Raw genomic sequence first — 57,671 nt, 5'->3', positions numbered from 1 at the left:
GATCTGGGACTGGCTCGTGGCGCTGCCGCAGCGCGTGCCGATCTGGGCGTGGCTGATGATGATCGCGGCGGGCGTGGCGTGGGTGTTCCGTGAGGATTTGCGGACGGCGATGGGGCGAGGCCGGGGCGCGCCGATTCCGCCGCATGTGGTGCGACTCCGGGCGCAGCTCGCGCAGGCGGAGAGGAAGCTGGCGCGACATGGGGTGATCCGCCCGCCGGGCATGACGGTGGGGCGGTATCTGCAAATGGTGCGAGCGCACGAACCGTTGCCGGACGCGCTGCGTCGCGAGGCGATGGCGCTGCTCGATGAGTATCAGCGCGAAAGGTTCCGGGCGCATTGATCGAAGGAGGCGGGGGGACTGAAGTCCCCCGCCCTGGAAGATCATGGGTTCCAGCGCCAGTTGTCGTTCATCTGTTCGGAGCCCAGCCCGGCGGTCAGGGCTTCAGCGTGGGCGTCGTAAAAGAGCGTGTTGCACAGGCCGTGGTCTTTGTCGTTGTAGAAGTGGCGCCAGGCGATGGCCCAGTTGTTGGCGGGCGTGATGAAATCGGTGTCGGGATTGAGGCGGTAGTTGTAGCGTCCGCCGAGTGTCGGGTCGGACCAGTTGGAGTCCATCATGTAGATGATGTCGCCGGGGCGTTTGATCTCGACGCGCTTCAGACCGCGGACGACTTTTGACGACTGCTCCACGCCGTACGCGTCCCACCAACCGGCGATGCCGACCGGACTCATCCCGTAGCTCAGGTCCAGCCGGTAATACCCGTTGGGGTCCAGCGCGCCGGGGAGGGCGTACTTGTTGGTCTTCTCGCTGACGCCGGCGGGGTGATCGAGGACCCACCGGGCGTCGGGACAGATGAGCCCGCGCGGCGCGTTGTAGTAGTATCCCTGCGACGCGGGGGCCATGCCCATGATCTTCACGAACGCGGGATTGTGATACCACTCGTAGCGGTTGCCCGGCGAGCCGGTGCTCGACGGCGACGACTGGGGCAGGAGCCAGTCGCGGTTCTCCGCGGCGTAGATGTTGGCGGCGATGCCGAACTGTTTGAGGTTGGCGGCGCAGACGATCATGCGCGACGTCGCCCGCGCCTTGTTGAGCGAAGGCAGCAGAATGGCGATCAGCAGCGCGATGATCGTCACGACGACGAGCAGTTCGATCAATGTGAAGGCATGTCTGCGCATGGGGCGTTTCCGGGAAAGCTCAGGGAGGGCCATCCCTGAGTTTTCGTCTGTGTCATCGCTTGCGGCGCACGAGCGCCAGACCCATAAGGCCCATCAGCGCCGCGCTCGACGGTTCGGGAATGACGGTCAGGAACTGGTTGGTGGCGAGCACCGTGTCGCTGAGCCGCACTTCATCGACCCACCCGTCGAACGCGCGTCCTGCGATGTGGCCCACTTCAAAGAACCCGGCGTCGTAGATGAGGTTGAACGTCGTCGTGCCCGAGCCGACCAGGTTGTAGTCGGCGTAGATCTTGAACGCGCGGGTGCTGCCATCGTAGGTCAGCGCGATGTGATGCCAGAGTCCGTCCTCGATGAAGAATGAGCTCACGACGCTCTGATTGTATCCGGGGGGATTGCCGGCTCCGGAGCCGGTCTGCGTGTCGAAACGGGCGCGGAGCTTGCCGGTGTTGTCGATGTCGAGCTGCCATGTGTCGCCGCCGTCGACGCTGCGCTCCTTGCCCATGATGCCGGCGAAGTCGATGTGATGATCGACTTTGACGAAGGCCTCGGCGGTGAAGCTCGCCGGGCGCATCAGCGTGCTGTCGGCGACATGGACGACACTGGCGCTGTGGCCATTGACGGCGGGGAGATTGCCGTTGGTGAGCTTGAGCGAGGTGGTGTTGGCGGCATTGATGATGGACCCGCCGATGCCGTCGCGCACGAAGGGAATGGGCACGTCATTGTTGAACTTGGGCTTACCGGACCCTTCGCTGACGCCCGTGCCGTCGACGGTCGGGCTGTTGGTCTGCGAGACGAGCGTGTTGGCGTCATTGGGCGCGCTGCCGTCGTCGAATTGCCAGTAGCCGATCGTCGCGGCGGGAGCGAGCGACGCGGCGAAGGTCAGGCAGGTCACGGTCAATGCGGCGGACACGAGTTTGTTCATGCGGCTGGACATTTCAATCTCCAGAAAACGAGTACGGGTTTCTCATTCCAGGTTCGGGTTCAGCACATCACGCGCGGCGGCGGCGCATCAGCGCCAGGCCCGACACGCCGAGCATCGCGAAGCTGGTCGGCTCGGGGACGATCGTCAGAAACTGATTGGGCGTCAGCAGCGTGTCGGAAATGCGGACTTCGTCGAGCCAGCCGTCCAGCGCGCGTCCGCCGGCGTTGGCGCCGAAGAACAGACTGTTGCTGTCAAAGTGCATGACGCCCGAATCGCTCAGGACCGCGGAGCCGACCTGCGTGTAGTCGCCGAAGAGCGTCACGGTGCGTGTGGAGGCGTTGTAGGTCATGGCGAAGTGATGCCAGAGTCCATCTTCGAGATTGAAGTTGGAGGTGATGCTCTGATTGAACGCGCCGTCGCCGGAGCCGGCATCGGGGTAGACGGTGTTGGAGTCGACGCGGACGCGGAGCTTGCCGGTGTTGTTGGTGTCGATTTCCCAGCTTGAGTTATTGCCGTTGCGTGCCTTGCCGACGAGGGTGGCGAAGTTGACGTTGCTTTCGATGCGGACGAAGCCCTCGACGGTGAACGAGCCGGTGATGTTGAAGAAATTGCCGCCGGGGTCGGCGACGTTGGCGTATCCGCCGTTGCTCGATCCGGAGAATCCGCCGTCGATCGGGAAGGGGGCGTCGGGGTTGTTGAACTTGAGCGAGGCGGAGTCGGCGGCGTTGATGATCGTGCCGTTGACCCCGTCGCGCACGAAGGCGAGCGGTACGGAGGCGTCATGCACGGGCAGCGCGCCGGTGGTGCCGTTGGCGTGCGCCGTGGCGTCCATGGTGGGGCTGTTGACTTCGGAGACGAGCGTGCCGGCGTTGTTGCCGGGGGCCTTGTCATCGAATGTCCAGTAGCCGACCGTCGAGGCGCGGCCGAGGGAAGCGAGCGAAAGGACCAGTGCGAGCGTGACAGCGATGGCGATGCTACGTTGGGGCACAAACATGGTCGTCTCCTTCAAGGGTTATCTCGTTGCTCCGTTTGCGACTCGTGATCGATCGGGACCGCCGCGGGGGGGACGCCCCGGGCCAGTTCCGCGATGGCTTTGTCATTGAGGGCGCTGCGGAAGAGCGTCACTTCGTCGAGCAGGCCGGCGAAGGGGCGAGCGCCCGCGGTGTTTTGTGCGCCGATGACCAGTGCGTGTCCGCCATCGATGCCTTCGCCGCGCAAGAGCGTCTGCGACGCGGCGCGTCGGCCGTCCACATAAAGTTCGATGCGATCGGTGCGCCAGACGATCGCCAGATGATGCCATTGATCGTCGAGCACGTCGGGCGTGCGCACCAGGCACTGATTGAACATCGCCGTCGAGTCATTGCGGACGTACACGCCGCTCGTCATTTCGCTCTGCGTCAGGGCCCAGCCGGCGTTGCCGTTGCCGCCTCCGCCGAGCTTCGAGACGATGTGCGCGTAGCCGAGGTTGTTGCGGGCGGTGGGCTGCATCGCCGGATCGCTCTTGATCCACAGCGAAAGCGTCATCGCCTCGCCCGCCAGATCGGGCGTGTGATCGATCGTGACATACTCGGCCGCGCTCCGTCCGTCGAGCTTGAGCGAGCGCCCCGCGCCGATGACCGGCGGGACATCGCTCGCATAGGTCACCTCGCCGACCGCCCGCCCCGCGTGTTCGCCCGCCTCGTCGGCGTCATTGTCAAAGTCGAAGCTCAGCGCCATCACCAGATCGCGCCGCCGCTGATTCATCGCCCGCCGCGCGGTCATGTTCAGCGGATTGAACGCCAACCGCTCCGCCGGCGGCGGCAGCGTCGTGGTCGGTGTGGCCAGTCGCCCGAACAGGCCGGGGTTCACATCAATGCTCGTCATCGCCGCCGCCGCGCCGTTGACCCGCACGGCCTGACCGGCGGTGAGTTTCATCGACGGGTGCGCCGCGTCGAACTGCACATCGACGCGACCGGCGAAAACGTGCACCTGCCCCGTCGCCGGCGACGCCGGATCGATCCACACGCCGAATTCCGTCCCGCGGTCGATGACCTCGAAGCCCGGGGCGGCGAGCGTGAATCCGCGCGCCGGCTCGGGGACCCAGGCGCTCAGCCGCCCGTAGTCCAGATGCGCGTGATTCTCGCCGTCGATTCGGAATCGGGCCGGGCCTTCGACCGTCACGACCGCCCGGCTCGCGAGCATGAGCTGCACGGTTCCCGCGCGGAGCGTCCGCACCGAATCGTCCAGCGACTCGCCCAGCACCGGTTGCGATGCCTCGTCCCATTGGGCCCCGCTCATGTCCGTGATCAGCGCCGTCGTCGCGGGCGCTTCATGCTTGGCGACCGGTCCGGCGCTCCCGCCCGTCGACGTCAGCCATGCATACAAGCCCAGCGAAATCGTCAGCAGCACGATCGCCGCCGCGGCGTACCAGCGGCGCGACGATTCGGGGGCGACCCGGTTGTGGGCCGGGCGCTTGGACAGGCGCGCCGCCGCCGGCGCGACCGCCGTGCGCAGCTCCCAATGAAGCTGCGCGTGAATGTCCAGGTACTGCACGAACTGCTTCTTCGCCGCGTCGTCGGCTTCGAGCATCGACTCCAGCGCCGTCCGCTGCCCGGGCGTGATCGCACCGGCGATGAGCGCATCGGCGAGTTCGAACAATGTTGCGCTCATGCCGAACCCTCCCGGGCGTCGAGCGTGCGATTGATGCACTCATGCAGCGCCCGGCGAATGCGGCCCAGCAGCTTGTACAGCGCATTGGCGCTCATCCCCGACTGCTCCGCCACGTGCGCGATCGGCTCGCTCGCCTCGTAGCACCGTTCGAGCAGACGGCGCTGCGCTTCGTCGAGTTTGCTGATGCAGTGCGTCAATGCCGCGCGGCGGTCCTCCAGTTCGTCCTCGCTGGCGAGGCGCACCGCCGCCACCTGGTCCATCACCTTGTCGCTCAGATGAATGTTGCGATCGCCCTTGTAGGTGCGGAAGAAGTTGCGGATGTGGTTATGCGCGATGGCGCAGGCCCAGGGGACGAACGGGCGGGCGGCGTCGTACTCGCGCCACAGTTGCCAGAGCGTCAGCGAGGTCTGCTGAAAAAGCTCCTCCGCCTCGGTGCGGTTGGGCACGAGCGTGAGGATGTATCGGTAGACGCGGTTCTGATCGCGCACGTACCGCTCGACGAACAGGGCGTGCTGTTGCGTGTCCGCATCGTTCATGTTGCCGTTCTGGCCGGACGTGTGCATTTTCAAGGCCTCACCTATAGGTTGTAAGCCCGCCGGCGTTTCGGCCGCGCTTCAGGCAGATTTTTTCCATGCGGTAGCATAGGTTGAAATTAAGTGTCTTATTCATTGGGGTTTACATCGTAATGCACGAACAGGGCGGGCCCGATAATGTCACCGCGTCCGGGAAAGTCGCGGGTTGGGTTCGAAGGCGTCCGATACATGAAATGGCGGCGGTGAGACCCCGCGAATGGGCCTCAAACGAAGGATTTTTCGTGACTGGTTCATTGGGCTGGTCAATAATGAAGATTGTCGATCGTGGTGGGAGGCAGCCCCATCGACCAGGGAGGTCCGTGGCTTGTTGATGCGGAAACATCTGCACGGCCGATTCGCGCGACCGCGGCGGTGGCGCACGTGGGTGACGCTCATCCTTGTCACGTTCGGCGCCGTCTTCGTCGGCGGATACTGCTGGCTGTCGCGCCCGCAGCGCATCGCCATGTACGCCGGTCAGCTTCTGACCGCCATGACCGGGGCGGACTGCCACATCGACTCGGCGGACTTCTCCTTGGACGGGACGATCGACGTGCGCGGTCTGCGGCTGACCGTGCCGGGCATGACCGATCGCGGGGCGGAGCTTTTCAGCGCGGAGCAGACGCTCTTGCGCATCGATCCGTGGGCGCTCTTGCAGGGCAAGTTCGAAGCGCAGCAGATGATCCTGATGAAGCCGACGCTCTCGCTCACGCAGGTCAGCGAGGACACGTTCAACTTCGAGCTTCTGCGGAAATTCAAGCAGGCCAAGCCCACGGGCAAAATGCCCAAGCTGCCGCGCGTGTATGTGCGCGACGGGCGGGTGGCGTACGGCGAGTACTACAACGGGAAGTATCAGTCGTGGGGCCTCGATGTGGCGGGCCGGCTCAACCCCGATGTCGATCAGGCGGGGCTTTACCACTTTGAGCTTTACAAGCTCGCCGACGCCAGCGGGCAGGTCGTGACGGAAGGGCCCGATAGGGCTGACAGTCCGGCGCTGCGCGGGCGGTTCGATCTGGACAAGCTCGAAGTGGCGGTTCAGCTTGAGGGCACGGCCTTCGTGAACCCGCATCAGACGGTCATGCCGCGGCAGATTCGAAAATGGTGGGAGATGTTCGAGCCGTCGGGACCGATTCCCAATATCAGCTTCGACTACGACGAAAAGACCGGCCCCCGCGCGGACGTGCATTTTGAGAACATCGCCCTGACGCTCCCGCAGCTCGGCACCGAGGGCTACCGCGCCCGCATGACCGACGTCTCCGGCACGTTCCACTTCGACAATCAGAAGGTCATCGTCGAAGACCTCGTCGGCACGATCGAAGGGCTCCAGTACCGCATCAACGGGCAGCTTAACGGCTACTCGAAGGACGCGCCGTTCACGCTCGCTCTGGAAACGCGCCCGTTCCGTATTCCCGAGAAGCCGGTGTATCTGGTGGCGATGCCGCCGCAGGTTCTGCGGATTTTCCAGATGCTCTCGCCGGTGGGCTGGATGCGCGTCTCACTCAAGCTCGAGCGCTCCGAGAGCGGCGGGAAGATCGCCTATGACGGGCTTTCGAAGATTCTCACCGGGCGAGAACTCGTGCAGGAGCTTTACCCCGCCGGGACGCTCAAGCCGGCGGATCTGACGCTGCTCGATCCGAACAACCCGGCGTACGACAGTCACGGCCACTTTGAGAAATTCCCCTACGAATTGACGCACTGCCGCGGGCTCATCACCTTTAACTCCCAGCAGATCGAGGTCAAACAGCTCACCGGCGACACGCCCGGCGGCGGTCACGCCACGATCACCGGCATCATCGGCCCGCCCTCCGCAGACGCCGCCATCAACCTGACCGTCACCGCCGTCAACATTCCTTTTGACCGCGAGCTGCGCGACGCCCTGCCCGACAAATCCTCCGACGGGTTTGACATGTTCTTCAATGAGCCGGCCTATCAGCGCCTGCTCGCCGAAGGTCATTTCGTCACCAGCGCCCAGCACGCCGTCGACGATCAGGCCCGCGACCGCATCGCCCGCAGGATCGCCGATCTGGGCGACACGGACGCGGAGCAGACGGCGGAATTGAAGCGCGATCTGGATGAGGTCGACAAGCGCCTCGCGCTGCCGGTGTACGATCTGGGCGGGCGCGGAAACGCCATCGTCAAAGTCACCCGCCCATTCGGGCCCCGGCACAAAATGTCGATGGACATGTCCGTCGAGATGACGGAAGCGAACGTCGTGTTCGAGTATTTTCCGTATCCGATCCGCGTGCGGGAGGGCCGGCTGATCATCACGCCGACGCTCATCACCTTCGATCACTTTTCCGCGGAGGGCTTGCACGGGGGCATGGGCGGGCTCGTGGGTGATGTGGAGCGCGGCAGCGAGGCGAACGGACACCGCATCGTGCCGAAGATGCGTCTGACGGCGGCGGGATTGCCGCTGGACGATCTGCTTTTCGCCGCCATTCCCAAGCCGCAGGACCAATGGCTTCGCCGCATGCGGCTGGGCGGGAAGGTCGACGTGGCGGGGCGGATTCTCCGCAACGATGAGGACAAGATCGACATCGACATGCAGGTCGACGTCGCCGACGTCACCGCCGCGCCCGGCAGCGGACAGTACAAGCTTTCCGACATCAACGGCATGCTCAAGCTCGCGCTGCACGGCATGACGATCGATCACCTGACCGCGCATCACGACGACGGCACGGTCGAACTGCGCGGCTCGGCGCAGTGGCCCAGCGCCGATGCGTCACGCATGGACATGACCGCATCGGTGCGCGGCTTGAAGTTCGAGGATCCCGTGCTTGACCTGATCAGCCCCGTGGTCGAAACCCCCAAGGCGCTCAACGATTTCTGGGCGACGATCAAGCCGGCGGGACGCTTCGACGGCGAAGTGACCTATCGCACCGAAGCGGGCAAGCCCAACGATTACCGGCTGGAGCTGCGCCCGTCATCGCTGAGCTTCGACTTTCATGATCAGCGCGTCGCACTGACGAAGACGACCGGGCGGCTCATCGTGACGCCCCAGCTTGTCGAAATCGACGCGCTGGAGGGCGACTTCGACGCGGGCGAGTTCAACCTTAGCGGACACGTTAAGATCAATACGGTCACGACCGAAAGCGATCTGAAGCTGCGGCTCAAGGGCGATCGGGTGACATCGACGGTCCGGGCGCTGGCGCCGCCGATGGTGATGGATGTCATCGACGGGCTCAAGATCGCGGGGCGGTACGACCTGAATTTGTCGCGGCTGCACTATCAGCCCGGCGCGACGGAGGGGAACAGTCTCGAAGCGGCCGGCGAGCTGACGCTTTCGGATGCGTCGATGCAATTGGGTGTGCCCATCACGCACTTCGACGGCTCGCTGGCGATCGACGCGCACACGGCGCACGACGCACGCTGGCCCACGGTCAACCTCGGGCTTGCCGCCAAGCAGCTCAACGCCGCCGGCCGGGCCATCGGCGATCTGACGCTGGCGATGGCCAACAAGGACGGCGGGGAGCAGATCGCGATCCCGCAGCTTCGCGCGACCTGCGGCGAAGGGCAGCTCGGCGGCAGCGGATGGTTCAACATGGCGCGCGGCGGATATCAGTTCCAGCTCATGCTCTCTGAAGCCAATCTCGCCGACCTCGTCACCGAGCCGGCGACCCCCGCGCCCGACGGCACGGCGGCGAAACCGATGGCGGGTCGCTTGTCGGCGTCGCTGTCGCTGGAAGGTTCGTGGCGCGATGCGACGCGCCTGCGCGGACGCGGCGAGCTGATGGTGCGCGATGCGGAGTTGTACGGCCTGCCGCTGGCGGTGGGCATCCTCAAGGTGTCGCACCTGGCGCTGCCGGTCAACGATCCGTTCCAGCAGGCGCTGGTGAGCTACTACGTGCGCGACGGGCGATTCGTCTTCGAACGCATCGATCTGGCTTCGCCGACGATGCGGCTCGCCGGGTCGGGCATGATGCAGTATCCGTCGGGCGTGCTGGACCTGTCGCTGACGAGCTCCAATCCCAAGGGCCTCAAGCTCGGGCCGTTCACCGAACTCGTCGACGGGTTCCGCAATCAGCTCATGACCCTGCACATCACGGGCTCGATCGACCGCCCGCAAACGAAGGTCGAGCAATTCAGCGGCGTGGCCAAGGCGTGGCGCGACGTGTTCGGCGAGGAGAGCCCGGCCAACGGCGACGCCGCCGTCCCCACCACGCCCTGACGTTCTTGCAGTTTCCTTCACCATCCCATTGAATATCCCCATGAAGCAGTCTTCGCGCGATCCTGATGTTTTGAACAAACTCGATGAACTCCTCCGTCTCTTCGGAGCCGACCCCGACGCCATGTCCGGTCAGCTCGTGCGCGAGATCATGCAGTCCGCCCTGCGCCTCATCGGCGACGAGGCCCACACCGGCGAACTGAAGCTCATTTCCCGCTCGCTGCGCGAATTGCGTTACGCCATGACCGTGTTCCGTCCGTACACGGGGCAGCGGAAGATTTCGATATTCGGCTCGGCGCGCACGCCATTCGATCATCACGACTACGACGCCTGCCGCCGCTTCGCCCGCGCCATGGCCGAGCACGAATGGATGATCATCACCGGCGCCGGCGACGGCATCATGCGGGCCGGTCACGAAGGCGCCGGCCGGGACAAATCGTTCGGCGTCTCCATCCGTCTGCCCTTTGAAACCAACGCCAACGACATCATCGCCGGCGATGACAAGCTGGTGACCTTCCGCTACTTCTTCACGCGCAAGCTCATGTTCGTCTCGCAGGCCGACGCGCTGGCGCTCTTCCCCGGCGGGTTCGGCACGCTCGACGAGGCCTTCGAAGTCATCACGCTGATCCAGACCGGCAAGGCGCCGATCATTCCCGTCGTCATGGTCGAGCCGCCGGAGAGCGACTACTTCGCGCATCTGGATGTGTACATCCGTGACACGCTTCTGGCGCGGAAACTCATCAGCCCCGAAGACCTGCATCTGTACCATCTTTTCAACGACCCGATCGCCGCGGCGCAGCATGTCGTCGAGTTCTACCGCAACTATCATTCGTCGCGCTATGTGGGCGATCAGTTCGTCATCCGCATGCGTCATGCGCTCGATCCTACGCACCTGGAGCAGCTCAACGCGGAATTCGGCGACCTGGTGGCGTCGGGCCGCATCGAACAGACGGGCGCGCTGGAGGGCGAGTCGGTGGAGACGGCGTTGCCCCGGCTGAGTTTCCACTTCGTCCGCCGCAAATTCGGCCGGCTCCGACTGCTCATCGACCGCATCAACCAGTTCGCGCCGGGAGCGTGAATTGACGGCTCGTTCGCGCCGCCGGTATGCTCATGCGACCCCCTTCAAGGAGCAATCGCATGTTGAATCGGACGCGGATGCGCATGGCGTTTCTGGTATTGGTCGGATCGATGGCGGCGGCGGTCATTGCGGAGGACGCCAAGAACTCCGCCATCGTGCCGGCGCCGCGCGATGCGAAGTGGATGGCCCGGCACGAGTCGTTCAACGCCCGCGTCAAGCAGGGCAACGTCGACATGCTCATGATCGGCGATTCGATCACGCACGGCTGGGAAGGCGGCGGGCGCGAAATATGGGCCAAGTACTACGCGCCGCGGCATGCCGTCAACCTCGGCATCGGCGGCGACCGCACGCAACATGTCCTTTGGCGCCTTCAGAACGGCAACATCGAAGGCATCTCCCCCAAGCTCGCCGTCATCATGATCGGGACCAACAACGCCCGCGACAACACGCCGGAGCAGACGGCTGAGGGTGTGACGGCGATTGTGAATCTGCTGCGGGAGAAACTGCCGAACACGAAGATATTGCTGCTGGCGATTTTCCCGCGCGGGGCGAATAACGAGGACGGGCTTCGCAAGAAGAACGAAGCGGTCAACGCCATCATCGCCAAGCTCGATGACGGGAAGATGATTCACTACCTGAACATCAACGACAAGTTCCTCGGAGCCGACGGCACGCTCTCGAAGGAGATCATGCCCGACCTGCTGCACCCCAACGGCAAGGGCTATCAGATCTGGGCGGACGCCATCGAGCCGAGCGTCAAGGAACTGATGGGCGAGTGAACCGGGCGGGCGATGCGTCAGGCGCCGGCGTGCGAGGCGACGTGCACGACCCGCGGTTCGACAAGCCGCTCGAAATCCGCGTAATACATGCGGATCAGCTCCGTGTGCGAACCGGCGTTGAAGACGATCTCCGTGTCGTCGGTCAGACTGGCCGCGACATAGACGGGCAGGCCGTAGAGGTTGCCGAACGGGGGCATCGCACCGACTTCGCAGTTGGGGAAGCGCTCCGCGAATTCCGATTCGTCCGCGAGGGCCAGATGCTCCGCGCCGGTGGCCTGGCGCAGCAATTCGAAGTCGATGCGCATCGGGGCGGGGAGCACGACCATCGCCATCCTGCCGTCCACTTTGATGACGACCGTCTTGGCCAGCTCGCGCCCGCACACGTGCGCGCGGGCGGCGACCTGCTGCGCGGTGTAAGCGGGGGAGTGGCTGATCGTGACGTACTTGATGTTGTGCTGATCGAGAAACGACTTGAGCTGATTGGTGGGCATGACGGCCTCCGTGAGCTGAGCGTTGCACGGATGACGCGGCACGCGCCGGTCGCCTGCCGCGACCTTGTCTGATCCTAGCGCGACGCACGCCACGAGTCCCGGCGAATTGAACGATACGCGGATATACTGCCCTCATCATCACACGCGAGGAGGCCCGCATGCCCACGACGCTCGTACTGACCCTCATCGGCCCCGATCGCCCCGGCCTCGTCGAAGCCCTCTCCCGCACCATCGCCGCACATGAAGGCAACTGGCTCGAAAGCCGCATGGCCCGAATGGCCGGGAAATTCACCGGGATTCTGCGCGTCCATGTCCCCGCGCCGCAGGTCGACGCGCTCACCGTCGCGCTCAAGGCCCTTGCCGCCGGCGGACTGCGCGTCAGCGTCGACACCGGCGACGATCAGCCCGCCGCCGTCGCCCCCGCGCCCGACGCTCGCACCATGCATCTCGAACTCCTCGGGCAGGACCGCCCCGGTATCGTCCGGCAGATCGCCGCCGCCCTCGCCTCCCGCGGCGTCAACGTCGAAGAACTCGCCACGCAATGCCTCAGCGCCCCGATGACCGGCGAAACCCTTTTCAAATGCACCGCCCGCCTCGAAATCCCCGCCTCCGTCACCACCGCTGAACTCCACGACGCCCTCGAAAAAATTGCCGATGAACTCATGGTCGACCTGACCCTCGGCGAAAACGCGACGGCGCAGTCGTGAATGATTGCTGAGCCGCAAGCGGCTTGTCGTTCACAGCCGCTTCTCCGCCGCCTTTGCGACGCGGCGGAGCATGTTCACTTCGATATTCGTTAACGCCCGCCATCCGCCGACGGCGACCCCCTTCAAATTGAGCGGGCCCAGTGCCGTCCGCTTGAGCCGCTTCACCTTGAAACCGAGCCGCGCAAGCATCCGGCGAATCTCGCGATTGCGGCCTTCGCGCAGCGTGATCGTCAACCGTGTCCGTTCACGATCGCGCGCCTTCACGTCGATCGACTCCGCCGACGCCTTGACCGTCTGCCCCGTCCGGTCCGCCAGATGAATCCCCCGCCGCAGTTTCTCCACCTGATCCGCCTCCAGCAGGCCGTTGATCGTGACTTCGTACGTCTTGGCGATCTCGTAGCGCGGATGGGTCAGGTGATTGGCCAGATCGCCGTCATCGGTGAGCAGCACCAGCCCGGTCGAGTCGGCGTCGAGCCGGCCCACGCAAAAGAGCCGCTTGTCGTGCGGCACCAGATCGACGATCCGCCGCCGGCCCAGCTCGTCGCTGTTGGTGCAGATGACGCCGCTCGGCTTGTTGATCATCAGATACAGATGCGACGCCCGCCGCGGTTTCGCCAGCGGCACGCCGTCGATCGTGATCTTGTCCTCGTTGGGATCGACAAACACCGGCTTGAAATCGATGACGCGCCCGTTGACCGTCACCCGCCGCTCATCGATCATCGCCTCGCAAGCCCGCCGCGACCCGACCCCCGCATCCGCCAGCGCCTTATGCAGCCGCACCCCCCGCGACGCATCCCGCAACGGATCATCCGAAGCCCGCCCCGCCCGCTTGTTTCGTGATTGACGTTTCATCGGGGGCCAGTGTAGCCCCGCCGCCCCCCATTGTCCCGCCCGCTCCTCACATTCCCAAACCCCCGCGCACCGGCGCACCCGCCCCCGCCAACCCGCCCGTGCCCGCCTCATCGTTCATATCCCCGCATCATCCTCGCTTTACGCGCGCACCGCCGAGGCACTGCGCGCCCGGTGCGCACAGCCCGCCCGATTTCCCGCCGCCCGACCCCGCTCCATCGCTCAAAAACCCCGCCGCTCTTCCATCTCCGACCCCGCCTGCCCGCCCCGTGCGCGCTTCGGTCACGCCCATGCGCGTTTTGCGACGCGCCTGTGCGGAATCCGTCGCCGGTTCACCGTTCCATGAACCTGACAATCCGCCGCGCGAGCCCCGCCCGCTTCCCCGCCGCCGTCTGACACTCCCACACAATCATCACGCGCCATCCCATCCGCCGCAGCCGCCGCACATGCGCCGCGTCCCGCTCGACGTTCCGCTCCAGCTTGCGCCGCCAATACGCCCGATTCGCCGCCGGCCGCCTACCCCCGCGCCGGCACCCATGCTGATGCCAGAAACACCCATGCACGAAAATCACCTTCCCCCGCCCCGCAAACACCAAATCCGGCCTCCCCGGCAACTCCCCCCGATATAGCCGATACCGATACCCCATCCCATGCACCAACCGCCGGACAATGATCTCCGGCTTCGTGTCCTTCCCCTTCACCGAAGCCATCACGCGCGATCGCTCGGCTTTGCTGAATACGTCGGCCATACCCGCACTGTACCGATTTTGGAAGCATTCGCGCGCCTCGGTACTTTAAGGCGAACCACAAGGAGCGAACCTTGACCAAGCGCGAACTCAAGGCGTTGAAGAAACACTATCGCGAATGGAGTGGAGGATTCTCCCCCGAGAGCGACCACGCGATCACGGTCTATCTTGACTACGCCGTTTCGGTTGAACTCGATCGTGATGAAGCGGAGGCCGCATTGTGGGAGTGGTTGGAAGCCGACGATCCCGACAGCGATCTGCCGCCGTGGGACCGCATGGAATCCGCGGTAGAGTTCTACAGCTTCGAGAACATGCGAAAGTTTCGACGGAGACTCAAAGACCGCGAGCGCCGTCTGAATCGGCATGTTCGCGAGTGGCTACTGTCGCAAGGATTCATCGTCTGATTCGATAAGTCCGACCTCACCTCTGGTGTCGACGCTCTAGATTTCGAGCCATTACATGTTAACGCACGTCAACGCGAATCCCCGGTGTCCCGAGATTCGACACCCAACGCTCGTTGTAAAGCGCGAATAACGCCCGAAGCTGCTTCGCCTTTCCCTTTGTCGTAAACTCTCCCAATTCCGAAACATTCTGGCCGACGAACGCCTCCACCGAAGTTGTCACAACGCGGCGCACGTCGACACCCTCGGTATACTCCAACTCTTTTGACCAAGTGCCGACGCGATCCATCCGAGTTATCAACCAGATCTCCTTTTCGGAATCCTCAAGCGATTCGCAAACTTGAGTCAGATGCTTTTCGTCGGGCAATCCCAGCGCAATTTCAATTACCGTGTTGTCAATCTCAAAATCGCCCAGCCGCGCATTGGGATCGTTCCGCGATTTTCGATCACCCTTGTTCGCGGGCGCAAGCGGCAACTTTCTCCCGAAACGCAATTCGAGTTTGGCGGCAACCAAGTACTGTGCAACCTCACCCGCCTTACCCTTCTCGTCCGCTTGCTTGATGACGTCCTTGACGACGGCGACCGCGCTCCGACCGCTTATCCTCGCCACCAATGGCTCTTGCTCGAGGATCGCCCGAAGCCGAGCGGCGAATGGCTGTTGCAATGACCGGATACAGTTTTCGCGTTCCCTCGAATTCATCGTCTCGAAGTTGGTGGCTCGAACAATCTCCAGCAACGGCGCTCCCCACTCGCCGAGATTCGACGAACGACGACCGTGAATCTTGTTGATTGGGGCAAGATCAAAATGAGCGTGGGCCTTTTTGCCGAAAGTCTCATGCGACGCAAGGCCGCTGCTACCTTTTGCCGCAAGATGCGCACCTAATTCAAGAGTCGGGTCGTCGAAAAGTCGCTCCAGTAACGCCATCGCGGCCTGCAAGCGTGCGGGCACCGGCCGATTCGACTGAAGCATGAACCGCGCGATCAAGTCATCAATGGCGTCGCTCATGCAACCCCTCGAAATAGAGCGAGCGGCGATTGCAATTCCATCGCCACCTCGGTTAGATACCGGCGAACGATCCAGGCGATCGTTGGAACACATACGGCATCACCGAAACCAAATAACGCTTGGTTGAGCCGCACGTCAATCGTGTAGCTATCAGGAACGCCTTGAAGCCGAGCGCACTCGCGCGCCGTCAATAGACGAACTTGGTAGCGACGCTGTCCCGCTTTCAGCAAGATTTGCCGTCCACTGCCGCCGCGCGGCGTGCGCAGGCAACCAGCGATGCCGTCGGTGCGGAGTTCGGCCATGCTCTTGCCGTTTCGCACGCGGCGGAAGGCGGTGGCGTAGCTGATCGATTTGCGCCCGATCATGAGCTTCGCTTGGACTTCATGCCGGGGACTGAGTTGATTCATGAAGTATTCGGTGCGCTGGCTGTTCCACCAGTGCGGATCATCGTCGGGGAGGTCTTCGAGGATGTCTTCGAGACGGTGCTTCCGCTTGGGCAGGCGAGGCAGATCGCGGATGTCCCAGCGGATGTTCTGGTGCGTATTGATGAACTTGACTAGCGCTTCTGGCCGGGCGTTCGTGTTCATGGCGACGGGATTCCGATCGGAACCATCATCGCGCTTCGCCACAACAAACAATCTGGCGCGGCTCTGCGGAACCCAGTGGACCGCGTTGAGGATGAAGGCGTCGACGGTGTAGTCAAGTTCATTGAGTGCGAGCAGCGCTTTTTCAAAGTCTTTGCCGCCGTTGCTCATCAGGAACCCGACGACGTTTTCTAGCATCACGACCGGCGGCCGATTGTCGCCTTTGAGTTCAAGCAGGCGGATCAGGCCCCAGAAGGCGGAGGATTCCTTGCCCGCCAATCCCGCCCACGCGCCGGCGATGGACAGGTCGTTGCAGGGGAACGACGCGGTGTAGAGGTCGCAGTCGGGGATCGTGTCGGGGTCGATTTCGTGGATGTCGCCGAGGTGGAAGTGGTCGTCGCCGAAGTTGTCGACGTACATTTTCCGCTTATCGGGGTCGATATCGTTGGCGTAGACGACTTTCCAGTCGCCGGTTTTTTCGAGGGCGAGGCGGACGAGGCCGATGCCGGCGAAGAATTCGGCGGCGCGGAAGACGCGCTTGGCGCGGGGCTTGCGGGAACGTGATTTCCGCGCGGGTTTGCTCGGCATCCGTGCGTTGCTCCTTTGAATGGATGAATCATAACAGGATGGAACGCGCGGGTGAAGTTTTGCGGGGGATGATGTTCGTCGGACGGACAACAAGGCGGTCCCCCGGCGGAGCCGGGGGCTTTGGGGTGGAATGATCAGTTGCGTTTGCGGCGGGTTGTCAGGAGGGTCAGCAGGGAGAGGCCGGCGGGGAGGGCGGCGGGGGCAGGGATGGTGAGGGTGAGGGTGGGGGCGGCGAAGGTGGTGTTTTCTTTGGAGGCGAAGCCGAGGTTGTTGGCGGAGTTGCCGGCGTTGCGGCGGAGGATGAGGGTGACGAGGCCATCGGTGTCGGCTCGGAGGAAGTTGACGAGTGCGGCGCTGGAGACGTTGACGGTGGCGCCGACGGCGACGCCGGTGCCGATGTTGAAGGAGGCGAGTTGGACGGCGTTGGCGGTCAGGCCGTTGCCGCCGGTGTTGTTGGCGGGGGCGTTGTTCCAGGTGATTTCACCGGCGGGGGAGTTGTCGGTGCCGCCGTTGCCCTCGACCCAGTTTTGTCCGGAGGCGGAGTCGATGAGTCCCCAGAGTTCGACGGGGATGGTTTGAAGGGTGCTGCCGCCGGCGTCGTGACTGGTGACGACGAGGGAGAGTTGGGCGTTGAGGATGGCACTGACGTTGACGGAGGAGAGGTCGAATCGGGTGTAGATTTTACGGGTGGTGCTTGCGGCGCCGGAGTCTTTGACGAGGAGCGTAGTGGAGGAGCCGTTGTTGGTGGTGGGGTTGCCGAACTGGACGTAGGCGTCGGCGCCGTTGCCGTCGGCGGTGGTGATGGGGACATTGATGATGTCGGCGGGCGCGGACGCGGCGGCGGCGGCGAAAGCGATGGCGATGACAACGACGGACCATTGGCGGGTGGTGTTCATAATCCAACTCCAGGTTGTAAAAAGTTCGCTCGGATTTGGCGTGATGTCTCCAAGCATCACGCTGCCTTCAACGCTTCAATATAGTGGAAAAGACGGTGCGGGGGGAAGCATTTTTTTGAGATTTTATGAAGCGATCGGGAGGATAGGCGTTTGAGAGCACTTCATGAATTCAACCACGGTGACACCAACGTCGCCAAGGAATGCGCTTGTTGCGGATCGCGCCCGAATTTGGGGCCACCCTCACCCCGGCCCTCTCCCGGGGGGAGAGGGGGTTCGGGGGCCTTTGATTGACAGAACGCGCCGGGGGGATGATTATTCGGTGTGTTGGTTGGGGTGTTACATATTCCATTTCTCCGGTCCATTCGGGCCAAGCGAGGTTTTTATGCCGATCTCGAGACGGTGCATGGCGGAGTTCATCGGGACGTTCTGGCTGGTGTTCGGCGGGTGCGGGAGCGCGGTGCTGGCGGCGATGTTCGAGGGCCGCAGCGGCGGGGCGGTGTTCAACCTGGGCATCGGGTTCGTCGGCGTGGCGCTGGCGTTCGGGCTCACGGTGCTGACGATGGCGTATGCGATCGGGCACATCTCCGGTTGTCATCTGAATCCGGCGGTGACGTTGGGCCTCGTGGCGGGCGGACGCTTCAAGGCGGCCGACGCGATTGCGTACATCATCGCGCAGGTGCTCGGCGGGATCGCGGCGGCGGGCGTGCTGTACGTCATCGCATCAGGGCGCGAGGGCTTCTCGCTGGCGGGGGGATTCGCGAGCAACGGATATGCGGAACATTCGCCGGGGCATTTTTCGATGGCGGCGTGCCTCGTGTCGGAGATCACGCTGACGTGTTTCTTTCTGCTCATCATTCATGGCGCGACGGATCGGCGGGCGACGCCGGAGCTTGCCCCGGTGGCGATCGGGTTGGGGCTGACGCTGATTCATTTGATCGGGATTCCGGTGACGAATCTGTCGGTGAACCCCGCGCGATCGACGGGGCCGGCGGTGTTCGTGCAGGGCTGGGCGATGGCGCAGTTGTGGTTATTTTGGGTCGCACCGATCGCCGGGGGGATTCTGGGCGGATTGATTTACCGCATGTGCTTCGAGAGCGCGGAGGGATGAACGTGGCACGCGCTTAACGAAGCGCTCCCCTTCGGGTCGCGGCTAAACGGGGGGCGCGTCGGCTCATCATCGCGGCGGCGGGGAGCAGCATGGCGAGGGATGCGGGCATGGGGATGGTGTCGGTGACAGGGGCGGTGTAGTCGAGGCCGGATGCGCCGGTGGCGTCGGCATCACGGACGAGGACGCCGTTGTCATCGCGTGCTTCGGCGAGTCCTCCCCAGAGGATGGTGTTGCCGAGGTTGACTTTGGCGAAGCCGGCTTCGCCGTCGAAACCGCCGGCGTCGATGTTGGCGGTGACGGAGATCTGGAAGGGTTCGCCGAAGACGATATCGACGGGGTCGATGGTGAAGGTTCCGAACCCGTCGCCGGAGGGCGCGTCGCCGCTGAAGGAGAAGGTGGAGAGCTGTCGCTGGACGCCGTTGACGAACATGTTGAGGATGTAGTTGGCTTGTCCATCGCCGGAGGTGGTCATCGAGCCGTGGACGGTGATGTTGAAGGCGAAAGTTCCGGGGGTTCCGTTGGCGACGGTGGGGGAGGTGACGGTGAGTTGATCGGTCCAGCCGGCGGTGACGCCGGTGTTGAGGAAGTTGCCGGCGCCGCCGCCGGGCGCGGGGTTCGCGCCCCAGGATTTCTGTCCGAAGAGTTTGATGAGTCCGAAGTCGGCGACGTAGGTTCCGCCGGCCTGGGCGTCGCTGATCGGGCCGGTCGGGGAGGACTGGCCTTGTGCGGGGAGCAGTCCGCTGGCGTCACTGGATCGGAAGCTGCCGAAGACGTTCGTGGCGATGGCGACGGCTTGCGCGGCGGTCGCGGTCGCCAGGAGCGCGGCGGCGGCGAGGAGCATGCAGGTCACGCGACGCATCCCGACACGACGATCACGATGGAACGCATTCATCACGCAAATCTCCCGATGAGGCGAATGGCAAATTTCCGAGCAAGCGATCCGACCACGAAATTGACGGCGTTTAATTTAATCCGGCGTCGATGGATTTGCAATCAAATTGTCCGTTTCCGGCGAGCGAGAGCGCAAAAAAGCGGGCGATCCGAAGACCGCCCGCGGGGGTGCGAAGTTTATAAAGCCCCGTGACTAATTCTTCGCGGGGGCGGGAATCATCTTTTCGACATTGGCGATCCACGGCTTGGGCCCGCCTTTTTCGTAGCCGGTCTGCCCGAGCACTTTGCCGTCGGCGTCGAGGAGCAGGACAGTGGGGTAGCCGTCGATCTTGTACTTCTTGGCGAGGCGATGGTTCTGCTGCTTCGTCTCGGCGGTCTGCGGTTTGGACTGCGGGAAGTCAAGCTTGAGGAGGATCACATGCTCGGCGGCCCATGTGGTGAACTCTTCCTTGCTGAAGACTTCCTTGTCGAGGCGTTTGCACCAGATGCACCAGTCGGAGCCGGTGAAGTCGGCGAGGATCGGCTTGCCGGTCTTCTGTGCCTGTGCCTGCGCGTCGGCGAACGACTCGGTCCAACCTTCGGCATGTGCGGCGACGGCGCTGCATACGACGAACAGGGCGACCACGATCGCGCGGGCGTTCTTCAGAGTTCTCGGCATGACGACTTCCTTTCAGTGGGGGAGAATCGGCGGGGCGGGGGACGCCTCGCTCAATTGTACGCCTCACTCGGCGGGAAGTTCCTTGATCTTGATATTGCGGAACCAGATCGGGGCGCCGGCGTGCTTGCCTTGGAGGCCGATGTGGCCTTCGAGAGGGAGTGTGGCGAACGGCTTGGGCAGCCACTTGGGGATTTCCGACCCGTCGGGGTTTTTCGAGCCGTCGGTCCACTTGGTCATGTCCATCGTCGTGACGAGGTCGCCGTTGAGCATGACCCAGATCATGCGGCCTTTGCAGGTGATGGTGTAGTGGTTCCACTCGCCGGGCTTTTTGACGGCGCTGTGCGTCGGGGCGAGGTGACCGAAGATGGCGGCGCACTGCCAGGTCTTGGCGGCCTTGGACCATTCCTCGGAGTAGTCGTCGGCGATCTGGATTTCGACGGAGTTGGGGATCCAGTTCTTCGTGTCGGAGCAGTGCACGACGACGCCGGAGTTGGTGCCGTCGGCGGTTTTGAATTCCAGGTCGAGGATGAAATCCTTGTAGGTCTTCTTGGTGAAGATGTTCTGATCGGCGCTGGCGGTGAGCTCGCCATCGGCGACGGTCCAGATGCCTTCGGGATAGGTCGCGTTGGAGAGGTCGGATGTGAAGAGGTTTTCCCAACCGGTGGTGTCGGGATGCGACTTGGGCGGGAGGTCCATCTTCTCATCAGCACGAAGCAGACCGGCGAGGCCCAGCACAGCGAGCAGGGCCCACGCACACGCGCGGCGGGTAGAAGTTTGGTTCATCCGCCCATCGTAGGGCGCGGGGGCGACCGCGCCAACCGCGGCGGTCCCTTGCCGCGGGTGCGCCCGCCTCGTCCCACCCATCGGGGCGGCGGACCCTGCGATAATTGCATCTCTTTAGAAATCAATCGCTTGCGATGATGCGTTTCAATGGCTTGTCTGAGTCGAACGTATGTTTTATATTATGGGAACCTCGAATGACCTGGACAGGAGCGCCTCATGACACGTTCACTCATTGCACCCAAGGGACCCATCAGCACGCTCAGCGGCCCGGAGCAGACGCGTATCCGGCTGCTCGACGCGGCCGAGTCGCTTTTCGCCGAGCATGGGTACGCCAAGGCGTCGGTGCGCGACATCACACAGGCGGCCCGATCGAACCTCGCCTCCGTCAATTACCACTTCGGGTCCAAGGATGAACTTTACAAGGCGGTGTTCGAGCGCCGGCTGGCGGAACTGCGGCAGGAGCGCGAGGAAGCGGTGCACGGCGTGGCGGAGCAGGCGGCCAAGTCCAAGGACGTCGCCCTCGTGCTGCGGGCGTTCACCAAGGCGTTTCTGACGCCGCTGTCGGACCCGAAGCGCGGGAAGATGATGCTGCAACTTTTCATGCGCGAGATGAACGATCCGCATCTGCCATCGGGGATGTTCCTGGATCGCATGACCGGGCCGATGGAGAAGCTCATGGGCGAGGCGATCGTGCGGGCGTGTCCGGGCATCGACCGGGCGGAGGCGGCGCTATGCTTCCACTCGCACGTCGCGCAGCTCGTGCACATCGTGCAGATGTGGAAGATGGCCAGCGAGAGCGGGCGGACGGACGGACCGATGGCGGACATGGACAAGGCGGTGGATCACGTAGTTCGGTTCACGGCCGCGGCGATCACGGCATTGGCGAAGGAAGGCGGCGCATGAAGCGGCGTGAGTCGGGTTCGATGATGCAGGCGCTGGGCGTTTTGTGCGTGCTGGGTGTCAGCGCGGCGATTGCGGTGCTGCTCGCGCTGTCGCGTCAGGCGCCGCCGAAGGAAGCGCCGGTGCATGTCGGGCCGCTGGTCGATGTGATGACGATCGCGCATGCGGACGTGCCGGTGACGATTCGCGGTCGCGGGACGGTGGCGGCTCAGGTGCGGGCGCAGATCGTGCCGCAGGTCAGTGGTCGCGTGGTGAAGCTGCATCCGTCGATGGTCAGCGGGGGATTCATCAAGGCGGGGCAGTCGCTTTTTGAAATCGACCCGACGGACTACACGCTCGCCGAGTCGACCGCCGCCGCGCAGCTCGCCCAGGCACAGGCCGCCCGCGCCACCGCCGACGCCCAGCTCGCCGATGCGCAGGCCCGGCTCCACGATGCGCAGCTCGACATGACGCGCACGAAGGAACTGGCCGACCGCAACGTCGCCACATCGCGCGAAGTCGAAAAAGCGCAGGTCGCCCTCGACATCGCCAAGGCCGTCCAGTCGCGTGCTCAGGCGCAGGTCGCCACCGCCGCGGCGCAGATCTCCTCCGCTCAGCTCGCTCTCGAAAAGGCCCGGCTCGATGTGTCGCGCACGCGGGTGACGCTGCCTTTCGACGCTGTGATCAGCCGGGAAACCGTCGATGAAGGGCAGACGCTCATGGCCGGCCAGGCCGTCGGCGAGGCCTACGGGACCGACGCCGTCGAGATCGCCGTGCCGCTCGAAGACAACGACCTGAAGTGGCTCAGTCACGTCCCCGTCGCCGGCACGACCGCGCCGGACGCCGATCCGATCGACGCGGTGGTCAAGGCGGAACTGATGGGCCGCGCCTGCGAATGGGCGGGCAAGGTTGTGCGAACGGAGGCGGAGGTCGATGCCAAATCGCGCATGATGCACATCGTCGTCGAAGTGGATCACCCGTTCACCGGCGCTAACGAACATCGCGCCCCGCTCGTCCCCGGCGCGTTCGTCGACGTCGACATTGCCGGCAAGGTCATGTCGCACGTCGCCCCGATTCCCCGCTCCGCGCTGCGCAATGAGGCGCAGGTCTGGCTCGCCAAAGACGGCGCGCTCAAGATCGTCCCCGTGCAGGTCGCCCGGCGCGATCGCGACACCGTGTACATTCAGGACGGCCTGACCGACGGCGACCAACTCATCACCAGCGCCATCGACACCGTGACCGACGGCATGATGATCCGCGTGCCCGAACAGAAGGTCGCCGCCGCCCCCGCAGCGGGCAGCGCATCGCCCCATGAGTGAACCCATCCTCCCGCCCACGCTCAGCAACACCGAACGCCGCATTCTCGAAAAGAACGGTCCGCTCTCGTGGTTCGCACGCAACAGCGTCGCCGCCAACCTGCTCATGCTCATGGTCCTCACCGGCGGCGTCATCTCCATGGTCCGCATGCGCATGGAGGTCTTCCCCGAGATCGATCAGCAGAAGATCATCGTCACCGTCCCCTACCTCGGCGCGTCCCCCGCGGAAGTCGAAGAGGGCGTCTGCGTCCGTGTCGAGGAAGCCCTCGCCGGGATCGACGGCGTCAAACGACTCCGCTCCACCGCCATGGAGGGCTCCGGCGCCGTCATCGTCGAACTCGAAGACTACGCCTCCATGCGCAAAGTCCTCACCGACGTCGAAGCCGCCGTCGACCGCATCTCGACTTTCCCGAAAGAGACGGAAAAGCCCGTCATTTCCGAAGTGACCAATCGCGTGCAGGTGCTCAGTCTCGTCGTCTACGGCCAGGTGGGCGAACGCACGCTCAAAGCCCTCGCCGACCAGATCCGCGACGACCTGACGACGATGCCCAACATCTCGCAGGCGGAAGTCACCGGCATGCGACCTTTCGAAGTCGGCGTCGAAATCTCCGAAGACGCGCTTCGCAAATACGGCATGACCTTCGACCAGGTCGCCGACGCCGTCCGACAAGCGTCCCTCGACCTGCCGGGCGGATCGGTGAAGAGCGTCGGCGGCGAAATCCTCCTGCGCACCAAGGGACAGCGATACACCGGCCGGGAGTTCGAGGACATCATCCTCATGAGCCGGCCCGACGGCACGGTGCTGCGCCTCGGCGACGTGGCGAAGATCCAGGACGCCTTCGCCGACACGGATGTGTCCACCTATTACGACGGCCATCGCGCCGCGGTCATCAATATCTTCCGCGTCGGCGAGCAGGACGCCATCGACGTGGCCCGGACCGTCAAGAAATACGTCGCCGAGCACGAAGCGATGATGCCCAAGGGCGTGCACCTGGATACGTGGTTCGACCGCAGCACCTACCTTCAGGGCCGCATCGATCTGCTCACGCGCAATGCCATGTACGGCCTCATCCTCGTGTTCGTGTGCCTGGCGCTCTTTCTGGATTTGAAGCTGGCGTTCTGGACCACGATGGGGATTCCGATTTCGTTCATGGGCGCGTTCTGGGTTTTGTCGCAGATGGGTATGACGATCAACATGATCTCGCTCTTCGCGTTCATCATCGTGCTGGGCATCGTCGTGGACGATGCGATCGTCGTGGGCGAGAACATCTTCGAGCATCGCCAGCGCGGGATGGACCCGATCAAGGCGTCAATCCTCGGCGTGCGAGAGATGGCGATCCCCGTGACGTTCGCGGTATTGACGACGGTCGTGGCGTTTTTGCCGCTGCTCTTCACCGCCGGCGACATCGGCAAGATCGTCAGCTTCATGCCGATGGTCGTCATCAGCGTGCTGCTCATCTCGCTCACGGAAGCGTTGTTGATCCTGCCATCGCATCTGGCGACGCCTTTGCACACGGGGCGCTACGGGCCGATCGGTCGGTTGCAGGATCACGTGCGCGATGGGTTCAACTGGTTCGTGAACGGGCCGTATCTTCGAGCGCTGGCGTGGTGCATCCGGCAGCGTTATCTGGCGACGGCGATCGGCGTGGGCGTGATGGTGATCGTGTTCGGATTGGTGGCGGGCGGGCACATCAAGTTCGTGTTCTTCCCGAAGATCGATTCGGACAACGTCGTCGCCGTGCTCGCCATGCCGCAGGGCACGCCCGCCGAGGAAACCCGCAAAGTCGTCGAGCGCATCGAAGCCGCCGCCGAGCGCGTCCGCAAGAAGCTCGACGCCGTGACCCCGGCCGATCATCCGACGATGTTCCGCCATATTTCGACGACGGTCGGCCAGCGCCCGTTCAAGGACCTCGTCGGCGGGGCGGGCGGGCCGTCGATCATCCGCACCAGCGATTCGCACCTGGCCGAGGTCAACATCGAACTGCTGGACACGGAGCATCGAAACATTTCCAGCGAGACGATCGGCGCGATGTGGCGCGAAGAGGTCGGGCCGATTCCGGGGGTGTCGAGTCTGGTGTTCGTCAGCTCGTTTTTCTCAGCGGGCGATGCGGTGAATGTCGAGCTGGCGCACCGCGATTTCGACAAGCTGCTGGCGGCGGTGGACGTACTGAAGACGAAGCTCAGTTCTTTCGCCGGCGTGACGGATATCGCCGACTCGTTCGAGCCGGGCAAACAGGAGATCAAGCTCGCCATCACGCCCGAAGGCCGGGCGCTGGGGCTCACGCTCGCCGACCTGGCGCGGCAGGTGCGGCAGGGTTTCTACGGCGAGGAAGCGCAGCGGATCCAGCGCGGGCGCGATGACATCAAGGTGATGGTGCGCTACCCGGAGGAAGGGCGGAAGAGTCTGGCGGATTTGGAGAACATGCGCATCCGCACCGCCGCCGGCGCGGAGGTTCCCTTCCGCACGGTCGCCGAGGTCACGGTCGGTCAGGGCTACGCGCAGATTCAGCGCGCCGACCGCCGGCGGATCGTATCGGTGACTTCGGATGTCAATGAAGCGGACGGCAACGCCGACGAGATCAACAAGGAGCTGCGCGAGAAGGTGCTGCCGCAACTGGCGCGCGATTTTCCGGGACTGACCTACAGCTTCGAAGGCGCCCAGCGCGAGCAGAACGAATCGATGGATTCGCTCAAGTGGAATTTCGTGGTCGCGCTATTGGGCATCTTCGGCCTGCTAGGCATTCAGTTCAAAAGCTACATTCAGCCCTTGATCGTCATGTCGGCGATTCCGTTCGGCCTCGTCGGCGCGACGCTGGGGCATATTTGCATGGGCCTCTTGCTCGACGGAACGCCGATGCCGCTCTCGTTCCTGTCGGGCTTCGGCGTCGTCGCGCTGACGGGCGTCGTCGTTAATGACTCGCTCATCATGATCGACTACATCAACCGGGCGCGCGGCGAAGGCGTGCCGCTTTCGCAGGTCATCCTCGATTCGGGCACGCGCCGGTTCCGACCGATCATGCTCACCACCGCGACGACGTTCTGCGGCCTGACGCCGATGCTGCTGGAGCGCTCGCTTCAGGCGCGCTTCCTCGTGCCGATGGCGGTCAGCTTAGGGTGGGGCGTCTTGTTCTCGACGGCGATCACGCTGCTGTTGGTGCCGACGCTTTACATGATTCTCGAAGACCTCAAGACATGGATCGGCGTCGCGGCCGCACCGGTGGAAGCGCCGGTCAACGAAGCGTCCATTTAGCGGCGGGGCTTGCCCCGCGTTGCACGATGCGACCGCCGCGCGGGGCAAGCCCCGCCGCTAAATGAACGGCCGCTTCGCCAAATTGCCACGGGCGAACGAATGACCATTTCTGAACGTAGAATTAGCACGCACGGGGACTGAGGGTGATTGCCAACGCCTGCCCTGGCCGATAAGATCATCGGACTTGAACCCCGGTGCTGGAGGTCCTTTGTGATCGTACAGACCACAGGTTTGAATTCGAGCGTGCTGGTGCTTAATCGCCTGTACATGGCGATCCGTGTCACCAGCGCCCGCCGCGCCTTTTCGCTTCTGTGTCGCGATATGGCGGAGGTCGTCAACTTCGACGAAGGCACGTTCAACAGCTACGACTTCGATTCGTGGATGGAGCTGAGCCAGTACCGCGAGCTGTTCACGCCCGATTACGACTGGGTCAAGACGATGCGTCTGCACATCGCCGTGCCGAAGATCATCCGGTTGCACGGCTACGATCGCCTGCCGGCGCAGACCGTCAAGCTCAATCGCCGCAATCTCTACGCGCGCGATCACAACATGTGTCAGTACTGCGGCAGGAAGTTCCCGACGCAGGAACTGACGCTCGACCATGTCACGCCGCGCCGACTTGGGGGGCAGAGCACATGGACGAATCTCGTCTGCGCGTGCGTCGCCTGCAACAGCCGCAAGGGCGGTCGCACGCCGGCGCAGGCGAACATGAAGCTCATCACCAAGCCGGTCCAGCCCAAGCGCAATCCGGTCATCAGTCTCCGCCTCGGGCAGGACAAGTACGCGTGCTGGCAGACGTTCCTCGACAATGCGTACTGGTCCGTCGAACTCAAGTGATCGATGGACGCACTGACGGAATCCGTGGTACGGCCGCCCTCGGCCGTGCTTTTTTTGTGAAGTCGATTCGTCACGCCCCCGGGCGCGGGCCCCAGGTTTTGACGATCGCGCCGGAGAGGACCGCGACGGCGACGACGCCGTAGAACCACGGCGAGATCGTGTTGGTCAGGTTGGTGACGATCGCCACCGGTTGCACGGTGGATTCGAGGTCTTCGGGAAAAGCGATGAAGTACACCAGCGCCGCGGCGGCGAGGATGCAAACGCTTCGTTTGACGTCAGACATGGTCCGCCTCCTTCGGCGTTTCAGCGCCGGCGGAACATCCGGCGGCGCGCGTGTTGAGGACGATGACGCTCACGCCGCCGAGCACCAGCAGGAAGCCGACCTTCATGATGAACCCCGCCAGCGCCATGACCGGCGCCAGCCCCAGCAGACTGTAACCGATGCCGAGCATCATCAGCTCGATGCCCCAGACGGTGAGCGTCATGCCGATTTTCTCGGTCTTTTTGCTCGAGAACCACAGGAGAAAAAGGAACACCGCCGTGAGCACGATGTACATGAAATAATGCTCCGGCTGCACGCGGAACATATCGCTTTGGGCGAGCACGACCATGGCCGAACCTCCAAAGTTGAATTGTCAATGAAACACCCTGACCGCGCGAAGATCATCGCGCGCGCCGGGCGGGCTGTCAACGACTTTCTTTCAGCGCTTCAGGAAGTTGAGGAAATTGTCGCGGAGGAACAGGCGGACGTCGCGTGCGATTTCGTCGGCGGTGACGAGCCAGCCGGTGGCGGCCAGGTCGGTGTATTTGTCGGTGAGGACTTTGCCGATCACGGCGCGGCTGTGCTCCCATTTGTAGGCAAGTTGTTCGAGGACGCGGCAGTCGGAGTGTTGCGGGATGAAGCTTGTGCCGAGCAGTTCGCAGCGCATGCGGGTGATTTCCTCGATGAGCATCGGGTTGTTGAGGAACCACCAGCAGCCGAAGATCATCAGGTTGCCGAACTTGCGGGCGCAGACGGCCAGCTCGTGCTGATTCTCGCGGCTGAGCATGGTGACGAGGAATTTGTTGTCGGGGAACGCGCGGCACAGGTCGGCAAGCGAGGGGACATCGGACTTGAAGCCCATGTCGCCGGCGTCACCGAGCGCGGGGTTCACGCCGCGCTGCGAGCCGATCATCATGGCGAAGGGCATGTTGCGTTCGGCGCACACCGGCAGGACGCACTCGCTGAGAATCCGATTGCCGCTCGCCCACTTGTCCGCGCCGGGCTGATCGCCGAAGCGGTAGCCCGGCGGGAGCGACACGGCGGCGTAGATCGACTTGGTGCCGTCGAGCCACTTGCGCAGGAACTTTTTCACTTCCTCGACGGTCTTGTCATCGATCTGCTTCGACACGTCATAGCCCCATGCCCCGAGCTTCGCCGCGGCGCCGGGCCAGTCGCACAGCAAGGGATCGAAACGAAGCACCGCCTTGAAGCGCGGGTCATCGCCGACGTGCGGATTCCTGAGCCAGCGCTGCCGCTCGTTGTCATCGAACACGGCGTTGGTCATCGTGATCGATTCGACGTTGGAAATCTCCATCACGCGGTCGATGTGCGTGCTGGCGTCCTGCGACTCGAACCAGCTTCGATAACCGGCCAGGTCGCGATCGGCGGGGTCGAGGCCGAGCTTGGAGAGACAGGTGAGAACGCCGCGACAGGATTCGGAGATGGGGCTGCGCTCGATGAAGAGCTTTTGCCAAATCAGGTCGGCCTGGGCGGACTTGGACATGGCCCAGAAGTCTTCAATGGTCAGTTCCTCGGGACGGACGACGCGGAAGAGTTCGGCGACGAGGTAGTGGTAGGTGAGCAGTTGATCGATACCGAAAAGCATGAGCCCGGTGGGGTCGCCGGTCGAGGGGGAGCCGAAGGAGGGGGGGTACAGGTGCGTGTGCAGGTCGATGATGGGCTGAGCGGCGATGGCGCCGGCGACGGCGGCGGGAATGGCGGCGGGGTCGTTGGCGAACAGGGATTTGGGCATCGTGGGGTCTCTTTTGGGCGTAAACAGGCCGCAAGCGGCCTCGCTAAACGGGTTGGGGGTATCGTAGACGAATGTCAGTAGGGGGCAATCCCCATTTTTTTTCGCGGGATTCCGGATATTTTTGAGTATGGTGAAGCTGGGCAAAAAAAGTTGAGGTGATTCGCTTCGCGGCTGCACAATCGGGGGCGGGTCGGATCATATAGAGGTGAGACCACGTCACGCTGGAGCATGAGAGTGTCCGTCGATTCCCGCACATTCATTCAGATTCTGGTCAAGGACCAGCACCGCCTGCTGGCGTATGTGCAGGCGATCGTGACGGACGACCATCTGTCGGAAGACGTTGTGCAGGAAGTATTTGCGCTGGCGTTCGAGCGGATGACGACCTTTAATGACGCCAATCATCTGCTGGCCTGGCTTCGCGAGACGGCTCGTCGTAAGTCCTTGGAAATGATCAGGAAGTCGCGTCGTCAGCCGCGGGTTTTCGATGAGAAGCTTTTGGATTTGCTTGAAGGGCATTGGCGGATGGTGGAGCCGGCGGAGGCGAATGTGATGCTCGAGGCGCTGCGGCGTTGTCTGAGCGAGCTGGCCCCGTTCGCGCGGGAATTGATCGATGTGCGTTATGGGAAGGGGCTGACGGGGCAGGCGCTGGCGGAGGCGCTCGGCCGCAAGTTCAACACGGTGTATTCGACGCTGACCCGGACGCATCTGGCGCTGGCCGAGTGCATTCGGGCGCAACTTTCGGGTGATTCGACGGACGCAGGGGGCTCGCTCCATGACTCATGAGCAGCATGAAATTCCGATTCGTGATGAAAGCGCCATGCGATTGGCGGAACTGTCGGTGCGTCATCTGGACGGCGTGGCGGAGGCGGCGGAGTTCGACGAGCTGACGCGCCTGCTCGAAGCGTCGCCGGAGAACCGGCAGATGTTCGTGACGCTGAGCATGCAGTGGCGGCTGGTGCGGCACGTGATCTCGCCGCAGCTTCTATTGGACGCGGCGCGGGCGTCGCACGAGGCGGAGGCGGAAACGGAAATCGACATGCCGGCGGCGCGCGGCGGATGGCGCATCGGCCCGGTCGTGGGCGGGGGACTGATCGCGGCGATGCTCGCCATCGTGGCGACGATCGTCCTTTGGCGCACGCTGCCCGATGGGAACAACAACAGGCCGGTCAACACGCCGCAGGTCGCGCTCATCAGCGACATGCAGCGCGTCGTCTGGGGCACGACGGGCGAAGCGATGGACGTCGGCGCGGAACTGCATCCGCAGTCGATCGACATCCGCTCCGGCTCGCTTCAGGTCATGTTCAGCAGCGGCGCGGTGGTGACCTTGCACGGCCCGGTGCGATTCGATCTGACCGATCGCAACAGCGGATATCTGCGGGAAGGGAAGCTGACGGCTTGGGTCCCCGCCGACGCGCGCGGGTTCACCATCGCCGCCCCCGGCGCCGCCGTCGTCGACCTCGGCACCGAATTCGCCATGAGCGTCGATCCCGTCGGCGGGACGCAGGTGCATGTGTTTGACGGGCTGGTCCGCACGCAGCTCATGGACCCCAAGGGCAGGATCACCTTCCAGCGCGACCTGGCCAAAGGTCAGACCGCGCAGCTCGATGCGGTGTCGCGCACCGTGACGCTCATCGAAGCCGAGCCCGATCAGTTCTATGCGGATCAGAAGATCAACGACGCGGCGTACAGCGCGGCGGTGTCGACGAGCAAGCCGTGGGCGTACTGGCCGCTGGTTGCGATCGCCGGGCACGGCCCGCTGACGGACCTGGGCGCGGCCGGGCATGCACTCAAGGCCGCGCCGACGGCGGCGGCACAGATGCACGAGCATCCGGACAAGTCGCTTCAGTTCGACGGACAGACGATTCTCGATCTGGGCAATCAGGGCGATTGGGGTCTGGCCAGGTCCAAGGCGTTCACGGTCGAAGCATGGGTCTGGCCGGGCATGATGAATACCGAGGGCCTCGTGCTGCTGGCGGAGCCGGGCACTTCGGCGGCGGGCTGGTCGCTGGTGTATCACCCGACGGATTCGCTGGGCGGACACATGGTGATGCGGCTCCTGGGCGTGAACGATCTGGCGTTCGAGGATGTTCGGATCGCGCGCGGGCGATGGACGCATGTGGCGGTCGTGGTCAACGAATCGGGCGCGGGCGAGTTGTACGTCGACGGTCAGGCGCGGCAGTCGCTGCCGGGTCGCGGATCGCTCGTGCCTTCAAGCGGGCGCGAATATGTGAAGGTCGGCGGGCGCGCCGCGGGTCTGCGATGGGTCGGCCGACTGAGCCATCTGAGCTATTTCGATCGCGCCTTGAGCGCGCAGGAGATCGGCGAGCACTATCAATCGGGAGAAGCGCCATGAGAAATGAAACGCAACAACGGCAATGCGCCCAACGCCTCGGACTGGCAGCGATTGTGTGCGCGCTGCTGATGGTCTCCACTTCCTCCGCCGCCGTGCTCTACGACACCACATTTCCTGAATCGACCGGCATCTTGCCGACAAGCTGGGTGCTGATCTCCGGGTCCAACGCGGATCCGGGCTGGCATGTCGACAGCGGCAACTATGTTTACAACGGCACGAGCCCGGCCTTCCCCGCCTCCGTGCTCGACTTCGCCACGGTCTTCACCGACGGCTCGACGGCGGGCAATCTCGTGGAAGCGATCTACAGCGCGCAGTTCAGCAAGACCGGACCGCTCACCGGCCTCGTCGCTCATCACAACGCGGCCGGCGACGTCTACTATCACGCCCGCATCAATGGCAACAATCTTGAAATCTACCGCTTTAACGGCGGGACCGGGCTGCTCGCCTCCGCGGCGATCGCGCCGGCGGATCAGTATGTGACGGGGCAGACCTGGACCATTGCGATGACCACGCTCGGCGGCAAGGACGCCGTGCAGGTCGGGGCGCTGCTCTACGACGAGAATGGGAAGCTCGTCGCGCAGGCCCGCACCACCGACAACAATGCCCTCCGCCTCACCAGCGGCACCGCCGGCGTCCGCGGCGGCGACACCTCGTCGTGGGAAACCTTCAACATCAGCACGCCCAAGTCCGTCACCACCGCCGTCGGCAACGGCGCCGACACTTACGTCGAATTCCGCACCGACGCCGCCTCCTCCGCCATCACCAACTTCGGCAACGCCACCACGGCGCTTGTCAAGGCCGGCGTCGACATCTCGCCCGCCCGCGAGATTTATCGCAAGTCCTACCTCCGCTTCGACACCAGCGCGTTCGGCCATGCGCCCGTCTTCAGCGCCAGTCTGGACCTGCAGACCAACGGCAACAACAGCACCGGCGTGTCCTTTACCGTCTACGGTCTGAACAACGGCGCAACCGGCGACGCCGCCCCCGGCAGCGGCGGATGGATCGAAGGCAACGGCGGAACCGACAACAGCCCCGCCGGCGAAATCACCTGGAACAACGCCCCCGCCAACAGCACCGCCAACAACGTCGACCTCGCCAGCGCCACACTGCTGGGCACGTTCACCGGCGGCGTCAATGACGAACAACTCCGCTTCACCAGCGAAGCCCTCGTCAACTTCCTCAACGCCGACACCAACAATCTTGTGACCTTCATCATCGTGCAGACGACCGCCGGCGGCTTCGGTGCGACGAACTTCCTGCAGTTCGACACCAAGGAGCAGTCCGGCGGCGTCGCGCCGAAGTTGAGTCTTGTCCTGATCCCCGAGCCGACGTCGTTGGCTCTGTTCGTGACCATGCTGCTGGCGCTCGTGCGCCGGCGGCGCGAGCCGGTCGCGGTCTGCGCCGCGGTCCGGAGCAAGTATCCGTCCGTAATGCGTTATTGAAAGGGAGTCCTGCAATGAGAATGCATCTGACCTTCGTCCGTGTGCTGGCCGTCTTCGCCCTCGCTCTCACCCTCGCCGCCGTCCCCGCGCCCGCCGCGACGATCACCGGCACGACCACTAACCTGTCCACCGTGACCTCCTTCGACCTGACGTCGCTCGGGCACGACGATTGGGCCTACTGGAACACCACCGCCGCCAGCGGCCACTCCGGCGCTCCGACCAATGAGAAAAACGGCGCGTCCCTCATCAACTCCATGTCGATCGTCGGCTCCGGCACGCTTCGCGGCTCCAGTTCCTCCTCCCAGCCCAGAGCTTCTTACAGCTTCACCAACGGCACTTCGCCCGCAAGCGGCTCCGTCGCTCAGGCGACCGGCCTCTTCAGCACCGTCCTCGACACCAACGGCGTCGGCGTCAAGTTCACCATCACGCTCCCGACCGTCGACACCTACATCGTCAACGTCTGGGCCGGCGTCTTCGGCGGCACCGCGACCTTCACCGCCAGCATGACCGGCGCGACCAGCTTCACCAACGCCTTCACCGCCGCCAATCTCACGCCCAAACCCACCAACCAGTACCGCCTGTTCGTCACGCCCGACAACGCCAACGATGTGCTGACGATCTCGATGGTGATGACCGCGGACAACACCACGCAGGGCTCGTCGCAGGCCTTCATCACCGGCGCCGCCGTCACCGGCATCCCGACCCCCGCCGCCCTGCCCGCGGGTCTGACCCTTCTGTCCCTCGTCGGTCTGCGCCGCCGCGGCCGCATGCACGCTTGAATGGAGAAAACGTCCTTATGAGAATTTCGCACCAACTTCTGATCGCCGCCGCCCTGACGCTCATGCTCTGCGCCGGCTCCGCACGCGCGACCTTCGTCGCCGAGTACTTCAACAACTACGGCACCGTCGCCATCGACCGGCTCAACGGCCTCAATGGCGGCGTCGGCTGGGGAGGCGCATGGGTCGACAGCACCGGCGGCAACGTCGGCGTTTCCGGAAACCCCGGTTACGAGCCGAACCTTCAGACTTCGTTCACCAACGCCAACTACTCCACCGATGGCAATGAGTCGGACACCAACGACGGACGCGCCTTGATCGCCAGCACCGACTCGTCCGCGAGCATTATCCGCCGCTCCTTCCTGACGCCGCTGACCGGCACCATCTGGATGAGCGCTCTGGTGCGACACGCCTCCAATGTCGGCGGGGATGTGATCCTGTGGTTCGAAACACAGGGCTCCGGTTCGCAAGCCAATACATTCGTGGCCCTGCGCACCGGCGACGTGCCCACGATGCGCTACATGGGGACCAACACGACCTCCGCCGACCTCAACTCGTCGGGCACGAATCTTCTCTTCCTCGCCAAGATCGAACTGGACTACAGCGGCTCGTTCGACCGCATCAGCTTCTGGGTCAAGAACGAAGCGGCGAATCTGTCGAGCGAAGCGGCGCTCGGGTCGCCGCTGCTGACCAACTCCGGCATCGATGTGCTGGGCAACACGCTGACCTACATCGGCCTCTCCGGCGGCGGGGCGATCGGCAACGTCGACAGTCTCCGTTACGCCGATGGGCCTGATGCGCTGGCGCTCGTCCTGCGCGGCGCCAACGCGGTGCCCGCACCGCTGGCACTCCCCGCCGGTGCGATGCTCTTGGGCACGCTGGTCCTTCGCCGCCGAACGCGATCACGCAGCTAACAGGATGTCATGCGAAAACGCGCCTTCACATTGATCGAACTGCTCGTCGTCGTCAGCATCATCGCGCTGCTGATCGCCATCCTGCTTCCCGCCCTCGCCAAGGCGCGCGTCGAAGCCAAGCGCATCCTCTGCGGCACGCAGCAGAAGCAGATCGTCACCGCCGCCTTCGTCTATACCAATGACTACCACGGCATGCTGCCCTCCCGCGGCAACCTCGGCACCGGCGGAACGCTTCCGCATGTCACCACCGGCACCGCGGACATGAACAAGACCTTCTACAAACCCTACCTCGGCGTCCGCATCGTCACCACCGGCGGCACGCATCGCGAAGATGATGAACTGCTTTTCTGCCCCGGCGAACTCATCCAAGTCCGTTACCCCGGACTGGCCAGTCCCGACTACCGCTATTCGTTCATCACCTACCAGTACTTCGTGCAGTCCGACCGCGGCGCCACGCTCTGGCGACACAAACGCAACGGTCAGATCTATCAGCCCGACTTGTCGAGTCTGCAGGGCATGCCGCCGGGGCATTGGGCGCTTTACTCGTGCATCACGATCTCGTTCAGTCCGTCCTCGACGACCACCTGGCTTGGTCACGACTCGGCCAACTGGCGCGAGGCGCCCACCGGCCAGAACGCCGCGTTCTTCGACGGGTCCGTGGCGTGGGTGCCCAAGTCCGACCTGGAAGTGTACTGGTACGACGCGCCTTCCGGGCAGCAGTGGTATTGGCCCCTGCCGCACGACTGATACAGACAATCCCCGTGCGGGTTAGTCCCTATCACGGCGAACCCGGTTTGAATCGTATGATAAAGAGTGTCAAATCCTCGAGGACTTCCATGAAACGACGCGGTGAGGCATTCACGCTGATTGAGCTTCTTGTGGTCGTGGCGATCATCGCCATGCTGATCGCGGTGCTCCTGCCCGCCCTCAACAAGGCGCGGCTCGAAGCCAAGCGCGTCACTTGCGCCGCGCACCTGAAGCAGATGATCACCGGCGCGGTCGCCTACTCCATCGACTACAAAGGATGGGCGCCATACCGCGGCGGATTCAAACCCGGTTGGACCGGCGATCACTATCCCCACCTGACCTACATCACCGTCGCCCTCGGCGGACCGCAGAAAGCGTACGACCTCAACACGCAGTTCTTCAACAAGTATCTGGGCGTGCCGATTCTCAAGGACTCCTCCGGCAACAACGTCCGCGGCAGTGATGACATCCTATTCTGCTCCGGTCCGCTCGCACAAGTACGCTATCACGGTTGGTCCGGCTACGACTACCTCTACACATCGTATCAGTATTTCAACATGCCGCAGGTTTCCGGCACGGTCTGGACGCATTCCGGCACCGGCACGACCGTCGATCACCAGCCCGACCTGACCAAGTTCTCCGCCATGGAGCCCGGCCGATGGGCCATGTGGGGATGCATGACGCTTTCCAACGCCTCCGTGACGACGTGGATCGGTCACGATTCGCCCGTCACGCCCGATCCCCCGACCGGCATGAACGCCGCCTTCGTCGACGGCAGCGCCGGTTGGGTTGCCTGGCGGGACTGCGAGATGTATTACCAGCCGACATCGCTGAGCCAGAACTGGTGGTGGCCCAAGCCCATCGATTGATTGATCCTTCCCGTAGTGGCTTTGGCCCATCGGCCAAGGCGTTTTCGTCATTTCACCGGAGGCCCGACATGCGATTTGTTTCCATCGCGACGCTCATTCTCGCAGCGTCGTTTTCCGCCTGTTTCGCCGATCAACCCGCCGCGTCGAAACTCGTGGCGAACCTCGAAGCCGGCAGGCCGCGGCATCTGGTCGTGTATGGCACGAGTCTGACCGCCGCCGGCCCGTGGGTCGAGCAGCTTCGCCTCGCCATGCAGCGCCGCTACGGCGACCGGATTCAGATCACCAACTCCGGCGGCAGCGGGCAGAACAGCCGATGGGGCGTCGCCAATCTCGACGCCAAAGTCATCGACCTCAAGCCCGACGCCGTCTTCATGGAGTTCTCGATGAACGACGCGGCCGTCAAGTTCAATCTCTCCGTTGACGAAGCGAAGAAGAACTACCAGACGATGCTCGACCGCATCGCCGCTGCGCTGCCGGAGTGCGAAGTGTTCCTTGAAGTGATGAATCCCTGCGTGGGCTACGGCAAGGACAGCACGCACTATCGCGCCGACCTGCCGGGCTACTACCAGATGGTCCGCGACCTCGCCGCCGCGCGGCATCTGAAACTGATCGATCACGGGCCGACGTGGGATCACGTCCTCGCCAAAGGCGAAGCTTTCTATAAAACGTATGTCCACGACGGCGTTCACCCCGACGCCGCGGGCTGCGCGTTATATGTCACGCCGACGATTCTCGCGGACCTGGGCGTGCGCAGCGATGTCGTGATCTACGGCGGGACGAGCGCCGCCATGACCGCCGCGGTGCAGGTCAGAAACATGGGTAAAACCGTCATGGTCGTCAGCCCCGACACCCACCTCGGCGGGCTCACCAGCAGCGGGCTCGGCTTCACCGACACCGGCAACAAGTCCGTCATCGGCGGTCTTTCCCGCCAGTTCTATCATCGAATCTGGGAACATTACGATCAGGACGCTTCGTGGGTCTGGCAGAAAAAGGCCGAGTATGGCAACAAGGGGCAGGGCACCGAGGCGATCGACTCCAATCAGCGCACCATGTGGATCTTCGAGCCACACGCCGCGGAGGAGGTCTACGACAACTGGATGGTCGAGCTTCAGATCCCCGTCGTGCGCGACGCCTGGCTCGATCGCTCCGGCAAGGGCGTCGCCAAGGACGGTCAGCGCATCACATCGATCACCACGCTCGACGGCCGCACCTTCCGCGGGGCCCAGTTCATCGACGCCACCTACGAAGGCGACCTGATGGCCGCCGCCGGCGTGACCTACACGGTCGGCCGCGAATCGACCGAGCAGTACGGCGAAAAGTGGAACGGCATCCAGGTCGGCGTCCTGCATCACGGCCACCACTTCGCCAAGCCCGTCGATCCCTATGTCAAACCCGGCGACCCGGCCAGCGGCCTGCTGCCGCGCATCAGTGCCGATCCGCCGGGCGAATACGGCGCCGCCGACAAGCGCGTGCAGGCGTACTGCTTTCGTATGTGCCTGACGAACGTCGATGAAAATCGCATCCCGTTCCCGAAACCCGACGGTTACGACGCCGGTCAATACGAACTGCTTCTGCGCGTCTACGACACCGGCTGGCGCGAAACCTTCGGCAAGTTCGACCCGATCCCCAATCATAAAACCGACACCAACAACCACGGCCCCTTCAGCACCGACAACATCGGCTACAACTACGATTACCCCGAAGCGTCCTACGAACGCCGGCGCGAAATCGTCAGGGAACATGAAACCTATCAGAAGGGACTGATGTACTTCATCGCCAACGACCCGCGCGTGCCGGAGGAAACACGTAAGAAGATGGCGACGTACGGACTGCCCAAGGATGAGTTCATGGACAACGGCGGCTGGCCGCATCAGATTTATGTTCGCGAGGCCCGGCGCATGGTCGGCATGTATGTCATGACCGAAAATGAATTACTAAAACGCCGCCCCACGCCCGACTCGATCGGCATGGGCTCCTACACGATGGATTCGCACAACGTCGAGCGATATGTCAAACCCGATGGATTCGTTCAGAACGAAGGCGACATCGGCGTGAGCACCAATGGGCCTTATGAAATCGCATATGGAACAATTGTGCCGAAAGCAGGCGAATGCGAAAATCTGCTCGTACCGGTCGCGGTCTCCAGTTCGCATATTGCGTACGGTTCGATCCGCATGGAGCCGGTGTTCATGATCCTCGGGCAGAGCGCGGCGACGGCGGCGTGCATGTCGCTCGATGAGGGCATCCCGGTTCAGAAGCTCGCCTACGCCAAGCTGCGCGAGCAGCTCGTGGACGATGGCCAGGTGCTCGACGGCTCCGACGCGCGCAACGCCGCCGGCGGCGTCGATGTGAAGCAGCTCAAGGGCATCGTCATCGACGACGCACAGGCGAAGTTGACCGGCCATTGGACTGCTTCGTCGGCCGTCGGCCCGTTCGTCGCCAACGGCTATCGCCACGACGGGGCTGCGGGCAAAGGCATGTCGGCCGTATTCGAGACGAAGCTGCCGGAAGCGGGCAAGTATGAAGTGCGCTTCTCGTACACCGACAACGCCAATCGTTCCGCGGCCGTGCCCGTGACGATTCATCACGCCGGCGGGAACACGGTGGTCAAGGTCGACGAACGCACCGCGCCGCCGATCGACAAACTCTGGGTCTCGCTGGGCGTCTTCGAATTCGCCGCCGGCGAGCCGGCGACGGTGTCGATCAGCAACGAAGGGCTCGACGGTTATGTTGTAATCGACGGCGTTCAGTTTATCCCTGCAAAATGAGGCAAAACATGCAAGCGGCGACACGGCGTATCCTCGCGGCGGTCTTGCTGGTGATGGCGGGCTCGATCGCGCGGGCCGGTGATCCGGGGTTTTACGATGTGGTCATCTACGGCGGAACCAGCGCCGCGATGTCCGCCGCCGTGCAGGCCCGCGCCATGGGCAAAACCGTCGTCGTCGTCAGCCCCGACAAACACCTTGGCGGGATGACCAGCGGCGGACTGGGCGCGACCGACATCGGCAACAAGGGCGCCATCGGCGGGATCAGCCGCACGTTCTATCACCAGCTATATCTCTACTACCACAAGCCGGACGAATTCAAAGAACCGCTTTCCCTCATGGTCGACATCGACGCGCCGACGCAGTGGACGATGGAGCCGCATGTGGCGGAGCTGATCTACGATCGATGGATGACCGATCATCACATCGTGGTCTGCCTCGAAGAGCGGCTCAAACCCAAGAACGGCGTCCAGATGCTCAACAATCGCATCGTGAGCATCACGTGTGAATCCGGCGGACGTTACAGCGGCAAGATGTTCATTGATGCGACCTATGAAGGCGACCTGATGGCACAGGCCGGCGTCAGCTACACCGTCGGCCGCGAGGCGAACAGTCAGTATCATGAATCTTTAAACGGCGTCCAGACCCGACAGGCGCACAGCCACCAGTTCACCAAGCCCGTCGATCCCTATGTCAAACCCGGCGATCCGTCGAGCGGTCTACTGCCGGGCGTCCATGCCGGCGGCCCCGGCGAGGAGGGCGCCGCCGACAAGCGCGTGCAGGCCTACAACTTCCGCATGTGCCTGACGGACGATCCTGAAAATCGCCTGCCTTTTCCGAAGCCGGACGGCTATGACCCCGCCCGTTACGAGCTGCTTCTGCGGTATTACGAAGCGGGGTATGACAAGCCGTGCAACAACTTCTCGCGCATGCCCAATCACAAGACCGACTGCAACAACACCGGCGCATTCTCCACCGACAACATCGGCATGAATTACGATTATCCCGAGGGCGACTATGAAACGCGCAAGAGGATATATGAGGATCATCGCACGTATCAGTTGGGGCTGATGTGGACCATGGCGAACAACCCGCGCGTGCCGGAGAAACTTCGGAACGAGTATGCCCGGAAGTGGGGGCTGAGCAAGGACGAGTTCGCTGACAACGATCACTGGCCCTACGCCCTGTATGTCCGCGAAGCGCGCCGCATGATCGGCGACTACGTCATGACCGAGCACAACTGCCGCGGGCAGGTCGTGGCGGAGGATCCGATCGGGCTCGCGGCGTACACGATGGATTCGCACAACACGCAGCGATACGTCGACGCGGACGGCCACGCGCGCAACGAAGGCGATGTCGAAGTCGGCGGGTTCCCGCCTTATCCGATCAGCTATCGCGCGCTGGTGCCCAAGGAATCGCAATGCGAGAACCTGGTCGTCCCGGTGTGTCTGAGCGCCTCGCACATGGCGTACGGTTCGATCCGCATGGAGCCGGTGTTCATGATCCTCGGGCAGAGCGCGGCGACGATCGCATGCATGTCGATCGATGTGAACACGAGCGTGCAGCGATTGGATTATGTCGCACTGCGGGAGAAGCTGCTGGCGGACGGGCAGTTTCTGAGTTTCGTCACCCCCGGCGAAAAGGTCGGCGGGCTGTACATGGACGACGCGGACGCCGAGCTGAGCGGCAATTGGGTGACGGGCTCGGCGATCCGCCCGTTCGTCGCCGGCGGGTATCGTCACGATGACAACGCCCGCAAAGGCGAGCTTTCCGCGATATTTTCCATTAAAGTCCCCAAAGACGGTCGCTACGAAGTGCGCTTCGCTTACTCCGCTTTGCACAACCGCGCGACGAATATTCCCATTACGATCGAACATGCGGGCGGTGCGGCGAAGGTCGTCCTCAATGAACAGAAGGACCCGGCGATCAACCATCTTCTTGAGCCCCTCGGCACCTATGCGTTCTCCGCATCCAAGCCCGCCCGCATCACGGTTTCCAACGAAGGCACGGACGGCTACGTGCTCATCGACGCCGTGCAGCTCGTCCCCGCGAAGTAGCCCGCTTCGCTTGACCGGTGCATTTTCGTGCCTACAGTTCCGCTTCGGGATTTGATTCCCGCGGAGTTCATGACATGCGTGCGCTGTACAAACACGATGAGTCCGCCCATTCGCTGCCCGGCAAGGGCAGCCCGGCGATCGTGCGCACGCGGGCATGGGGCAGTCTCTAACTCCGCTTACCTGTCGCCAACGTGATCCGATCGAAACTGTGCACGCTGTCGCGCGCCGCTGCGGCGTCGGGCGTGCGGAATCCTCATGTTTTGAAATGTGATCAATATGGATACGCAACACAAACCCACGCGATTGATCGGGCCCGAAGATGTGAAGGTCGGACACTACGTCACGATCGCTCACGAATCCGTTGAATGCTTCAAGCTCAACTGCTCGGTGCCGGGGCAGGACACGATCGACGTCCTGCACGTGGAAATGCGCTACTGCGGGGCGGGTTGGCCGATGAAGGTTCTCGCCGTGTCGCAGCCGTATGTCCTCGTCACCGATCCGCGCGGCCGCAGCTTCAATCTCGACCTGCGCCGCTATCGTCTGGCCCGTCTGCCCAAGCGCTTCGGCGCGACGGCCTTCGAGAAGATCGCCGCCAGCCCGACCGCGTAAAGTCCGGGGACAGCCGTCCCCGGGTTTTTCATGCGCCCGGAGGATGCCGGCACGTCCAATATCCGACGTTCAAAAATTACCAAACATTTTTCAAACAGACCACTTGACAAATGCCGAACATGTAATATCCTGCCATATACCGAACATCAAAGGTCACGATTGACCGAAAGGGGTCCAGCAATTATGGTAGCCACCAGCGTTAAAGCATCGTCCAATGGCAACGGCACCGCCGACCGAAAGGGCAATTCCGTGGCGAAAATCAGCACCGATTCCCGTGAAGCCGCCCTCGAGCGGGCCGTGTCGCAGATCGAAAAGGCCTTCGGCAAGGGTTCGATCATGCGCCTCGACGACGACCCGGCCAACCTCCCGCCGGGCCTCTCCACCGGGTCGATCAGTCTCGACCTCGCCCTCGGCGGCCGCGGCATCCCCGTCGGACGCATCTGCGAGTTCTACGGCCCCGAATCCAGCGGTAAGACCACGCTTGCCCTCCATGTTGTTGCCGCCGCTCAGAAAAAGGGCGGTGTCGCCGCCTTCATCGACGCCGAGCACGCCCTCGACCCGTCGTGGGCCCGCCGGCTCGGCGTGAACCTCGAAGCCCTGCTCGTCAGCCAGCCCGACACGGGCGAACAGGCCATGGAAATCTGCGAACTGCTCGTCCGCTCCAACAGCGTGGACGTCATCGTCGTCGACTCCGTCGCCGCCCTGATTCCGCAGGCGGAAATCGATGGCGAAATGGGCGATACGCAGGTCGGCCTTCAGGCCCGGCTCATGAGCAAAGCCATGCGCAAACTCACCGGCGCCATCGCCAAGAGCAAGTGCACCGTCATCTTCATCAACCAGCTCCGCGAAAAGATCGGCGTCATGTTCGGCAACCCCGAAACGACCCCCGGCGGCCGGGCCCTGAAGTTCTACTCCTCCGTCCGCCTCGACATCCGCCGCACCAGCCAGATCAAGGAAGGCGACAACGCCGTCGGCAACCGCACGCGCGTCCGCGTCGTGAAAAACAAGGTCGCGCCGCCGTTCCGCACCGCCGAGTTCGACATCATGTTCGACGAAGGCATCAGCGCCTCCGGCGACCTGCTCGATCTGGCCGTCGAAGAGAAAGTCATCGACAAGAGCGGCGCATGGTTCAGCTACGGCGACGTCCGCCTGGGCCAGGGCCGCGAAAACGCCAAGACCTTCCTCCGCGAAAACCCCGATCTCTTCGAGGAAGTCCGCAAGGGCGTCATGGACAAGAAGGGCATCACCCTCAAGCGCACCGGCGAAATCACCATCGCCGCCGATGACGACGAAGCACCCGACTCTGATGATTGACCGGACAGTAGTATTGATGAATGACGAATGCTACTCGGCATGAAGCAATCGGAGCGGGCATGGGCGATCTTTGCGATCGAATTCGTAGTGCGGTGATCGCTGAGCAATATCTGATTGGAATTCACGCTCATGAGCGGCTTCGAGAGCGCCGACTTATGGCCTGGCAGATCATCGGGACGATCGAGCGGGCGAAGCTCATCTGTGAACGGCTGGACGCTGTGCCAAACGCGGTCGTTGAGTTTGAGCAGCTTCTTCCAGATGGCGTTGCGGTTAAAACGGTATGGTCGTGGCTTGCTCCGATTCGCAGGGCTAAACTGGTAACAGTACACTTTTACGATCAATGATCTTGAGCGACATGGATAAACAAGGTCGATCAACCCGTGTTTCACAGTGGATTCACTCGGATACATGCGCCGTGCATGTATGGGTTGACGCGGTGATCCCCGACGCCGACCCGTGCGAGGCGTGCTTCGAGCCAGTCGTCGTCAAGTTCCTCGATCATGTTCAGCAACTAGCCGACGTGGGGGATCTCGATGCGCTGCGGAAGTTGGGCGATGTATATGTTCGTCAATCCGCATAAGTCTGTTTGCGTCAGTTTCGCAGTTTTTTGCACTCCCTATTGATGCCGGCGTACTCATCGCGTGACCGAGTCGCACGTTCATATCGACGAAGTGCGACAATGCTGCGTCCGTTGAATTATTTGAGTCGATTCCAAAATCGCAGGCCGAGCAGCTTGAACACGAGAAGGCCGACACCCATGACGACGAGGCCCGTGAAGATGCCCGGAAAGAACAACATGAACAGCGGGATCGAACCCGCCGGCGGGTTCTCGTGCAAATCGAGCACGAAGTGAACGGTCATGCCGCTGAATGCAAAGACAGCGATCAAAGTCAGCAAGCGACCGGCGAAGGTAATCGGCGGAGGCGGACGAGTCGGTAATTCGCGGGGCGTCGCCGGTGTGCGATCCGGTTCCGGACGGTCACCTTCCGCGTCCTGATGATTCACATCAAAGTCCGGATTGGGTTCAGTCAAACCACTCATCATTTTCATCGAAGGCCGGGATGGCGACGTTGATGATTTTGAGCTTTCCGATGGCGCGGTGGCGGCAGCCGGGGCGGATTTGGATGGTGGAGCCGGGGCGGATGGGGACTTGCTGACCGTCGAGTTCCATGACGCCGTCGCCTTCGAGGACGTGGTAAATCTCGGTCATCTTCTTGTGGTAGTGCGTCTGGGCGTCGGTCTTGATTTCGACGATGTGCAGCGAAGCGGGGGAGTCGGGCAGATCGGCGAACGCCCGCTTGCTCGTCCCGCAGGGGCAGGGCTTAGGGGCGATGTCGTTCATGTGCGTGACGTGGTAGCGGGTCATGGGCGAATTATAGTCGCGTGAATCCGGCCGCAAAAAATGACGGGCAATGACGGCGATATACTCAGGTGTGAGGCCCGAGGGTTCGTCAGTGCGGTGGATCGGGTGGGCGCCGAATGTGCTTTCGGCGTTGCGGCTGGTTTTGGCGGTGACGTTTGCGTGGGTTCCGCGGGAGTGGTGGATCCCGGTCATTGTCGTCGCGGGGCTGAGCGATTTCGCCGACGGGTTCATCGCCCGTCGCTATCACGCATCAAGCTGGGCCGGGGGCTTACTCGACGCGGTGGCGGACAAGCTCTTCGTGCTGATGGTGCTGATCGTGATGGCGAAGACGGGGGCGATCGAGGCGTGGGAGGCGGCGCTGCTCATGAGCCGGGACATCAGCGTGGCGTTTATCGCGCTGTACGCCGCCGCGACAAGCCGGTGGCACGCCTTCCGCAAAATGCCTTCGCGCCTGTTCGGTAAGCTCACCACGGCTTCGATGCTCGTGCTGTTCGTGCTGCTGGCGATCGAGCCCGACAAGTTCTGGACCGTCGCCATGCTGGTCATCACGGCGGCGCTGAGCGTGATCGCGGCGGTCGATTATTTCATGCAGTTCGTGCGCGGCCTGCGGAGCGAATCGAACCCGCCGCCGCCGGGCGATCCGTCCGGCGACATCGCTACTTGAAGCTCTTGGCCTTGGGTCGATTCGCGATAATCACACGAATCTGCTCCTGCGCATTCTTGTAGATCGCGCTGTCCGCATCGGGGTACATCTGCGAGAGGTGCCGGAACTTCTCCTCCGCCGCCTTGTACTGCTTGTTGAGGAGCATCTCATAGGCGACGCGGTATTCCTCCTGGACCTGATTGACGAGTTCCGTCTCGGTGGCGTTGAATTTGATCTGGTCCTCATCGAGCGTGGTCTTGCCGGAGTAGGCGAGGGCGAGCTTGTAGTTGCGGTAGGCCTGATAGAGCGCATCGGCGCGGGAGCCGGGGCGGGCGTACCAGTTGCGGGCTTCCTGAAGATGACGCTGGGCCTCGCGGTCGTCGAGGTCGCGCGAAAGCGGCTGGGTGATCTCGGTGCTGATGGCGGTCGGGGCGAGGCGGGCCCCGGGGCGGATGACGTCCTTCTTCTTTCCGCCGGCCATCGCCATGATGACGATGACGATGAGCATGACGACCATGTACGCCCCGATGCCGATCCACATCTTGGCGCGCCCGCTCATGGGTTTGCGGCGTTCGACTTTCGTGCCCTCGTCCGATTCGCCGGCGGCGGGGGCGGGTGTGAAATGCACGGCGAAGAGCTTGGTCTTGCCCACGCCGACTTCGTCCCCGGCCTTGAGCGGACGCGGGGCTTTGTCGTTGACGAGTTTGCCGTTGACCGTCGTGCCATTGGGGCTGGCGTTCTGCACGTACCACTGACCCTCATGCTGCACGAGCGCCCCGTGCTGGCGCGAGACCACGGGCGTATCGATGACGATCGTGTTCCCGGCGACGCGCCCGAAGGAGAGCGTCGTTTCCGTGTGCGTCGTCTGAAGCCCGGCGTTGGGGCCGGTGAGCATTTGAATGCGGATCATGACAGGCCTCGAAAAAAGCTTTCAGCGGTCAGGTGTCAGCCGCCAGCCGGAAGCGGATCGCTGTGGGCTGATACCTGACGCCTTTTACTGGCTGAACAGGCCGCGTTCCCACCATTTCATGATAATCGGGCTGAACACGACGATCACGACGGAGATGAGAATCAGCGTCGAGGGAATGAGGATGCGCATCGACGCGGTCGCGCTGGCTTCCTCGGCCCGCACGGTCCGCATCATGCGGATCATGCCCGACTGGTTCTTCAAGATCGTCGACAGCGGCGTGCCCAGCGCCTCGGCCTGATTGATCGCGCCGACGACGGAGCGGAGGGATTCGAGCGGAATGCGCTCGGCCATGTTCGCCAGCGCGTGCGCCCGGGTCGTGCCGAACTGAATCTCCGACTGCACGAGCATCAATTCGCGATTGAGCTCGTCATCCGGCTCGTCGGTGATGAGCGTGTCAATGGCTTCGGTGAAGTTCGCGCCCGCTTCCATCAGCAGCGCGATCAGGTCCAGCGTATAGGGCAGCTTCTTGCCGATCGCGCGCGTGCGCTTGATCGCCTGCTCGTGGAGCGTCCAGAGCGGGACGATGAAGCCGACGGCGGGGGTGACGAGCACGACGAGCATGTCGAACTGGCTGAGTTCCAGAAACAGGATCAGCGTGGAGGCCACGCCGAGTCCGACGCCGCTGACGAGGCAGATCGCCAGATATTCGTCGACGCTGTACCCGAGCGGATTGCCGCTGGCCTCCAGGTCCTGCCGGATCATCGCGCGGAAGAAGGGGAAGCGCTTGGCGAGCATGACGCCCAGGCCCATGAACTGACTGAGAATCGGGACTTCGAAGATGGTCTGTCGCTTAACGAGACCGAGGGCGAGAGCGATCTGCCGATTGACCGGCGGTTCGGGCGCGACGGGCGCGCGGAACAGCGCCCAGACCAGCAGGTAAACCGTGCTGAACTGAAGCGTGCAGATCGCGATGAGGCCGATAGTCAGGGAGTCCATTTGCGTGCGTGTCCTTAGATGTCGACGGCCATGATGCGGCGGATCCAGACGAAGCCCAGCGCGATGAGGCCGCCGGCGAAGAGCATGATGAGTCGACCGATCGGATCGCTGACCATCTTGGCCATATCCGCCGGGAACATGCCCCAGAGGATGAACACGATGACGATCGGCATCGCCGCCATCATGCGCGCCTGCGCCCGTCCCTGTGCGGTGAGCGATTCGAGCCGGCCCTCGAGCCGTTGAATCTCACGGATCGAGTCGCCGATGCGGTCGAGCGACTGGCCCATGTCGCCGCCGCGATCGCGGTGCGCCTGGATCGCCGCGAACATCAGGCGGTAGTAGCTGGAGCCGATGCGGTCGGAGGTGTTGTGCATCGCGGTGTTGAGGTCGATGCCAAGCTCATATTCGCGCATGAGCTGCTCGAACTCCTGCTTGATGGGCCCGGTGGCGTTGCGGACGAGCAGTTGATAGCTCTGCACGAGGTTCAGCCCGGCGCGGACGCCGCTCGTCAGCGTCGTCAGCCCGTCGACGATCTGCTCGTTGAGGCGCTTGCGGCGCTTTTCCTCCAGATGATTGATCACCACGTACGGGAGGATCATCGCCGGGATCGCTCCGATGATGAAGAAGAAAAATGATCCGCCCAGCGCGGCGGCGATGAGCCCGATGAGCAGCACGCCCGCGAAGATCGCCCCCAGCGCGATGCGCGGCGGAATGTTCAATAGAAGCTGCTGATTGAGCACCATGTCCAGCCGCCGCTCCTGCCGCCGAAGCATGCGGCGAACATGATCGGAGGCATAGACCACCATGAGAAACGTCGCGGTGAACCCGCACACCGCGATCATCAGAATGTAGCCGAGGTCGTAGGTTTTCATATTCGTGGTATCAGCAGTCAGGCATCAGCGGTCAGCAAGACGAGCCAGGAAGCCGGTGAGCATGCGTTTGATTTCGGAGGTTTGAGCGAAGAGTCGTTCGTAGGCGGCGTCGGAAAGGTAGCCGACATCACGGCTGAAAAGCAGCAGGTATTCGACTTCCGAGGCGGAGCCCATCGCGATTGTCAGGAACCGGCCGAAGTCCGCGTCCGTCCCACGACCGCAGCCCTCCGCGATATTCGTCGGAATGGATATCGCCGCGCGCTGCAACTGACTGGTCAATGTGTAAAGCTGATGCCTCGGAAAGCTGTTCGTCGCCTTAAAAGCGTCCAATGCGAGCGCGTGGGCCTTTTCCCATACTTTGAGCTTCGTGAAGTCCCGCATGTCATGTCCTTTCCGGCTGATGCCTGAAAGCTGAAACCTGAACGCTTCTATAGGAACAATTTCACGTCGAGCAATCCCTGCTGAATCATGCCTTCGGCGAAGGTCGGGATGTAGCCGGTGTGGCGGAGGCGCGGCTGGGTCGGGTCGCGGAGGGTGAAGATGTCTTCGAGGCGAATCTGGTGCGTTTCCAGGTCGATTTCGGTGACTTCGCTGATGTGGGTCACGCGGCGCGGCCCCGCCGGGAAGCGCGCGACCTGCACGACCATGTCCACCGCGCTGACGATCTGCTCGCGGATCGCGCGGACGGGCATCTCGACGGCCATGAGCACCATCGTCTCGAGCCGGCCCATCGCGTCGATCGGATTGTTGGCGTGCAGCGTCGAGAGCGAGCCGTCGTGTCCGGTGTTCATGGCCTGAAGCATGTCGATGGCTTCGGCGCCGCGGACTTCGCCGATGATGATCCGGTCGGGGCGCATGCGCAGGGCGTTGCGCACGAGGTCGCGGATCGTGTAGGCGCCGCGGCCTTCGATGTTCGCCGGCCGGCCTTCGAGGGCGACGACGTGCGGCTGCGGGAGCTGCAATTCGGCGGATTCCTCGATCGTGATGATGCGCTCGGTGTGACGGGCATAGGCGCTGAGCGTGTTGAGCAGGGTCGTTTTACCGGAGCCGGTGCCGCCGGAGACGACGATGTTTTTACGGCCGGTGACGCAGCCCTGAAGGAACCGGGCGCATTGTTCGCTCAAGGAGCCGCGCTCGATCAGGTCGTCCATCGTGAAGGGAATCCACGAGAATTTGCGGATCGTGATGCACGGGCCGACGAGCGAGAGCGGGGGGATAATGACGTTGACGCGGCTGCCGTCGAGGAGTCGGGCGTCGACGAGCGGGGACGACTGATCGACGCGGCGGCCGACGGGCGTGAGGATGCGTTCGATGACGCCCATGAGCACTTCGTCGGAGAAGAAGCTGCGCGTGGTCGGCTGGATCACGCCGTTCTTTTCGACGTAGATGTGGTCCTTGCCGACGACCATGATTTCCGTGATGTTCGCCATCTCCAGAAGGTCCTGGAGGGGCCCCAGGCCGAGCATGATGTCCTTGAGGTCCTTGGCGACGACCTGCCGGACGATGTACCGCCGCAGGCGCGGGGCGAAGGACGGCAAATGAGATCCGAACAAATCCTCGAACGCCTCCTCGGCGGTCGCCAGATCATCCTGCACGCTGATCGGATCGAACAAGAGCGGCATCATGTCGACCATCGACGTGACCATGTCCGTGATGGTCTTCTCGGCGGCGGCGTCCTCGGCGGTCTTGGCTTCGCCCGTGCGGTAGTCCGTCTGCACCTTGCCCGTGCACTGGCGCACGACTTCGGCGGTGACGAGGCGCTCAAGGTGCATGTGCACCATGTGCACCACGAGCTTGTCGTCCAGTTCGGCGGCGCGCGTGTCGAGAATCTGGTTCAGGTGATTGAGAATCTGCGCCAGGTACGCCGGGTCGTCCTTCTTGATCTGCCCGGTGACGCGCAGGTTCAGGCGGTCGATCAGCTCGTTGTGCACGCGCTGCTCGAAGGCGACGAGGCGGTTCTGAAGCATTCGCCGCTGCTCTTCGCCCTCGGCCTGCTTGCCGGGGCGCACGAGCGCGAGCGAGTACTGCGCGATCTGGATTTCATCGCCGAAGTCGAGCCGGGCGGGCATGCCGCTGATCACATCGCGGTTGGCGACGGTCAGCGCGGAGCGCGACATGTTTTCGACGATGAGCTGGTTGCCGCGCAGGTCGATGCGTGCGTGCTTGTGTGCGACGAACGGGCCGCGCAGGACGATGGTGCAGTCGTCATCGCGTCCGATGAGGATGGGCGTCCCGCTGACTTCGAGCGTGGTGCGGGTGTTGTTGGTATGGTCGTAGAGCCAGAATTCCATGCGTTTAGTTCATCGCTCCAGGCCGACGATTTTGAGGATGTCCTTGTTGACGCCGACGAAGGGGGCATCGGTGTCGCCGGGGTTTCGGATGGAGATATCGAAGCCGTCCTTGCCGACGAATTTCGCGATGGTGAGCAGGGCCAGATCCTCTTCGGGTTCGGTTTCGACGGTGATGGAGTTGTAACTCATGCGTTTGGCGGAGCCGGTTTCGTCGGTGTTGGCTCCGACGGCGACGACCTTGACGCGGCACATGATGCGGATGGCGACGGGGACTTTGTCGGTGGGTCGTTGGAAGGAGCCGCTGATGTCGATGTACATGCCCGGTTGAAGGAGGCCGGGCGCGTTGCGGGAGTTGACGGCCAGAACGGTGCCGCGCTTGCCGGGGGAGATTTTGTTGGCGACGCCGGTTCCGCCGCCGGTGAAGAAGCTCGGCGAAAGGTATTCGCCCTGATTGACGTGGCGCGTGACGGGCTGGTTGTGATACTCGACGGGCAGGGCGCCCTTGTCGCCGAACTTGATGCTCATCGCCTCCAGGCCGTCCTTGAATTTGCTGGAGACGATGATGGGTTCGAGGTCTTTGTTGACGTTGAGCTCCTGCCCGGGCTCCAGCGCCTTGTTGACGCGATAGACGACCATCGCGCTGCCTTCGATGTCCTTTCGGACGGCTCGGACGTAGAAGAGTGTCATGAAGACGGTGACGAGTCCGAGCGAGGCGGCGACGATGATGAGCGTGACGCTCGCGCCTTGCGGGGCGGGGCGGACGGGGGCGTTGGGAGCATTCATAGGCCAGATACTTTCAGTTGGTCGGAGCGCGACTCGGTCTAGGCGTGATAGTGTACCGCAGGATCAGACTCACGCGAAGCTGATCGCCCACGCGGCGGGGCCGAATCAGCAGCACGTTCGCCTCTTTGACCCACAACTCGCCGAGGCCCTCTTCATCGGGGCGCGGGCGGTGCGTGTACCCCGCTTCCGCGGCGGCGTGCTCGTAATAGTCGCGGATCACTTCGAGCGTCGAATCCTCCACGACATACACCGCCATCTGCTCGACCGCCCCGTCTTCGGTCCTCTCATAGCCCAGCACGCGATGCGCCCCCGGCGGCGGCGTCAGGTCGGCCGGCTCGCCCTTGAGCGGCGCCCCGCCTCCCGGTGACAAAAGCGCGTCCACCTGCTTTGCATCAAGCGGCAGCACCGGCGTGTCCGGGTTCGCCGGCGTGTCGGGCTCAGCAGGCGTCAACGATGGCGGCGAAGGCGCAGCGGGGGCAGTCGGCGTCGTCGAAATCGGTTGGGGCGATGTCGCATCGGGCGTCGTCGCCGGGTTGATCTTGAGCAGCGCCATCCGCGCCACGATCACCACGACCAGCGCCCCCAGCAACATCCACGTCTGCGTTCTGCTCACGGAACCGTCGGCCCCGCATAGCCCGGCCGAAACAGGTACAGCCCGCGCATCTGACCCGCCAGCCGATCGCCCGCCGGCACCTCCGGCCCGCCGCCCTGATCCGAATATTCCGGGTCATGCGAGCCGTCGATCCCGTCGAGCATGGCGTCGAAGTCGGCGAAGTACACATCGCGCACTGCGCGGAGGTGATTGGGATTCCCGCCCCATGTATCCTCCCACCGGTCCGCCGCGGCGCGCCAGTCGTTCGTGTACGACCAGTCGTTGCCGATGCGGGTCTGACGTCGGGTCAGCGGCGTCATCTCGGGGTTGTCGATCGGACGGTGCGCGATCGAGGTGATGCGCTTCCACATATCGTTGGTGTCCTGATGGAGCACATGGAACGTCTCCCGCCGTCCGCGCGCGTTACGGTGATTTCCGCCGGGCCGATACAGAAATGCATCCATGACGTCGCCCGCCCCGCTCGACACCGCGCGCGCGTCGGCGATCATCTCCTGATACGGATCGTCCGGGAAATAGTTGTCGTAATCGTCGCCGTCGTCGTTGATTGTCGAAGCGCGATTGCCCATGAACGCCTGATTGAGCAGCGTGTTGCCATTATCGTCGTCCTGGTGCGGCCCCGGCGCGCCGGCGACCGACCGCCACACGTCATACCGCGCCATCTCCGACGTATGCATCGCCCGCACTTCCAGATGACCAAAGTAAAACAGCAGCGCCAAAATCACCACGATCAGCGGAATAATCAGCACGAACTCGCTCATCACCGCGCCCGAGGCGCGGCGTCGTCCCGCGGCGGAAGAGAATGACCAATGACCAAATCCCAATGACCAAGGAAATGTCGAATGCACAAAGGACGCGGTCGAGCGCCCGCGCTGCGCCCCGGCGCATCGAACATTCGAATCTTTGATCATTACCTTGGTCATTGGTGCCTGGTCATTGGTCATTGCTTTGCCCTCTAATGTCCGAGCGTGATCTGCGCGAGCCCCGAAGCGGCGCCCAGATACTGGGCCAGGTCGTCGATTTCGTTGGTCGGCACATTGGCGTTCGACGAGCCGCTGGTGATGGCTTCGACCCAACCGTCATAGTTACTGACCGGCTCCATCTCCGCGCGCCACATCTGCGTCCACAGGTCCCACGAGTGATTGTTGAACACCTTCGCCTGCGCGATCGCCACCATGTTCGGGTACGGCCGCCCGCCACGGAAGCGGCTCTCCCACGCCTGCGGGCGATCCGTCCGCCGCGCCACGCCGAGGTAGCTTAAGTAATGCCAGCGCGCATCCAGATCGTTCTGCGGGACCGTGCCGTGATCGAGGTCCGTCGGCGACGGAGCGTCGGCGGCGCCGGGGTCGAACCCGCCGTAGGGGCTGTCGATGTTGGCGTCATTGCCGACGTTCACGCCGCCGAAGATGAAGTGATCGATGCGGTACACCGGCTGGGGCAGCGGCGCCTGCGTCGTCGTGCCGTCCGGGTTCGTCACCGTCTGCATCTGCTGCGTGATGCCGATCTCGTTGTCATAAAAAACGCTGTATTCCCATTCATAGCGCCAGACATCGGGGCTGATCTTCTTGTCGTCACGGAGGGGGACCCATCCGCGGCGGATCGCGATGTGCGGATTGATCCCGTCGTTTTCCTCAAGCTCCAGCGCCCACGTGCCGGGCGTCAGGAAGCGCGCATCGTCGCGCGGATACTTGCTCTTGATCTCGAAGCAGAAGTAGGCCGTCTCGTGAATCTCCGGCGTGCCGGCCTGCGCGATGGACTCGGCTTCGGCGAGTGTGTTGCGCCAATCGGGGTCGATCACTTTGCGGACCGCACCACGGGGCCAGAGGTAGTCGCTCTTGGTCTTCGTGATCCCGTGGGCGTAGAAGGAATAGCGCGTATGGAACAGGTGATCGTAGTTGTAGTCGCCGAGTCGACGGAGCATCCACGACTGCGGGCCGAAGGTGGAGTAGCTCGTCACGGTCGTGGTCTGGCCGACCCAGTGTCCACCGCCGCCGCCGCCCGGTCCGCGCGAGAGGGGATTGCCGGGGTTGCCTCCGCCGGCGACCTGTTTGGAGCCGGGCACGAAGGTTCCGCCCGACGTTTCGGACTGCAAGTCGCGCCATCCGTAGACCGCGTCCCACGGACCGCGATTGATGACGGGGTCATCGGTCTGCGGGGGCAGGCGGCCGTCGAGCACCGGCTGCTCGAAGTCGTTGAACGAGCCGCGCTGATGCGGCAGCGTCGGCGCCAGCGGGAGCATGAACGCCGCCGCGTCGCCGACCGTCTGATCGGCCCGTCCGCCGGCCAGGGCGCTGACCTGCGCCATCGTGCCCAGGTTGTCCATGATGCCCTGGTTCAATTCATCCAGCGCGTAAAGCGCCTGCCAGATGCTCCCGTTGCGCCCGTAGTCGGTCATCTGCTTCACGTCGACGCTCTTGAAAAAGTCGTCGACCGATTTGACGTCGGCGACCTGACCGGTCAGCTCGTCGAGCATGCGGCTGAAGTTGTCGGTGACGATCTGATCGAGCTGCGACGGCTGAGTGTGAATGCCGCGCGAAAGCTGCCGCTCCAGCGCCTGACGCATCGACTCGGACTCGCGGTAGGTGAAGTCGGCGGACTGCGGCATGGCGTCCATGACATTGATGAGCCCGATGTAGCGGGCCATGTCGGCGTTGTTGGCGGCGACCGTGTTGAGCGAACGGGCGATCCACCCGGCGCCGGCGCGCACGGTCGAATCCGCCACATGCTGCTCGTCGACGCGATGATTGACCTGCTGCCCGAGGTTGAGCACCCAGAGCACCAGCCCCGCCAGAAGGAGCACGGCGAGCATGGTGATGACCATGATCACGCCGCGGGCGCGAATCGTGTCGAACGTGATGCGGTTATTTTTCCGGTTCATGGTCGTTGACCTCGACAAGCATCTTCTGAATCTGCTCGGTGTCGCGCATCTTCTGGGCCGTCTTCAACAGCCCGCGCGCCAGACCCCACTGGCTCACATCCATCGCCGCCTTCGCCTGTGCGACCAGATGGTCGAACTCGGTGTTGAACTTGCGCTCCTCGGCCGGCTTGGGGTTGAGTCCGACGGCCTTGGCGTGCTTGATGGCGGCTTCGAACTTGTTCTTGGCCGGGGTGTACTGGCTGTTGGCGCGGAGCGCATCGCCCTCGGCGATGAGCGACTGGAGCTTCTGAAGATCGTCGATCTTCTTGAGCAGGCCCCCCGCCTCGGCGTCATCGGGCGCGAGTTTCGTCGCCGCCGCCAGTTCCGAATTCGCCGCATCCAGGTCCAGCGCGCTGAACGCCGCCTGCGCTTTCTTGACGTGCAGGCGGACGATCGCGGCGTTGAGCTTGCCCTGCGTGTCCGGGTCCGGCGCCAGGTCCAGCGCCCGCTTGTACTGGTTGATCGCCTGCTCGTAATCGCCCGCCCGGGCCGCGGTGTCCCCGGCTTTCACCGCCGAGCTCTTGTCGTTGGCCATGCCGATCTGCGCGAGCAGTTCCTTCGCCCGCGCGTTGCTCGCATCAAAGCCCAGCGCTTCGTTGTACTTGGTCACCGCCGCGGCGATGTTTCCGTCCGCCTGAAGCTTCTGACCGTCCGCCAGCGCGATGGCGCTGCGCAGCGTGCTGATCTTCGTCGAAAGCGTATCGGTCGGCTTGATGTCGTTGGCCGCCACGTACGCCGTCACCGCCGCCGCCGTATCGCCGCGCGCCTCCGCCGCCTGCGCATCGCTCAGGGCCTTGTTGAAACTCATGTCCCGCGTCAGCACCGAGAGCCGATCCGCGAACTTCTGCTGATGACCGTAATACTCCTGCGCCTTGCGAAGCTCCTCCGCCGCCTCGGCGAGTTTGCCCTCGCCCTGAAGCGACGCGGCCCGCTGATCGACGGCGTCGATCTCCGCCTGCTGTTCCTGACCGGCGATCGTGTCGCCCAGTTCCTGAAGCTTGGCTTTCTCATTGGCGCGGAGCACCTGATCGACCCGCCGCACGACGTCGCGCACATCCCGGTACATCCGCCGCGCCTTGTCGAAGTCGCCGCCCTTGATCGCCGTGGCGATTTCGTTGGCGTGATCGACGAAGTCGGCCCGGCTGGCGACTTCGCGCTTGGTGTCGTCCAGTTCGCCGATGAGTGTCGTGGCATTGGGCGGCAGATTCAACGCGTCCGCCTTCGCCAATGACTTGCGAATCTTCGCGTACACGTCCGCCGCCGCCGCGAAGTTGCCATCGACCATCTGCCGATCCGCCTCGAACATATCGCTGCGGGCCGAGCAGAGCAGGGCGTAGGCCATCGATCCGAGCCCCAGCTTCGGGCTGTCGCCCCATTCCTGCGCGAGGGTCGTGAAGGCGTTTTGTGCCTGTGCGTACACGGACGCGCGATCCTCGGGCGGATCGGTCGAGTTGCGGGCCTGATCGAAGAGCTTGCGCGCATCGTCGAACTGCCCGTTGGCGGCGGCAAGCTGCTTGTCGACCTGCTGCGTCTTTTTGTGATTCACGTAGAACAGGTATCCGCCGAAGCCCGCGAGCTGCACGCCGATGATGATGTCGAGGATGAGCGGGAGCTTGCTCTTTTTGGGTAGCGGCGCGGTGGGCGTCGCCGTGGCCGCGGCCTGACCGGGGGGCATGACCGCAGCCGCACCCGCCGGGCCGCGCTGTGCCTGCGCCACCGCCGCGCTCTTGGTGAAATGACGCCCGATCGCCTCAAGTAACTGCGGCGCCGAGGCGATCCGCTGTCCCGGATCCTTGGCCATCATGCGCGCCACCAGGTCCGACAAAATCTCCGGCACCCTCGGATTGAGCGAATGCAGCGGCGGGGCGGTCACGCGCGGATTCGTGTGCCACTTCATCCAACGCATCGCCTGATTGCGCTGATCGCGCTTGATCGCCTTGAACGCCTGATCGAACGCCGGCCGACCCGCCAGCATCTCGTATGCCATCATCCCCAGCGCATAAATATCCGCTCGCCCGTCCACCGTCTCGTCCCCGAACAGTTCCGGCGCCATGTACTGGGCCGTCCCCATCGTCATCGTGTCCTGCTCCGCCAGCAGCGTCGCCAGCCCGAAGTCGCACACCTTCGCCGGCCCGTCGCCCATCGGCAACAGCACATTGCCCGGCTTCAGATCCCGGTGCACGATCCCCGCTTCGTGAATCGCCGCCAACCCCTGCGCCACATCCCGCACCACCTTCAGCGCACTGAGCACCTCCAGCGGGCCGTTCACATGCGAAAGCCCCCGCTCCAGACTCATCCCCTCGACGAACTCCATCACGATGAAAAGCCCGCGCGGATCGTCCACGCAGTCGATGATGTCCACGAGGTTCTTGTGAGCCGTCGAAACGCGCTTGTGCAGTTCCGATTCCGTGCGGAAACGCTGACGGTAGATCTCATCGATCATGTCCGCCGAGGCGATCTGCTTGATGGCCACATGCCGGTTGAGCAGCGGGTCGTACCCGCGCCAGACAATGCCCATCCCGCCGCTGGCGAGCTGCTCCTGCACCTGGAAGTGAACCAGCTTGTCGCCCACTTGCAGGGCCGGCGTCATCGCGTTGATCGTTTCAGGATTCATGCTTGCTCGTCAATACTTTCATCAGGGCACGCGCGGCACGCTCGGCTGCGGCGGCATCTTGTCGAGAATACCTTCGTTGGTCAGCGTGGCGGTGGCGCTGATGAGTTTGTACTGGGCGATCCCGTCGGACTGCTCGCCGTCGCGATACACACGGTTCGCCCACGGAATCGAAAGGTTCAGGCGATGATCGACGCGCACGCGGATCGGGTCCTTGGCGTCGACCTTCATCCCGTCGATCTCTTCATAGTCGACCGTCTGATCGTCCACCAGATACGGCCGCGAGAGCGTGATCTCCGTGGCTCCGTCGGCGTAGGCGAGACGGTCCGCGGCGAGATTGGCGATCCAGTTCGGCGGGTTCTGCCCATAGGCGCCGTAGAACTGATTGAGCCCATCGACGAAACCGGCGGTGTCGAGCGTGGTGGAATCGACGTAGCTGGGCGCGCCGCTGGCGACGGGCATCAGCGCCACGGCCGCGGAGCGGTG

At 63.5% G+C, this 57,671-nt stretch carries 55 protein-coding genes (2 of these 55 running past the window's edge); 25 read left to right on the top strand and 30 right to left on the bottom strand.

Annotated elements, in window-relative coordinates:
- On the top strand, positions 1-340 hold the end of the coding sequence (locus GC162_02850) for a hypothetical protein (GenBank protein ID MBI1367573.1). 1,598 nt of this gene lie to the left of the window's left edge; only the last 340 of its 1,938 coding nucleotides appear in the window; its start codon lies beyond the left edge, outside the window; it ends in the stop codon at positions 338-340.
- Positions 341-381: 41 nt separating this feature from the next.
- On the opposite strand, the gene GC162_02845 is transcribed toward GC162_02850, so the two are convergent.
- From GC162_02845 to GC162_02825, 5 genes are read right to left on the bottom strand one after another with little or no spacing between them, the layout of a single operon-like run.
- Positions 382-1,209 carry a prepilin-type N-terminal cleavage/methylation domain-containing protein gene (locus GC162_02845; GenBank protein MBI1367572.1) on the bottom strand — a complete coding sequence of 276 codons (828 nt, stop codon included), beginning with the start codon at positions 1,207-1,209 and terminating at the stop codon, positions 382-384.
- Positions 1,210-1,228: 19 nt separating this feature from the next.
- On the bottom strand, positions 1,229-2,110 hold the full coding sequence (locus GC162_02840) for a PEP-CTERM sorting domain-containing protein (GenBank protein ID MBI1367571.1): 882 nt from the start codon (positions 2,108-2,110) through the stop codon (positions 1,229-1,231).
- Positions 2,111-2,165: 55 nt separating this feature from the next.
- On the bottom strand, positions 2,166-3,092 hold the full coding sequence (locus GC162_02835) for a PEP-CTERM sorting domain-containing protein (protein MBI1367570.1): 927 nt from the start codon (positions 3,090-3,092) through the stop codon (positions 2,166-2,168).
- A gap of 11 nt (positions 3,093-3,103) precedes the next feature.
- Positions 3,104-4,747 carry a hypothetical protein gene (locus GC162_02830; protein MBI1367569.1) on the bottom strand — a complete coding sequence of 548 codons (1,644 nt, stop codon included), beginning with the start codon at positions 4,745-4,747 and terminating at the stop codon, positions 3,104-3,106.
- Entirely contained in the window at positions 4,744-5,316 is a 573-nt protein-coding gene (locus GC162_02825) for a sigma-70 family RNA polymerase sigma factor (GenBank protein ID MBI1367568.1), read from the bottom strand. The genes GC162_02830 and GC162_02825 overlap by 4 nt, the downstream gene beginning before the upstream one ends.
- 328 nt (positions 5,317-5,644) lie before the next feature.
- On the opposite strand from GC162_02825, the gene GC162_02820 reads away from it, so the two are divergent.
- Genes GC162_02820 through GC162_02810 form a run of 3 tightly spaced genes read left to right on the top strand, consistent with a single transcriptional unit; the run spans position 5,645 to position 11,338 of the window.
- Positions 5,645-9,484, top strand: coding sequence for a hypothetical protein (locus GC162_02820; protein MBI1367567.1), 3,840 nt, complete (start codon positions 5,645-5,647; stop codon positions 9,482-9,484).
- Positions 9,485-9,524: 40 nt separating this feature from the next.
- The gene (locus tag GC162_02815) at positions 9,525-10,559 is read left to right on the top strand and encodes an LOG family protein (GenBank protein MBI1367566.1); all 1,035 of its coding nucleotides are present in this window, start codon (positions 9,525-9,527) and stop codon (positions 10,557-10,559) included.
- A 59-nt stretch (positions 10,560-10,618) separates the two neighbouring features.
- Positions 10,619-11,338: a GDSL family lipase gene (locus tag GC162_02810; protein MBI1367565.1), complete on the top strand. Its 720-nt coding sequence runs from the start codon at positions 10,619-10,621 to the stop codon at positions 11,336-11,338.
- A gap of 17 nt (positions 11,339-11,355) precedes the next feature.
- Here GC162_02810 and GC162_02805 read toward each other — a convergent pair whose 3' ends face one another.
- Positions 11,356-11,829, bottom strand: a complete 474-nt coding sequence (locus GC162_02805) for a deacylase (GenBank protein MBI1367564.1) — start codon at positions 11,827-11,829, stop codon at positions 11,356-11,358.
- Between the two features lie 158 nt (positions 11,830-11,987).
- Between GC162_02805 and GC162_02800 the strand changes: the two genes are divergently transcribed.
- Positions 11,988-12,536 (top strand): glycine cleavage system protein R, encoded by a 549-nt coding sequence (locus GC162_02800; GenBank protein MBI1367563.1) that lies wholly within the window; start codon positions 11,988-11,990, stop codon positions 12,534-12,536.
- Between the two features lie 30 nt (positions 12,537-12,566).
- Here GC162_02800 and GC162_02795 read toward each other — a convergent pair whose 3' ends face one another.
- Together GC162_02795 and vsr are read right to left on the bottom strand one after the other, a co-directional pair.
- Positions 12,567-13,499 carry a pseudouridine synthase gene (locus tag GC162_02795; protein ID MBI1367562.1) on the bottom strand — a complete coding sequence of 311 codons (933 nt, stop codon included), beginning with the start codon at positions 13,497-13,499 and terminating at the stop codon, positions 12,567-12,569.
- A gap of 218 nt (positions 13,500-13,717) precedes the next feature.
- Entirely contained in the window at positions 13,718-14,134 is a 417-nt protein-coding gene (gene vsr / locus GC162_02790; protein MBI1367561.1) for a DNA mismatch endonuclease Vsr, read from the bottom strand.
- A gap of 71 nt (positions 14,135-14,205) precedes the next feature.
- Between vsr and GC162_02785 the strand changes: the two genes are divergently transcribed.
- Entirely contained in the window at positions 14,206-14,535 is a 330-nt protein-coding gene (locus GC162_02785; GenBank protein MBI1367560.1) for a hypothetical protein, read from the top strand.
- Positions 14,536-14,593: 58 nt separating this feature from the next.
- Here the strand turns inward: GC162_02785 and GC162_02780 are convergent, their stop codons facing one another.
- The 3 genes from GC162_02780 to GC162_02770 form a co-directional block, all read right to left on the bottom strand.
- Positions 14,594-15,631, bottom strand: a complete 1,038-nt coding sequence (locus GC162_02780) for a DUF4928 domain-containing protein (GenBank protein MBI1367559.1) — start codon at positions 15,629-15,631, stop codon at positions 14,594-14,596.
- Positions 15,535-16,710, bottom strand: coding sequence for a DNA (cytosine-5-)-methyltransferase (gene dcm / locus GC162_02775; protein ID MBI1367558.1), 1,176 nt, complete (start codon positions 16,708-16,710; stop codon positions 15,535-15,537). Before dcm ends, GC162_02780 begins: the two co-directional genes overlap by 97 nt.
- 134 nt (positions 16,711-16,844) lie before the next feature.
- Positions 16,845-17,663 carry a DNRLRE domain-containing protein gene (locus GC162_02770; GenBank protein ID MBI1367557.1) on the bottom strand — a complete coding sequence of 273 codons (819 nt, stop codon included), beginning with the start codon at positions 17,661-17,663 and terminating at the stop codon, positions 16,845-16,847.
- A 325-nt stretch (positions 17,664-17,988) separates the two neighbouring features.
- Between GC162_02770 and aqpZ the strand changes: the two genes are divergently transcribed.
- Positions 17,989-18,714, top strand: a complete 726-nt coding sequence (gene aqpZ, locus GC162_02765; GenBank protein ID MBI1367556.1) for an aquaporin Z — start codon at positions 17,989-17,991, stop codon at positions 18,712-18,714.
- Positions 18,715-18,727: 13 nt separating this feature from the next.
- Here aqpZ and GC162_02760 read toward each other — a convergent pair whose 3' ends face one another.
- The 3 genes from GC162_02760 to GC162_02750 all read right to left on the bottom strand — a co-directional run bounded on the left by GC162_02760 (position 18,728) and on the right by GC162_02750 (position 20,959).
- A complete protein-coding gene (locus GC162_02760) occupies positions 18,728-19,564 on the bottom strand; it encodes a hypothetical protein (GenBank protein ID MBI1367555.1) in 837 nt (278 codons plus the stop codon).
- 234 nt (positions 19,565-19,798) lie between these two features.
- Positions 19,799-20,263, bottom strand: a complete 465-nt coding sequence (locus tag GC162_02755; protein ID MBI1367554.1) for a thioredoxin fold domain-containing protein — start codon at positions 20,261-20,263, stop codon at positions 19,799-19,801.
- Between the two features lie 63 nt (positions 20,264-20,326).
- The gene (locus tag GC162_02750; GenBank protein MBI1367553.1) at positions 20,327-20,959 is read right to left on the bottom strand and encodes a DUF1080 domain-containing protein; all 633 of its coding nucleotides are present in this window, start codon (positions 20,957-20,959) and stop codon (positions 20,327-20,329) included.
- Positions 20,960-21,262: 303 nt separating this feature from the next.
- Here GC162_02750 and GC162_02745 point away from each other — a divergent pair, with 303 nt between their 5' ends.
- The 4 genes from GC162_02745 to GC162_02730 all read left to right on the top strand — a co-directional run bounded on the left by GC162_02745 (position 21,263) and on the right by GC162_02730 (position 27,328).
- A complete protein-coding gene (locus tag GC162_02745) occupies positions 21,263-21,949 on the top strand; it encodes a DUF1956 domain-containing protein (GenBank protein MBI1367552.1) in 687 nt (228 codons plus the stop codon).
- Positions 21,946-23,244: an efflux RND transporter periplasmic adaptor subunit gene (locus GC162_02740; GenBank protein ID MBI1367551.1), complete on the top strand. Its 1,299-nt coding sequence runs from the start codon at positions 21,946-21,948 to the stop codon at positions 23,242-23,244. Before GC162_02745 ends, GC162_02740 begins: the two co-directional genes overlap by 4 nt.
- Positions 23,237-26,491 carry an AcrB/AcrD/AcrF family protein gene (locus GC162_02735; protein ID MBI1367550.1) on the top strand — a complete coding sequence of 1,085 codons (3,255 nt, stop codon included), beginning with the start codon at positions 23,237-23,239 and terminating at the stop codon, positions 26,489-26,491. Before GC162_02740 ends, GC162_02735 begins: the two co-directional genes overlap by 8 nt.
- A 267-nt stretch (positions 26,492-26,758) precedes the next feature.
- On the top strand, positions 26,759-27,328 hold the full coding sequence (locus tag GC162_02730) for an HNH endonuclease (protein ID MBI1367549.1): 570 nt from the start codon (positions 26,759-26,761) through the stop codon (positions 27,326-27,328).
- Between the two features lie 70 nt (positions 27,329-27,398).
- Here GC162_02730 and GC162_02725 read toward each other — a convergent pair whose 3' ends face one another.
- The 3 genes from GC162_02725 to GC162_02715 all read right to left on the bottom strand — a co-directional run bounded on the left by GC162_02725 (position 27,399) and on the right by GC162_02715 (position 29,307).
- Positions 27,399-27,611 carry a hypothetical protein gene (locus tag GC162_02725; GenBank protein MBI1367548.1) on the bottom strand — a complete coding sequence of 71 codons (213 nt, stop codon included), beginning with the start codon at positions 27,609-27,611 and terminating at the stop codon, positions 27,399-27,401.
- Positions 27,604-27,939, bottom strand: a complete 336-nt coding sequence (locus GC162_02720; protein MBI1367547.1) for a hypothetical protein — start codon at positions 27,937-27,939, stop codon at positions 27,604-27,606. The genes GC162_02725 and GC162_02720 overlap by 8 nt, the downstream gene beginning before the upstream one ends.
- Positions 27,940-28,029: 90 nt before the next feature.
- Positions 28,030-29,307: a glucuronate isomerase gene (locus GC162_02715; GenBank protein MBI1367546.1), complete on the bottom strand. Its 1,278-nt coding sequence runs from the start codon at positions 29,305-29,307 to the stop codon at positions 28,030-28,032.
- 264 nt (positions 29,308-29,571) lie between these two features.
- Between GC162_02715 and GC162_02710 the strand changes: the two genes are divergently transcribed.
- The 13 genes from GC162_02710 to GC162_02650 all read left to right on the top strand — a co-directional run bounded on the left by GC162_02710 (position 29,572) and on the right by GC162_02650 (position 43,769).
- A complete protein-coding gene (locus GC162_02710; protein ID MBI1367545.1) occupies positions 29,572-30,126 on the top strand; it encodes a sigma-70 family RNA polymerase sigma factor in 555 nt (184 codons plus the stop codon).
- Positions 30,116-31,696, top strand: a complete 1,581-nt coding sequence (locus GC162_02705; GenBank protein MBI1367544.1) for a hypothetical protein — start codon at positions 30,116-30,118, stop codon at positions 31,694-31,696. Before GC162_02710 ends, GC162_02705 begins: the two co-directional genes overlap by 11 nt.
- Positions 31,693-33,138 carry a PEP-CTERM sorting domain-containing protein gene (locus tag GC162_02700; protein ID MBI1367543.1) on the top strand — a complete coding sequence of 482 codons (1,446 nt, stop codon included), beginning with the start codon at positions 31,693-31,695 and terminating at the stop codon, positions 33,136-33,138. Before GC162_02705 ends, GC162_02700 begins: the two co-directional genes overlap by 4 nt.
- Positions 33,139-33,152: 14 nt before the next feature.
- A complete protein-coding gene (locus GC162_02695) occupies positions 33,153-33,917 on the top strand; it encodes a hypothetical protein (protein ID MBI1367542.1) in 765 nt (254 codons plus the stop codon).
- Positions 33,918-33,934: 17 nt separating this feature from the next.
- Entirely contained in the window at positions 33,935-34,828 is an 894-nt protein-coding gene (locus tag GC162_02690) for a hypothetical protein (GenBank protein ID MBI1367541.1), read from the top strand.
- 9 nt (positions 34,829-34,837) lie between these two features.
- Positions 34,838-35,575 (top strand): prepilin-type N-terminal cleavage/methylation domain-containing protein, encoded by a 738-nt coding sequence (locus GC162_02685; GenBank protein MBI1367540.1) that lies wholly within the window; start codon positions 34,838-34,840, stop codon positions 35,573-35,575.
- Between the two features lie 89 nt (positions 35,576-35,664).
- On the top strand, positions 35,665-36,444 hold the full coding sequence (locus tag GC162_02680; GenBank protein MBI1367539.1) for a prepilin-type N-terminal cleavage/methylation domain-containing protein: 780 nt from the start codon (positions 35,665-35,667) through the stop codon (positions 36,442-36,444).
- Complete coding sequence (locus tag GC162_02675; protein MBI1367538.1) at positions 36,234-39,212, top strand: FAD-dependent oxidoreductase; 2,979 nt, start codon at positions 36,234-36,236, stop codon at positions 39,210-39,212. Before GC162_02680 ends, GC162_02675 begins: the two co-directional genes overlap by 211 nt.
- 8 nt (positions 39,213-39,220) lie before the next feature.
- Positions 39,221-41,266, top strand: a complete 2,046-nt coding sequence (locus tag GC162_02670; GenBank protein MBI1367537.1) for an FAD-dependent oxidoreductase — start codon at positions 39,221-39,223, stop codon at positions 41,264-41,266.
- Between the two features lie 276 nt (positions 41,267-41,542).
- Positions 41,543-41,875 carry a hypothetical protein gene (locus GC162_02665; GenBank protein MBI1367536.1) on the top strand — a complete coding sequence of 111 codons (333 nt, stop codon included), beginning with the start codon at positions 41,543-41,545 and terminating at the stop codon, positions 41,873-41,875.
- A 183-nt stretch (positions 41,876-42,058) separates the two neighbouring features.
- Positions 42,059-43,189 carry a recombinase RecA gene (gene recA / locus GC162_02660; protein MBI1367535.1) on the top strand — a complete coding sequence of 377 codons (1,131 nt, stop codon included), beginning with the start codon at positions 42,059-42,061 and terminating at the stop codon, positions 43,187-43,189.
- A gap of 59 nt (positions 43,190-43,248) precedes the next feature.
- Complete coding sequence (locus GC162_02655; GenBank protein MBI1367534.1) at positions 43,249-43,533, top strand: hypothetical protein; 285 nt, start codon at positions 43,249-43,251, stop codon at positions 43,531-43,533.
- 2 nt (positions 43,534-43,535) lie between these two features.
- The gene (locus GC162_02650; protein ID MBI1367533.1) at positions 43,536-43,769 is read left to right on the top strand and encodes a hypothetical protein; all 234 of its coding nucleotides are present in this window, start codon (positions 43,536-43,538) and stop codon (positions 43,767-43,769) included.
- 116 nt (positions 43,770-43,885) lie between these two features.
- Here GC162_02650 and GC162_02645 read toward each other — a convergent pair whose 3' ends face one another.
- Entirely contained in the window at positions 43,886-44,221 is a 336-nt protein-coding gene (locus GC162_02645; protein MBI1367532.1) for a hypothetical protein, read from the bottom strand.
- Positions 44,214-44,555, bottom strand: a complete 342-nt coding sequence (locus GC162_02640) for a cupin domain-containing protein (protein ID MBI1367531.1) — start codon at positions 44,553-44,555, stop codon at positions 44,214-44,216. Before GC162_02640 ends, GC162_02645 begins: the two co-directional genes overlap by 8 nt.
- Positions 44,556-44,601: 46 nt before the next feature.
- Between GC162_02640 and GC162_02635 the strand changes: the two genes are divergently transcribed.
- Positions 44,602-45,216 (top strand): hypothetical protein, encoded by a 615-nt coding sequence (locus GC162_02635; GenBank protein ID MBI1367530.1) that lies wholly within the window; start codon positions 44,602-44,604, stop codon positions 45,214-45,216.
- On the opposite strand, the gene GC162_02630 is transcribed toward GC162_02635, so the two are convergent.
- The 11 genes from GC162_02630 to GC162_02580 all read right to left on the bottom strand — a co-directional run.
- A complete protein-coding gene (locus GC162_02630; protein ID MBI1367529.1) occupies positions 45,209-46,105 on the bottom strand; it encodes an FHA domain-containing protein in 897 nt (298 codons plus the stop codon). The genes GC162_02635 and GC162_02630 overlap by 8 nt on opposite strands.
- An 84-nt stretch (positions 46,106-46,189) precedes the next feature.
- The gene (locus GC162_02625) at positions 46,190-47,101 is read right to left on the bottom strand and encodes a hypothetical protein (protein MBI1367528.1); all 912 of its coding nucleotides are present in this window, start codon (positions 47,099-47,101) and stop codon (positions 46,190-46,192) included.
- 14 nt (positions 47,102-47,115) lie between these two features.
- Complete coding sequence (locus tag GC162_02620; GenBank protein MBI1367527.1) at positions 47,116-47,973, bottom strand: hypothetical protein; 858 nt, start codon at positions 47,971-47,973, stop codon at positions 47,116-47,118.
- Positions 47,974-47,997: 24 nt separating this feature from the next.
- Complete coding sequence (locus GC162_02615) at positions 47,998-48,354, bottom strand: four helix bundle protein (GenBank protein ID MBI1367526.1); 357 nt, start codon at positions 48,352-48,354, stop codon at positions 47,998-48,000.
- Positions 48,355-48,401: 47 nt separating this feature from the next.
- Positions 48,402-50,264: an FHA domain-containing protein gene (locus GC162_02610; protein ID MBI1367525.1), complete on the bottom strand. Its 1,863-nt coding sequence runs from the start codon at positions 50,262-50,264 to the stop codon at positions 48,402-48,404.
- 9 nt (positions 50,265-50,273) lie between these two features.
- Positions 50,274-51,047 carry a hypothetical protein gene (locus GC162_02605; protein MBI1367524.1) on the bottom strand — a complete coding sequence of 258 codons (774 nt, stop codon included), beginning with the start codon at positions 51,045-51,047 and terminating at the stop codon, positions 50,274-50,276.
- A gap of 13 nt (positions 51,048-51,060) precedes the next feature.
- Positions 51,061-51,660: a hypothetical protein gene (locus tag GC162_02600; GenBank protein MBI1367523.1), complete on the bottom strand. Its 600-nt coding sequence runs from the start codon at positions 51,658-51,660 to the stop codon at positions 51,061-51,063.
- Complete coding sequence (locus GC162_02595; GenBank protein ID MBI1367522.1) at positions 51,657-52,418, bottom strand: hypothetical protein; 762 nt, start codon at positions 52,416-52,418, stop codon at positions 51,657-51,659. The genes GC162_02600 and GC162_02595 overlap by 4 nt, the downstream gene beginning before the upstream one ends.
- A gap of 194 nt (positions 52,419-52,612) precedes the next feature.
- Positions 52,613-54,535 (bottom strand): hypothetical protein, encoded by a 1,923-nt coding sequence (locus GC162_02590; GenBank protein MBI1367521.1) that lies wholly within the window; start codon positions 54,533-54,535, stop codon positions 52,613-52,615.
- Entirely contained in the window at positions 54,519-57,188 is a 2,670-nt protein-coding gene (locus GC162_02585; GenBank protein MBI1367520.1) for a protein kinase, read from the bottom strand. Before GC162_02585 ends, GC162_02590 begins: the two co-directional genes overlap by 17 nt.
- Before the next feature lie 21 nt (positions 57,189-57,209).
- On the bottom strand, positions 57,210-57,671 hold the 3' portion of the coding sequence (locus tag GC162_02580) for a hypothetical protein (protein MBI1367519.1). Its footprint extends 390 nt past the window's final position; 462 of the gene's 852 nt are visible here — the last part of the coding sequence; its start codon lies beyond the right edge, outside the window; the stop codon is at positions 57,210-57,212.

The sequence above is a fragment of the Planctomycetota bacterium genome, assembly GCA_016125255.1.
GTDB lineage: Bacteria > Planctomycetota > Phycisphaerae > Phycisphaerales > Zrk34 > RI-421.
The sequence above is the reverse complement of the archived record's forward strand: the minus strand, read 5'-3'. Positions and strand labels throughout refer to the sequence as shown.

Coding starts and splice junctions, on each gene's coding strand:
- GC162_02780 (MBI1367559.1), bottom strand. CDS start 15,631: ATGTGTTCCAACGATCGCCTGGATCGTTCGCCGGTATCTAACCGAGGT.
- GC162_02610 (MBI1367525.1), bottom strand. CDS start 50,264: ATGGAATTCTGGCTCTACGACCATACCAACAACACCCGCACCACGCTC.
- GC162_02690 (MBI1367541.1), top strand. CDS start 33,935: ATGAGAATTTCGCACCAACTTCTGATCGCCGCCGCCCTGACGCTCATG.
- GC162_02755 (MBI1367554.1), bottom strand. CDS start 20,263: ATGCCGAGAACTCTGAAGAACGCCCGCGCGATCGTGGTCGCCCTGTTC.
- GC162_02695 (MBI1367542.1), top strand. CDS start 33,153: ATGAGAATGCATCTGACCTTCGTCCGTGTGCTGGCCGTCTTCGCCCTC.
- GC162_02730 (MBI1367549.1), top strand. CDS start 26,759: ATGGCGATCCGTGTCACCAGCGCCCGCCGCGCCTTTTCGCTTCTGTGT.
- GC162_02595 (MBI1367522.1), bottom strand. CDS start 52,418: ATGAGCGAGTTCGTGCTGATTATTCCGCTGATCGTGGTGATTTTGGCG.
- GC162_02620 (MBI1367527.1), bottom strand. CDS start 47,973: ATGAAAACCTACGACCTCGGCTACATTCTGATGATCGCGGTGTGCGGG.
- GC162_02845 (MBI1367572.1), bottom strand. CDS start 1,209: ATGGCCCTCCCTGAGCTTTCCCGGAAACGCCCCATGCGCAGACATGCC.
- GC162_02795 (MBI1367562.1), bottom strand. CDS start 13,499: ATGAGGCGGGCACGGGCGGGTTGGCGGGGGCGGGTGCGCCGGTGCGCG.
- aqpZ (MBI1367556.1), top strand. CDS start 17,989: ATGCCGATCTCGAGACGGTGCATGGCGGAGTTCATCGGGACGTTCTGG.
- GC162_02805 (MBI1367564.1), bottom strand. CDS start 11,829: ATGCCCACCAATCAGCTCAAGTCGTTTCTCGATCAGCACAACATCAAG.
- GC162_02735 (MBI1367550.1), top strand. CDS start 23,237: ATGAGTGAACCCATCCTCCCGCCCACGCTCAGCAACACCGAACGCCGC.
- GC162_02640 (MBI1367531.1), bottom strand. CDS start 44,555: ATGACCCGCTACCACGTCACGCACATGAACGACATCGCCCCTAAGCCC.
- GC162_02630 (MBI1367529.1), bottom strand. CDS start 46,105: ATGATCCGCATTCAAATGCTCACCGGCCCCAACGCCGGGCTTCAGACG.
- GC162_02670 (MBI1367537.1), top strand. CDS start 39,221: ATGCAAGCGGCGACACGGCGTATCCTCGCGGCGGTCTTGCTGGTGATG.
- GC162_02655 (MBI1367534.1), top strand. CDS start 43,249: ATGGGCGATCTTTGCGATCGAATTCGTAGTGCGGTGATCGCTGAGCAA.
- GC162_02800 (MBI1367563.1), top strand. CDS start 11,988: ATGCCCACGACGCTCGTACTGACCCTCATCGGCCCCGATCGCCCCGGC.
- GC162_02700 (MBI1367543.1), top strand. CDS start 31,693: ATGAGAAATGAAACGCAACAACGGCAATGCGCCCAACGCCTCGGACTG.
- GC162_02585 (MBI1367520.1), bottom strand. CDS start 57,188: ATGAATCCTGAAACGATCAACGCGATGACGCCGGCCCTGCAAGTGGGC.
- GC162_02840 (MBI1367571.1), bottom strand. CDS start 2,110: ATGTCCAGCCGCATGAACAAACTCGTGTCCGCCGCATTGACCGTGACC.
- GC162_02815 (MBI1367566.1), top strand. CDS start 9,525: ATGAAGCAGTCTTCGCGCGATCCTGATGTTTTGAACAAACTCGATGAA.
- GC162_02750 (MBI1367553.1), bottom strand. CDS start 20,959: ATGGACCTCCCGCCCAAGTCGCATCCCGACACCACCGGTTGGGAAAAC.
- GC162_02625 (MBI1367528.1), bottom strand. CDS start 47,101: ATGGACTCCCTGACTATCGGCCTCATCGCGATCTGCACGCTTCAGTTC.
- recA (MBI1367535.1), top strand. CDS start 42,059: ATGGTAGCCACCAGCGTTAAAGCATCGTCCAATGGCAACGGCACCGCC.
- GC162_02635 (MBI1367530.1), top strand. CDS start 44,602: ATGACGGCGATATACTCAGGTGTGAGGCCCGAGGGTTCGTCAGTGCGG.
- vsr (MBI1367561.1), bottom strand. CDS start 14,134: ATGGCCGACGTATTCAGCAAAGCCGAGCGATCGCGCGTGATGGCTTCG.
- GC162_02745 (MBI1367552.1), top strand. CDS start 21,263: ATGACACGTTCACTCATTGCACCCAAGGGACCCATCAGCACGCTCAGC.
- GC162_02725 (MBI1367548.1), bottom strand. CDS start 27,611: ATGTCTGACGTCAAACGAAGCGTTTGCATCCTCGCCGCCGCGGCGCTG.
- GC162_02615 (MBI1367526.1), bottom strand. CDS start 48,354: ATGCGGGACTTCACGAAGCTCAAAGTATGGGAAAAGGCCCACGCGCTC.
- GC162_02685 (MBI1367540.1), top strand. CDS start 34,838: ATGCGAAAACGCGCCTTCACATTGATCGAACTGCTCGTCGTCGTCAGC.
- GC162_02590 (MBI1367521.1), bottom strand. CDS start 54,535: ATGAACCGGAAAAATAACCGCATCACGTTCGACACGATTCGCGCCCGC.
- GC162_02770 (MBI1367557.1), bottom strand. CDS start 17,663: ATGCTTGGAGACATCACGCCAAATCCGAGCGAACTTTTTACAACCTGG.
- GC162_02740 (MBI1367551.1), top strand. CDS start 21,946: ATGAAGCGGCGTGAGTCGGGTTCGATGATGCAGGCGCTGGGCGTTTTG.
- GC162_02605 (MBI1367524.1), bottom strand. CDS start 51,047: ATGAATGCTCCCAACGCCCCCGTCCGCCCCGCCCCGCAAGGCGCGAGC.
- dcm (MBI1367558.1), bottom strand. CDS start 16,710: ATGCCGAGCAAACCCGCGCGGAAATCACGTTCCCGCAAGCCCCGCGCC.
- GC162_02710 (MBI1367545.1), top strand. CDS start 29,572: ATGAGAGTGTCCGTCGATTCCCGCACATTCATTCAGATTCTGGTCAAG.
- GC162_02810 (MBI1367565.1), top strand. CDS start 10,619: ATGTTGAATCGGACGCGGATGCGCATGGCGTTTCTGGTATTGGTCGGA.
- GC162_02830 (MBI1367569.1), bottom strand. CDS start 4,747: ATGAGCGCAACATTGTTCGAACTCGCCGATGCGCTCATCGCCGGTGCG.
- GC162_02720 (MBI1367547.1), bottom strand. CDS start 27,939: ATGGTCGTGCTCGCCCAAAGCGATATGTTCCGCGTGCAGCCGGAGCAT.
- GC162_02665 (MBI1367536.1), top strand. CDS start 41,543: ATGGATACGCAACACAAACCCACGCGATTGATCGGGCCCGAAGATGTG.
- GC162_02675 (MBI1367538.1), top strand. CDS start 36,234: ATGGGCCATGTGGGGATGCATGACGCTTTCCAACGCCTCCGTGACGAC.
- GC162_02705 (MBI1367544.1), top strand. CDS start 30,116: ATGACTCATGAGCAGCATGAAATTCCGATTCGTGATGAAAGCGCCATG.
- GC162_02835 (MBI1367570.1), bottom strand. CDS start 3,092: ATGTTTGTGCCCCAACGTAGCATCGCCATCGCTGTCACGCTCGCACTG.
- GC162_02680 (MBI1367539.1), top strand. CDS start 35,665: ATGAAACGACGCGGTGAGGCATTCACGCTGATTGAGCTTCTTGTGGTC.